Raw genomic sequence first — 56,280 nt, 5'->3', positions numbered from 1 at the left:
CCGTTGACGTCGTCGCGTTCGACAAGACGGGAACGCTCACGAAAGGCGAACTCACCGTCACGGACGTCGTTCCCCTAAACGGGAACTCGGAGGAGGACGTGCTCCGGTGTGCACGGGGACTCGAACAACGGAGTGAACACCCCATCGGTGAGGCGATCGTCGCGGAAGCCGGTAGCGCAGGGGTCGACGAGCGCGAGGTCGATGACTTCGAGAGCATCACCGGAAAGGGTGTTCGCGCCAATCTTGACGGGACTCCCCACTTCGCCGGTAAACCGGGGCTGTTTGAAGAGTTAGAGTTCGACCTGTCACACGTTCACGCGACGACCGAGGGGGGTGTCGTGACGCAGACAGCCCGGCAGCTGTGTGACCGGAACAATTGTCTCGATCTCCTCGAAGAGACCGTTCCCGAACTCCAAGCAGAAGGCAAGACCGTCGTTCTCGTTGGGACCGAAGACGAACTCGAAGGCGTCATCGCGGTTGCCGACGAGATTCGGCCGGAAGCGAAGCGAACGGTGGCGCGATTGAAGCAGCTCGGTGTTGCCCGAACGGTGATGCTGACGGGTGACAACGAGCGGACCGCCCGCGCGATCGCCGATCAGGTCGGCGTCGACGAGTACCACGCAGAACTCCTTCCGGAGGACAAGGTAACCGCGATTGAGGAACTCGTCGACGAGTTCGACGGCGTCGCAATGGTCGGTGACGGCATCAACGACGCCCCGGCGCTCGCGACGGCGACGGTGGGGGTCGCAATGGGTGCGGCCGGGACGGACACCGCGTTAGAGACGGCCGACATCGCTCTGATGGGCGACGACCTCGCGAAGCTCCCGTACCTCTACGAACTCGCGAACGACGCGAACGGCGTCATCCGACAGAACATCTGGGCGAGCCTCGGAGTGAAGGCCGGACTGGCGCTCGCGGTCCCCTTCGGGTACGTTCCGATCTGGCTCGCTGTCCTCGCCGGGGATGCCGGCATGACGACCGCGGTGACCGGAAACGCGATGCGACTCTCGCGGATCCGTCCTGCGATTGACGATAGAGACACGGTGCCCGACAGCTAACCATCCTTCATCATTCGATACGATGTCACCCATACGCACGAGCACGACGACGACAGTGGTGGCCAGCGTCGAAGTACAGAGCGGAGTAGGCGACGGTTGGCGTTCGTGGCCGTCATCAACTTCGTCGGCTTCGACATCGAGCTTGGCGAACCTACTGACAACGAAACCAGCCTCGTCGGGACGATAAATCACTCTCACAAACGATGTCCCACGCAGCATCCAATCGAATATTCGAGGTGTTAGACGAGACGAACGAGAACCTCGTTGCGATTCGCGTCGGGCGGGGGACGAGAGCAGGCTATCGAGACTGTACTCGCTTCTCGTCGAAAAAAGCGACCAGCACGAACACATCCACGTGTACGAGGAAGTTCCAAACTGGAGTTTCAGGACGTTTCTCACACACCTCCACGGGGTCGTTCCCGATCTGCGATACGGTCCCGACTTCGACATCGACCGGTACGCAGCAGTCGGCAATTCGAGGTGGGCGAAGCTGCTCTTCGACTGGTGGCGTGTCGTCCGGCCGATCTGGCCGGTCGCGCCCGACGAGATGCGATATTTCGACAGTACCGAGCGCGAGAGAGCACTCGACTGGTTTTCCGAGAAGGGATGAGTGATAGATAGGATTCGGTTCCCGTACCACAAACAGCACGTTCCTGCCCCGGAAGATTGGCATCCCAGCGTATGAGATACGTCTCAGCCGTGAGTTTCGATGAGGAATCAACAGTCCCACCGTAGTACGGCAAGCGAGAAGTGGTCACACGACTGCGAGGAGCGCATCCGAAGCGGCGCTGACGATCGCTTCCCAGAGGCTGTTGTGACCGAACACCGCTTCCGGGCCGGTCGCTATCCCTAAAATCGTATCCACCCCGAAGAACCCAAACAGTGCCGCCCCGGCGTAGTGGGCCTTCCGGACGTCGAAGCGGTGTGAGAACGTGTGGAAAAAGTACGCATTCGCAAGGCTCACCGGGATGATGACCAACATTTCGCCTGCCCAGATGGCAGCACTAGCCCCGTACTGTGCCGCCAGCCCGATGGTGACAAGCTGGGTCTTATCGCCGAACTCCCCGGCAGCCATCATCGCGAAGATGGTGAGGAACTCGCCCAGTTGCCCGCCAATTGAGTAGCCGAACGCTTCGAACTCCGGGTTGATGTCCGTGATTCGTGTCCCGACGACGCCACCATCCGTTTGAGTGCCGCTCTCGACTGGGACGTTGTGCCCACCAGGGGCTGACCGGACGAGTAACACCGCGAACAGCAGGAAGAGCGCCGCCGTAATCCCGTCGAGGACGACGCCCGGGAGCGCCTGCTGGAGCGCCTGACCGAACAGGATCTCGAGGACGGTCCAGCCCGCGAACGCTGTCCCAGCCGCCGCGACGACCACCAGTGGTTTGAACCGGGTCGAGAGCCCGGCGATGATGAACTGGACCTTCTCGCCCGGCAGGACGGTGAGCTGCGCGATGGCCGCGATTACGACGATCTCCAGAAACGGCGTCATGCGTCACCCCGGTGGTCCACGCTCACCGAGTCGTCGACGTCGTTCAGGGAGGTCACGCGGATCGACGTCGCAACCTCTTCGGGAATGGCTTGCTCAGTGCCGTCGACATCCAGAGTAATCATGCCGAACGGGGCGACATCGACAATATGAACAGCTGTGCCCGGCGTGATCCCGACATCGGCCAAGTACGCAAGATCATCCTCGTTGCGATCGCTAACGCGAGTGATGACCACTCGATCGCCGACCTCACAGGCTGACAGGGGTGTCATGGGGTCCTGATTCGGTGGCTCTAGATCTTCACCTGGAATCGGATCGCCGTGGGGGTCTCGCCGGGGATTCTCGAGTGTCTCGGCGAGCCGCCGTTCGAACTCCTCGCTGATGTGGTGTTCGAGTCTGTCGGCTTCCTCGTGGACCTGCTCCCACGGGTAATCGAGGTGGTCGGCCAGATAGGTTTCGAGGAGCCGGTGATGCCGAAGTACTTCGACCGCAACAGTGCGGCCCTTGTCAGTGAGCTCGCACCCCTGGTACGGTTCGCGTGTGATCAGTTCCTGGTCTTCAAGACGGTCGAGCGTACTCGTGACCGTTGCTTGTGCCTTGTCAAGCCGGTCGGCAATGGCAGACGTCCCAACCGGTGGACCCGCTTCCTGCTGGAGATGGTAGATCGTTTTGAGGGTGTCTTCGATAACTGGACTCGGAGACATTTGGGTCATAATTTAGCCTACCCTAATTTAATACTTTGGCTGTACGCGAAAGTGCCAAATATACCAGATTTCTGAAAGGGAATAGTAGAACGTGTCCCATTACCCGCAGGTGAGATATATACACTGAGAGAAAGCTCTAAAAAATGGATTGAACAGGAAGCCTACAAACACATCCTCGTCGAGTTGGCACTTCCGAGGCGTAATCGAGAGGGCTGGCCCGGAGAGTAGGTAGCGGGGCTCGCGATGGGCACAAGAGACAGACTGTTGTGTACGGGTCACAAAACGACGATAATGGTACAGAGAGGTTATGAGAAGAACACAGACGGTGGCGAACCAAACTCTCGCAAGAGGTTGATCCGTCTGTTTGTCTTGGTTCCGGTCGGGATCGGCCTGCTTTCACTGGTCCCGACGGCTTCCGCTCACGGTGCCGCAGAGTCGTCAGCACTCTCACAATCGCACGGGTTGGCGATCGCTGGTATCGGTGCCCTCGGAGTTGGTGCGCTCGTCTTCCTCAAGCGAAGCAAGCGGATCTCGCCGAGAACCGCTCTGTACGGAATTGCGGTCGGCATCGGTGTTGCTATCGCCGGCGCGATCATCTTCGAAGGCCTGGCCCCGGATCCGACGTATCAGGCGGGATCGATGCCGTTCCCGCGGTCGTGGTATCAGCCGCTCGCGATCGGAACCGGCCTGTTGGTCGTGGTCGCGAGTTTCATCACTGGACTCGTGCGATGGACGACACGTCCCCGGTACATGGCTCTCGGCATGCTGCTCGGTGGCTGGATACTGTACCCGTATCTACTGCCCGGATTCAGCGGCTACACCAACCCGATCGGGTACGGGATCGTCCTCGCAACACCACTACTCGTCGGCTACATTCTCTGGAACGACGTTGGCACGGCACTGTCGACGATCCTTCGGGACCCGGTGGCGCGTCGGTTCGGATTCAGCGTCGGAGCCATGGTGAGCCTCTTCTTTATGGCGACGACGGGATACCTATCCTTCTTTAGTGAGGAGGGCGCTCCGCAAGAGACGACCGTGGCGGTCCTGAACGTACTGTATCAGATCGTGCGATGGCCCACCCTCGAGATCCTGCTCCCCGACGTTCCGTTTTTCATCGCGATCTCTCCCGGTGTAGTCATCGTGCTCGGACTTCTCGGCGTCCTCGTGGGGTTGAACGCGGCCGCCGTCGCTCACTCGTGGCGTCTCGATCAGCAGGCGGGAGCGACACAGAGCACGGCCGGGACGGCGACGGTCGTCGGTGCGTGTACGTGTGGGTGTTGTGGCCCCCTCGTCTCCCAAGTCGCTGTCATCGCGGCCGGCCCGACGATCGCGGCGCCGATATACTGGATCTTCGTCGATTCGGCGTCGCCGCTCAGTTCGATATTCCTGTTAGGGAGCATCGCACTGTTCACCGGAACGCTCGTGTATTCGATCGACTCCCCGACGCCCGTCCGGCAGGACGCGTCTGAGCTCAGTGCGGGAGTCACCGAGTAAACATCCCGGCCACGTCGATCCTCGGCTGCTGATCGTTCATCGAGACTTGTTGAAAACGAAGTATGGACAACCAGGGGTGGTAACCGAATGAGGACGCTTCAGACGGAGTGACACTGTGAGTTTGGGGGCGGTGCCGGACAGGGCCGCTACGGACTACCGCGGAATTCGCCGTGTTTCATCCCGAAGAAGTACGCGACCACCGAGAACGCGATCATCGAGGGGAGAACCATCATGAAGACGGTCGAAGGTGCCATCACGGCGGTTAGCGCGACCGTTGCGACGGCGACGATCACGGCGAGCGGAGCCACCGAGCGCACGAAGTCGAGCTCCATGGTTGTAGTAGTGTCTAGACAAGAATAGTCCTTTAGAAACAGAAACGAGTCGGAGTCGGGTGACGACCGCACCGATTGGATCGACGACGTCCGAATAATAGATGGCCACTCTTCCACGTCAGTAGGGCGATTCGGATCCGAGGTCCGTCGGCGACCGTACCTCGCTACCCGAGGAGTTTCCGTCGAGTGTTTACGGCGAGCAACCCACCACTGGCAATGACCGCGGCCGCTGCCGTCAGCGGATTGAAGAACCCGACGGCCAACGCCGCGAGCGCGATACCGTTGTAGGAGAACGCGAGAAGATTGTTCTGTTTCACGCGACGGCGAGCCGCTCCCGCGAGGTCGAACGCGGTTTCGACGGAGCGGATGTCGTTATCGACAATCGCAATGTCGGCGGCGTCGGCGGCCAACGCCGTCCCGCCGCCCAGCGAGATGCCAAGATCGGCGGCGGCGAGCGCTGGGGCGTCGTTGGTGCCGTCACCGACCATCGCAACCTGCCCGTCGGATTTGAGTCGCCGGATCGTCACCGTCTTCCCCTCCGGCGGAACCGTCGCAAAGACGTGCGTCACGGCGTCGTGTCGCTTGAAGAAGTCCGTCGCCTCCTCGTCGTCGCCGGTCAGGACGACGACCTCCGTGCCTCGTTCCCCGAGCCGAGAGACGGTGTCGTCCCAGCCGTCCCGCGGCTCGTCGCCGACGACTATCAGCCCCTCTGCCGCCCCATCACGACCGATCACGACCGGCAACTGACCGAATCCCCGAGCGTCGGCGATCCGCGACCGGATGTCGTCGTCGACCGTCCACCCCTGTTCCGCGAACAGATCGAGGTTCCCAACGAGATACGACGTGTCGCCGATCACGCCTTCGATACCGGACCGGTGGTTCGTGAACTCCCGTATCTGACCGACGCCTTCCGTTCCGACCGCGTCGTCTGCCGAGTCCAACTGATCCTCCGTGTCGTCGCCCCCGTCCTTGTCGGCGAAGGCCGTCACAATTGCGTTCGCGGCGGGGTGTGACGCCCATTGTTCGAGTTCGGCGACGGCGTCGAGCAACTCGGGGGGCGCGTCCGCTTCGATCACCTCCATCTCTCCGGTCGTGAGCGTTCCCGTCTTATCGAAAACGACGATGTCGACGTCGCGGAGCCGTTCAAAGACCGTTTCGTCGAAGATGATGATCCCGCGCCGGAGCGCACTGGAGAGGCTCTTCGCGACCGACAACGGCGTCGCGAGTCCGAGCGCCCACGGCGAGCCGGCGAGGAGGACCAACAGCGCGAGCAGGGCAGCGTCGGGCGGGGCCATCCCGAATGCGAGCGCCCCGACGCTGCCGACCGTGACGGCGGCTCCGACGACGAGGAACACGGCGTACGACGCGAGTTGATCGGCGTGCCGCTGGACCCCATGCGTCGCGCTCTGTAAGTCCCAGACGGCGGTCGTTATCCGGTCGATACTACTCGTCACGTCCGGGCCGACGCGGACCAACGCAGCGCCGTCCGTGACGATCGACCCCCCGATCACGTCGTCGCCGGCGCGTTTCACCACCGGAAGCGACTCACCGGTCACGATCGCTTCGTCGACGGTACAGCTGTCTTCGACGAGTTCACCGTCGACCGGCACGCGTTCCCCCTGTCGAACGAGGACGACGTCACCCGCCTCGAGGTCCTCGACGCGAACGTCCTGAGTGGTTCCGTCTGAGTCGTACGTCCGCGCCTGCTCGACCTGCGATATCGTGAGCTCGGTGAGCCGGTCGAGTGCGCGCTGTTTGATCGACGACTCGTAGAACACCATCGCGGTGACCGCAGCCGTCACGACGATCGCGAGGTCGTAGAAGATATCATTCTGTCCGAGGATGACGGCGGCCGTACTGTACAAATACGCGCTCACCGCGGTGATCGCGACCAATAGGTCGGTGTTCGGCCGACGCATTTTCAGACTGATGTACGCACCCCGCAACACCGGAAGCCCGGTGAAGACGAGGATGATCCCGGTCATCACGAAGTAGAGTCGGAGGAACACGAACGCGCCCTGACTGTCCAGCCGGAACGCGCCCTCGAATATCGCGAGCGCTTGCCAGTCGAATATTGACGCGAGTTGCGCGGGATACAGAATCGCGACGTACGGGACCAACAGGAACGCGCCGAAAAGGAAGCCAACGGAGTACCGCATGCCCAGAAGTTGATCGTCTCGCCGCTTTCGAATGCCACCCATCTCCCGCGACCGGCGCGTCGTTCCGCCGGCTGTATCCGCCTCTGTCGAGGCGTCGTCACGGAGGTATGCTGTGTACCCGAGTGTACTCAACGCGTCACGCAGTGTCTCCTTCGAAACGGTAGCCGGATCGTGGTCGATTCGGATCGTCTCGGTAACATAACTTGCCTCGGCGGAGATGACTCCCGATTGGGTTTCGGCGAGCGACTCGAGATACGCTTCACACGTCGCGGAGTACATCCCGTCGATCCGGAGAAACGTCTGCGAACCGTCCGAATCGGGCAGCACATCCTCTTCCTGTATCCTCTCGCTCTCAGATGCGGCTTGGGTGTCGTCATGGGAACCGGTCGCTCCGAGTGTCGTGTACACGTCGTGACACCCGCTCGAACAGAACGCCTGCTCACCAGGAGCCTCAAAAGCGGATGACTGAATCGATCGACCACACAAGGAACACTTATCGCTCATTTTGCGACGGACGTGACCCGTTTCCCCAGTCGGATAGCACGCAGACTCAAGCGGACATCACAGTACATAGTTTATGAATATAGGAACAGTGGAATTGTAAAGAGACAGTTAGTCATAGTAACGTATGAATGTCGCGTTTATGTGGCTATCGCTATCTATCGAACAGAATATCGTCCGAAGGTCGATGTGAAATTTGTTAGTCACATCTATAATCAGACGGTGTATCCGGTAGTATCCGACCACCACCCTTCCTCAGGCTCGTCCTGTATGATTTGTTTATCGTATCACCCGCAGACATCGGTGGTTCGTATTCGTTGACGGATCGCCAACGTGGCTCGGCGGTTGCGCTCGGACAGGTAGACCTCTCTCGCAGGGGGCTGGGTTCCATGTCGACGACGGGTCGCAGGCGTCGCTGGCCGGCGAGCGGGCGCTCGCGAGCATCGAGCGCGTCAGCGACGATCTACAGGAGAAGGTCGACCAGTTCGAGGAACGTGAGGACGCGCTCCGTGAGCGGTTCCAGGACGCGATGAGCTGAACCGCGAATTGTCTTAGCTCAGCTGTTTTCAGTTGCCCACTCGAGTAACGGCTCCAGTCGCGTTCGAACCTCGTCGCCATCGTCGGTCAACGCATATTCGACACGCGGCGGGATTTCATTATACTGCGTCCGTGAGACGATCCCTGCCTCCTCAAATTCGTCGAGGCGTTTCGAGATTGTCGAGGTACTCGCCGTTGGGAGGTGCTCCTCGATCTCCGCGAACCGCAGTGAGTCGTGTGCGCCGATGATGCTGACGAGTTGCATCGCGTATTTCCGGCTCAACGTGTCGATAACTCCTGTGAGCGGACAGTAGCACGTCCCCTCGACATCGCACGCGGGCGCTGATGAAGTAGTATCTGCCATAGCTTCGTAGCCTCCAACCTACTCTATAGCTTTGGACTCTGGAGTATAAGAACTTCCCGTCGTAAAGTATAGACACAGATGGCCCAGACGTCCGACTATGATCTCGTGATTCTCGGCGGTGGCGCCGCAGCCTTCGCCGCGATCACTGAAGCGAGCCGCCGAGATCTTTCAACGGCGATGGTGAACACCGGCCTTCCCATCGGCGGGACGTGCGTGAACGTCGGCTGTGTCCCGAGTAAGCATCTACTCGCCGTCGCCGAGAGTGGCGCTGCAGCGTCGGAGAATCCCTTCGACGCCGTCACATATCCCGAAGAGCCGACTGTCGACTGGGCCGACGCCCTCGACGGCACCAACGAACTCGTCGAGCGGTTCCGGCAGGAGAACTACGTCGACGTCGCTGAGCGCTTCGAGACCGACATCTACGAGGGCTATGGCCGGCTCGTCGACGACACGACCATCGAGGTCGTCGACGGCGCCGACGAGGGCGCGCGCATCACTGGAGAAAAGGCTCTCGTCGCGACCGGGAGTTCACCGTGGGCACCACCCATCGACGGCCTCGACGACATCGACTACTACACGAGCGAGACAATCCTCGAGGAGCGCGACCTTCCCGAGAGTATTCTGATAGTCGGCGGCGGGTACATCGCGCTGGAGTGGGGCCAGATCCTCCACCGTGTCGGCGTCGACGTAAGGGTTCTCCAGCGCTCCGGTCACGTGCTCTCAGGTATGGAAGGCCAGCTCGGCCGGGAGATGGAACGAGCCTTCCGCGAGGAAGGGATCGACATCATGACCGGTAACGACTTCCAGCAGGTTCAGGGTGTGGCTACCGACAATAGTGCTGACTCTGGTCAGCAGGGCGTCGCTGTGGAGACTGTCATTGAGGGCGATAAACGAGCGTTCACCGCCGAGGCGTTGTTCGTCGCGACAGGCGTCCAGCCCAACAGCGAGGACATCGGCTTGGAAGCAGTCAGCGTCGAGACCGAATCCGATGGCGCGATCCACGTCGACGAGCATTTCCAGACGACCAATCCCGACGTCTACGCAGCGGGCGACGTGATCGGCGAGCCCGAACTGGAGACGGTCGCCGCCAAGGAGGGCAATCACGCCGTCAAGAACGCCTTCGGCAACGAGGGCGTCAGCATCGACTACGATACAGTCCCCGCAGTCGTGTTCACCAGCCCGGAAGTCGCAGCCGTCGGGACGACAGAACGCGAGTATATGGACGAGCACGGCACCTGTTCGTGCCAGACCATCCAGATGGCGGATGTCCCGCGGGCGAAGGCAGTCAAGAACACGGATGGCCTCGTCCAGGTCGTCAAACACCACGAGACCGACGAGATCGTCGGCGTCCACATGGTCGGGCCGCGTGCCGCCGACATGATCATGGAAGCCACGCTGGCTGTGAGGTTTGGGCTGACTGTCGACGACATCATCGACACCGTCCACCCGTTCCCGACGTTCAGCGAGGCGTTCAAACACACCTGTCAGGCGTTCCGACGGGACACGTCGACAATGAGCTGCTGTATCGAATGAATCTCACTCCGGGTCGGCCGGCGCAGTACTGCGGAGGAGCATCGTCTTCACGCGACCGACCCCATCGAAATCACGGAGCCGATACACGAGTTCCCGCACCCGCGCCGCATCGCCATGACAGAAGACGGTCTCTAAACACCACTCGCCCTGGTGGGTGTGGCTCATCGTCTCGATGACGTCCTGAAACTGGTGCTGGGCAGTATGGAGATCGTGAATCACCTCGTGGTGCTGGTAATCGAACGCCAGTACAGCGACGACCTCACCCGAAACCTCTTCGAGTTGTGAGTGCCCCTCGATGTATTCCTGCATCGCTTCACGAATCGCCCGCGAGCGGGAATCCAACCCCTCAGCCTGCCACGTCTCGTCGAACTCCTCGAGAATGTCCTCAGACACGTTCAAGCTCGTGCGCATACTCCCCAATTGATCCCCTACTGTCTTGACCCCTCGATTATTACGGGACCCCCGTTTCAGTCTTAACAACCGCTATACAACGCAGGGATAGAGAGATAGATGAATGCTCCACGGCGAGGCGTTACCAGTATTGGTCGGCGCGATTGCTCTCGGATTTGTACACGGCATCGAGCCCGGACACGGATGGCCGGTCGCTGCGAGCTATGCGCTCGATCAATCCAACAAGTGGCTCTACGGACTCGCCAGCAGCTTGCTAATCGGCATCGGCCACCTCATTAGCAGTCTGGCGATGGTCGGCGTGTTCTTTTACGCGAAATCCTATTTTCGGTTGACGCAGGTGAACGAGCCGATCTCGATTCTTGGCGGCGTTTCCATCGGCGGTCCGGTCAGCATCGTCGCAGGCATCTTACTCATCGGACTCGGGATTCGAGAGTACACACACGGCCATTCTCACCAGCACGAGGACGACCACGATGGGCATACGGAGGAGCAGTCGACCCACCACAGTCACGGCACGTCACCCACGCACGAACACGCCCCGGATGGGGTTCTTACCTGGGTGAAAACTCGGCTTGGAGAAATCAGAGGGCACTCCCACGAGCACAGGACCGATCCGGCTACTGACGCCGACCGCGGGCTACTCGGAATCGCCTGGTTCGCATTCGTCCTCGGGTTCGCTCACGAAGAAGAATTCGAGATTATCGGCCTCTGTGCCGGTTCGACGTACTGTCTGGAGCTGATGACTGCGTATGCGCTGACGGTCATCGTCGGCATCGTCGGGTTAACGATGCTCCTCATCGCCGGCTTTCAGGAGTACGAAGAAACGGTGGAGAAGTACACACCGTACCTGCCGCTGTTCTCAGCGATCGTCCTCGTCGTCATGGGACTCGGCTTCATCGCCGGCGTCTTCTGAATCACGCCGAACGCTCTCCACCGTCCCATTCTCAGTGAGGTCAATAAGCGCGCGATTTAGCAGTTTCCGGAGGACGAACTCCTCGTAATGCTGTGTTGCACAGTACTCGCACGGCTTCATTTCTCGTGCCACTGCCTCGATCTCGTCGCCGTGCTCCCCATAGAGCGTCTCGACGAGTCCTGCTAATTCGGCTGTCGCGGTTTCCTGCGCCCCAGCGAGCGTCTGCTCGGCGTCCTCTGGAAGGTCATACGAGAAAATCCGCGTGTTCGACTTGTAGAACTTCCGCGTCCCGCCGCCAGCTTCCTCAAGACGGGCGATCTCGACCATCCCGGCGTCCTGCAGGACGTTCACGTGGTGGCGCACCGTCGTCTCGGCCTTCTCCTCACCGCGACGATGCAGTTCGTCGTGGATCTCCTCGATCGTCATTTCCTCGGTTGCGAGCATATCGAGAATCTTCGCCCGGACGTCGTTCTCCAACGCTTTCGCTTTCTCCGGGGCCGTCGTCACGACTTCACGGATCGGCACGTCGGATTCGAGGAGCGCCATTCTTGTGAGGACGTAGGGGAACGACGATAGTAAGAGTAACGCTACACATTCAATAGCAGTCTTAGTTGTTCGATACCGCTATAATACTAGTCGTAATGGTTATCCACTTCGCTGGTTAACTAGCGACCACGATGGGAACGACACACGAACAATTCAACGTCGGGGGAATGTCCTGCTCCTTCTGTGCCGAGAGTATCAAGAAGGCCTACAGCCGGACCGACGGCGTCGAGGACGTCGACGTAAGTCTCGCCCACGAGGAGGTCCTCGTCCAGTACGACGATGACCGCCTGAGCGAGGTCGAGGTGAAGGACACGCTTCGGGATCTCGGCTACACCATCCGAGATCCGGACAAGGCGAAACGATACGAGCAGCAGCAGGCCGAACTCGCCGACGGGAAGCGCCGTCTCCTCATCGCCGGCGGCGCATCTATCGTTGTCGCTGCCCTGATGGGGTGGATGATTCTCGTAATGGGACGCTTCGAGTCAGCGTCACCGGCGATGGATCTGGTGGCCGTTGGGCTGGCCCTCGGGACGATGTTCGGTCCCGGTCGCTACATCAAACAGAAGGCGTTCCAGAGCCTTCGCCGGGGGATCTTCAACCAGCACGTCCTCCTAGAGGCGGGCGCCTTCGCAGGGCTCCTCGGTGGGTTACTCGGCCTGTTTGTCTTCCCAAGCTTCCCGACCGTCCACTTCTTCGCCGTCTCCGTGTTCATCACCACCTATCACATCCTTTCGGAGTACACCAGCCTCATCGTCCGCACGCGGTCCTCGCAGGCCGTGCAGAACCTGCTCGACCTCCAGCCCGACACGGCACGCCGCATCGGTGAGGACGGTGACGTCGAGGAAGTCCCCCTCGACGGCCTCGACGTCGGCGACTACGTCCGGGTCAAGCCCGGCGAGAACATCCCCGTAGACGGTGAGGTCGTCGAGGGTAAATCCACAGTCGACGAGTCGGTTGCCACCGGTGAGTCCATCCCCGAGGAGAAGGGGAAGGGCGACGGAGTGATCGGCGGCAGCGTCAACGAGACCGGGACGCTGCTCATCAAGGTAACTGCAACGGGCGAGGACGCATTCCTGAACCAGGTGGCCCGCGAAATCGAGGAAGCACGCGCTATGAAGCCCGGCATCATTCAGCTCGCCGACCGCGTCCTCAAGTACTTCGTCCCAGGCGTCTTGACGATTGCCGCGCTCTCGTTCCTCTTCTGGGTGGTCGCACCGCTTGCGTGGGGTGCAGCCCCCAACGTCCAGCGCGGGCCGTTCGCAGCGCTGGCGGTCCTCGTGCTCGGCTATCCATGTGCCCTCGGGATGGCGACACCGCTCGCGCTAATTCGGGGCGGCGGGAAGGCCGCTGACCGAGGCATCCTGATGCGCTCCGGTGACGCCTTCCAGATTTTCCCCGACGTCGACCACATCGTGCTGGACAAGACTGGCACGATCACCGTCGGCGAACCCGCCGTCAGTGAGGTCGTCGCCTTCGGTGCCGACGAGGTGGATGTACTCACGACTGCGGCCTGCGCGGAGGCGTTCTCCGAACATCCACTTGCCGATGCGATCCTCGAGGCCGCCGACGAGCAAAGCTTCGAGTACGGAGACCCCGACGCCTTCGATTCCGTGACCGGCAAGGGCGTCCGGGTAACCGTGGCCAGCGACGACGTGCTGGTCGGGAAACCGGGATGGCTCAGCGACGAGGGAATCGACCTGTCGAAGAGGGCCGACGACATTGAGCGACTTCAGGGCCGCGGCCTCACCGTCTCTGGGGTCGTCCGTGGTGGTAACCTAATCGGCCTGATCGGCATCGGCGACGAAATCAAAGCCGATGCCGCCGAGACGATCCGGCGGATGCGCGACGCCGACATCACGCCCGTGATGATCACCGGCGACAACGAACGCACCGCGAACGCGGTCGCCAAAGAGATCGGCATCGGCCGGGTTATGGCCGACGTCCTCCCTGACGAGAAACGCGAGGAGATCGGGCGCCTGCAGGAAGCCGACCACCGCGTGGCGATGGTCGGCGATGGCATCAACGACGCTCCTGCACTCACGCAGGCGGACATCGGCATCGCCATCGGCGCTGGGACCGACATCGCCATCGAGTCGGCGGATATCGTCCTGATGGGTGACCGGCTTGGTGGCGTGATGGACGCCTACGAGATCGGGAACGAGAGCTACCGGAAGACCCGCCAGAACCTCGCGACGGCCTTCGCGTTCAACGGGGTCGGTGTCGCCGCCGCGACGACCGGGCTCGTCCACCCGGTGTTCGCGATGCTCGCGATGGTGCTGTCTGTCTCGGCCGTCCTCGCCAACAGCTTCGCTGGTCAGCTCCTCTCGGGTGAGGGTGTCAACACCGAATTCGCCCTCGACGAACACACCGAGGGCGAGCGGGAAGACGGCCGAGCGGCGGCCGATTAGGCCTTGACGTCGTAGCCAGCCTGTTCGATTGCCGCGTTCACGTCGTCGTCTGCGACTCCATCCTCGAGAACCACGTCGACCGTGTCAGCGTCGTGATTGGCCTCGACCCGACTCACACCGTCGAGGTTTCGCAGGGCGGTCTCCACGTTCTGTTCGCACCCGTTGCACGACATCCCGGTGACGGAGATCGTCTTTCGCTCCATACGGGCCTGTAAACACTCGCGGGGGATGACCATTACGGTAGCTGTTATACCGGTATTATCTCTATTAGAGATGAGGCGTTATCGTCCGGAGAGTTGTTTGTGTCGGCCCCAAAGGGGTGGAGGCTCTTCGAGATGGGAACTACTAACGACGAAGAGAGCGACGAATTCCCGCCAGAGAAGCGGCTTGAAGCATCGAACACGCACCTGATCAAGGCCGGTATCGCGACGATTCCCGATATGGAGACCCTGCAAGAGTGTGTTGCCTACGAGAACGCCCACCAAAATCGAACGCAGATTCTGCGCCGGCTCAAGTGGAAGGCTGAAGAGCTGCGTGAGAACGAAGAGTAAGCTCTGTTCTTAACCAACACCTTCCGCGTCGGTTTCCTTATTGTTGGTTAATCGGCTGTACCAGTACTGTTGGAGCCTTATGAGTTGGACGCCAACTCTGGGAATCGACCGAGAGAAAGAATGCCTAGTGGCCGGAAGAAGCCCGGATATCCCCCTGTAAGAGGGCTGTTCCAAACCGTTATTTAATACCCCGAGAACAACCCTTTATCTGGATAATGAATCCCCTCCTTCTAGGTCACGTCATAATTTTCGCACTATCTGCGATTGCCTGCGTGGCGACTATTCCACAAGCACGGAAGATACAGCATCCGGAGACACGTGAAGGACTGATCGTCTTCCTCGGTTCTGTTGCTCTGTGGTCTGGAGGGTACATTGGCTATCTTCTCGCACCGACGTGTGCGGGGAAACTCGATTTCTATATATTTGGCTTCATCTTTGCGTTCGTCGCCGTTGGGGCCTGGCTCTACTTTTGTGCTGCATATACCGGTCGGCCACCTCGACACGCCCCATTCCGAAACCTCATACTCGGGACGTTCCTCTTTTTCACCGCTCTCAAAGTCACGAATCCACTCCACAATCTCTACTTTACGACGGAATGGGTCACAGAACCATTCCCACACCTCGTGATCCATCACGAACTGCTCTACTGGATCGTCTTGGGGTTATCATATGCCGCCATCGCTGTCGGATTCTTCGTACTGATGGAGCGGTTCCATCATACTGGGAGTGACAGCCGTCCGCTCGTCGTGCTCGTTGGACTCTCAGGCCTCCCAGCTGTTGCAACGATTATTGGCGGCCAGGTCGACTGGCTGCTCCCATTAATGTATGAGCCGCCTGGCGTCGCCCTCTTCGCCGTTGGAACGCTCTTCTTCTACAGACAACGGTTTGAGGCAATCCGATTAACCGGGGAGTCAGAGAAACCCGCAATCTTCCTCGACCAAGAAACCCGGATTCAGGATTACAATCAAGCGGCTCGCAAACTGTTTCCAACCCTTGAGGATTCCTTTGGCGAACCGCTTGAGGCTGTGAATACCGCACTCGCAGATCATCTCACCAAACAAGATATCCTGACAATTACGCAGGAAGGTGAAACACGGTATTATGACGTGTCGAGCACGCCATTCTTAGCAGGTGAGGTAACGACCGGCCAATTAGTGACGGTTACCGACGTAACTGAACGCGAGTCATATCGACAGCGACTCGAAGAGAAAACCGAACAACTCGAGGCGTTAAATCGCGTGGTTCGACACGATATCCGGAACGATATGACCGTGATTCTCGGATGGGCCGAGATCCTCAAAGACCATATCGATGAAGATGGGGAAGACGCTCTGGACCGAGTGTTACAGAAGTCCCGGCACGTAATTCAGTTCACAGAGGTCGCACGTGAGTTCGTTGAATCACTCTCAGAAGAAGGAACAGCTGAATTAGAAGAAATCCAGCTTCAGCCACTTCTTGACGCTGAGCTCGCTGCAGTACGTGATTCGTTCCCGAACGCGCAGTTTCACGTATCGGGTGAACTCTGCGACGTGTCGGTACAGGCAAACGAGATGCTTTCTTCGGTTTTCCGGAATATCCTCGAGAATGCGGTCCGACACAACGACAAAGAGACCCCTGAGATCACCGTCTCCTGTGAAGAGAACTCAGAGACTGTCCGGTACCGGATTGCAGATAATGGACCTGGCATTCCTGACCAACAGAAAGAACAAATCTTCGGGAAAGGGGAGAAAGGATTGGACAGTCCAGGATCGGGGATTGGTCTATATCTCGTCCATCTCCTGACGGACCAATTCGGTGGTGACGTATGGGTCGAGGACAACGACCCAACTGGTTCAGTCTTCGTCGTCGAACTGCCTATCCATAAACCGTCGAATAAGACGTCTTAGTACTGAATTTCAGTATATCCTAGTCGGCGAGCCGTCGCTTCCAAAAAGTGGGGGTGGCTGCCATACGACTCGCGAGGATCGCCCCTTGAGTCGCCGTTCCGATCAATATCCGGAATGAGTGAGTGCGGACATTCAAATACCGAGTCGGGACCAAACTGAGTGACTCAATCCCCTCAGAAATCATGGGCAAGAAGCTGTACTCAGACGATGAACTCCTCAATCGGCTCCAGAAGTTCGCTGAGGAACTCGGTCGTCCCCCATCGCAGAGTGAGATGGACGATTCAGGACCTCATGCTTCGAAGACGTACGGGAATCGGTTCGAGTCGTGGAATAACGCACTCGAGGCTGCCGGACTTCAAACCGGAACGAATGATCCAGACGGACGACCATCGACGTCCGAAGAGGACCTCCTTACTGATCTCAAATCGGTTGCCGACATCGTGGGAGGAACCCCGTCAGAGCGTGAATACAGTGCTCACGGAAAGTATTCGGTGAAGACATACTGCAAGCGATTTGGAGGATGGAATGCAGCACTACGGGCGGCCGATTTTGAGCCGAACGTTGAAATGAACCTCTCCGAAGAGAGACTCATTACTGCCTTACAGGGGTTCGCTGAGAAACTGGGTCGACCGCCCACAACAGATGAAATGGACCGGAGTGGCCCCTACACCTCGGATTCGTACAAGCGAGCGTTTGGAACCTGGAATCGTGCTCTTCGACAGGCTGAGTTGGAAGTCCACTCCGTATGGGATGTGAGCGAGGAGGATCTGATATCCGAACTCAACCGTCTCGCCGAAGAGCTAGGCCATGTCCCTCGGAAGGATGAAATGCGAAACCAAGGGAAATGGAGTGCAGCAGTCTATCAGGAGCGATTCGGTTCGTGGAATGAAGCTCTCCGAGCTGCCGGCTTCGAGCCGAATGAGCGGTGGCGAATTCCACGGGAGGAGTTATTAGCCGAACTGCGGGCTGTTGCGAATGAGCTGGGCCACCCACCGACAACAACGGAAATGAACGAACACGGGAAGTTTACCATCGATCCGTATCAGCGTGAATTCGGAACGTGGCGAACGGCCCTTCAAGCGGCCGACCCGGACTATCTAGAAAACTACCGTCAGTCAGATACTGAGATAGTTCCGTTTGGCTCGAACTGGCCACAGATTCGTGAGGAGATCATCACCCGTGACAACGAGTCCTGCCTTCGCTGCGGTATGGGCCGTGAAGCTCACCGCGAGAAATTCGGTCGTTATCTCCCGGTTCACCACCGGATTCCTCGACGCCGGTTCTACAACGACCCAGACCAGTCGGTCGACGATGCAGATGTACCGAGTAACCTGCTGACTCTCTGTATCCCGTGCCATCGCCGACTCGAACGGCTGCCAGTCCAACCAGTAGTTGACTAACAAGCGAAGTCCCACGTTCAGCACAAAGGTATCTGCCGGCGAGCAGAGCGTCTACCTCCCGCCGGCGTGACTTCGCGACCTGTTTTTCGTGCCCCAGAGAGGGCGAGGGCTCCTTCGAAAGCTCTCAGAGGTGACTTTCAATGAGTCAACAACAGAGTCCCGACAACGTCTCGATCGACGAGATCCCGGTCGATATCGACAACACGCAATCAGCAGAGGTCGATTCCGCCGACGTCCCCGACGAAATCGAATCCATCACCCGTGGACTCGCCGGTGAGCAGCCGCCGACGAATCCGCTGGTCGTGCTGAAAGCGGCCCGATGGTGGTACATTCACGGCAAGGGCGGCACGGATCCCGCCTTCCAATGGGCCATCGAGTGGGCACGTCACCTTGCGACCGACACCCCCAGTGACGTCGAACGGTTCGACGAGTTCCTCGAGTACCTCGTCTCGGTTGGCTTTGTGGACGAACGCCACGAGCTCCGCTGACCGATAGAGCGGTTTTTTGAACGCCCCTGAGGGGTGCGGCGCGGTCTGAGCAGACGCAGTTGCCGTGAACTTGATTCGGTGAACACAATGGCTACGACCAGTGATTCGTCGGTCTCCTTCGACCAGACCGACACGCGATCCGACGAGATGAACAGTACGATCGAACAGTGGATCGACGACCTCGTCGCCGGCGTCGACGACGCGCAGGCCAGCGCGGAGTTTCAGGAGTGGCTTGACGTCCAGAGTCGCTTCCACGACTACTCGTATCGGAACACGCTCCTGATCAAGCGGCAGTGTCCCGAGGCAACCCGCGTGGCTGGCTACCGGACGTGGCAGGAGGAGTTCGACCGTCACGTCACGGAGGGTGAGTCGGCCATCTGGATCTGGGCGCCAATCATCGCGAAACAGTGCCCGGAGTGCGAGAACTCCCCGAGCTACCACGAGGACAGCGATTGTGAGTACGACGAGACGCCGCCCGAGGAGTGGTCCGAGGGGCTGGTCGGGTTCAAGCCCGCGCCGGTGTTCGACGTCTCCCAGACCGAGGGCGAACCGCTTCCCGACCTGGACACGGAAGCGACTGGGGACGCCGGCGACCTCGTCGAACAGTTGACTGGCGCCGCTGACGACCTCGGCGTGACGGTGCGGATCGTTCCAGCCGAGGAGTGGACCCACGGCGAGGCGAAGGGCATCTGCGAGCAGCTGAGCCTCGTCGACGTTCAGCCGCTCGTCGAGGTGCGTGATCGGGAGAACGAGGCCAACCTCGCGCGGACGCTGATTCACGAGTACGCACACGCCCTGCTCCACTTCGATGTCGACGACGACACCGAGCGGGCGAAACGCGAAGTCGAGGCCGAAGCCGTCGCCTACGTCGTCGGGCGCTACTGCGGGCTCGACACGAGCGGGTCAGCGTTCTACCTCGCTGCGTGGGAGTCGGACGATCCCGAGATCGTTCGCGAGCGCCTCGGCCGGATTAGTCGAACGGCAGAAGAACTCATCGACGTCCTCGAAGACAGACTGTCACAGCTCCAGCGAACCGGACGGTCGACACGTCGAACAGATCCTCGCTCATAGATACCCTGACACGTACGATCGAGAGAAACAGAATCGCTGACACCCCGGCAACCTCGAAGTGAACAGATTGGTGGTCGCTTTCGATCTAACGAAGACGATAACGAGTGTTCACGGGCGCGTTGCTCGTGCGAACCACGTTTCCGGATTCTGTCGCTTGACGCGGAAATTCTGGAGTCCGTCGGCGTCGACCAGATCGAGTAGGAACCCCTGGACTGGCGCAGGGTCGCGATCGCTCACAATAAACAACTCTTCGCCCGAGTCGAGTGCGCGAAACTGAGCTTCGACGCGCTCCTTGCGGGCCTCCGGATCGAGTCCGCGGAGGTCGAGAGCGTCAGCGGGCGGATCGACCGACCAGATCTCTTCGTAGCGCTCGTCGACCGCAACCGCTAATTCCGCTGCGTACTCGGGAAGCGAGTCGGTGCTCGGCTTCGGCGTCGACTGGAGTTCTGGATCGAAGGGGAGCTCCGCGAGCACCGGTAGATCGAGCGCCTCGATGGGGTTGTCACCACCGAACAGGTCGTGTGGCGTGCCGCACTCGTCGCAGACGAACTCCCCCATGTTCGAGACGACGCCGAGGACTGGCACGTCGTTCTCCTCGAACAGCTCCAACGCGCGCCCGGTGTCGGAGACGGCGGCTTGGAACGGCGTGGTGACGAGAACAACACCGTCAACCGGCACCTCCTGAAGGGTTGTCAACGCCACGTCTCCCGTTCCCGGCGGCATGTCGACGACGACGGTGTCCGGGTCGCTCCAGGCGGCGGTCTCGAACAGGTCCGAGAGCGCGTCGTGCGCCATCGCGCCCCGCCACGCGAGCGGGCCGTCGTCCGAGAGCAGCCCGACGCTCATCACCTCCAACCCGTCGACGTCGACCGGGACGGGGTTCCCGTCGTCGTCGCTGTAGACGGGGCCGCTCGCCCCGACGACCTCGGGGACGTTCGGGCCGTAGATGTCGGCGTCGAACAGGCCGACCGAGGGGGCGTCGGCGTCGTCGCGCTCGGCGTCGACCTCCTCGTCGTCGGCCTCCCCGCCCGCATCGTCTCCGGCACCCCCGGCCGCGAGCGCGCACGCCAGCGTCGTCGCGACGGTCGTCTTCCCGACGCCGCCCTTCGTGCTCGCGACCGCGATCACCCGGTCCGCGGTCCCCATCCCCGCAGAGCGCCCGTCGAGGTCCGGGCTCGGATCGACCTGCTCGATCCGCGCGTTCGACACGCCCGGCGCGTCGGAGGCCGCCCGGACCATGGCGGCCGACACTCGCTCGGCCGCGTCACGCGGGAACTCGCGCAGGTCCGCGGTGATCGTCGCGGCGCCGTCGTCGACCGAGACGTCCTCGACGACGCCCGCCTCGAACACGCTCACGCCGGCGTCCGGGTCGCGGACCTTCCGGAGCTCGGCCTCCACGGCGTCGGCTGGCGACTCGTGATCGGTCGGTTCGTCGGCGGCGTGCGCGTCGTCGGGCGTGTCAACGGTTGGGTCTGTCATGGTGGTGTGGTCGGCGTCGGCATTTCGAGGTCGCTTCACAGGTCCGGCCGGCGGTTGAGCGTGCTCTCGCCGGGCAGGTCGGCGCTGTCGTTCTCCGTGCCGCCGCTGAACTGCCGCCGGAACTTCCCGGGGTCGGCGTCGATCGCGCGGGCGGCGGTGCTCCGGACGACCTTCGGCTCCGTCTCGTCGCCCGCGACCGCCTCGAGGCGGTCGAGCGCGCGCTCGTCGTCGACGCCGGCGAGCAGGTGGATGGCCCACTCCCTGAGCCGCTCGCTCTCCGCGTGCGACAGCTCGAGCAGGACCGGGAGCAACGCCTCGCCGCGGCTCTTGAACAGCGAGACCATCGCGTTTCTGACGACCGCGTGGTGGTCGTCGTCCAGCGCCGCCTCGATCGTCGCCGCGTACCCGCCGCGGTCGATCCGGTCGAGCGCGACGACGGCCTCGGCGCGGACCCACGGATCGGGGTCGTCACACGCCGCGACCGCGGCCTCGCCCGCCCGCCCGCCGCCGAGCTCGCCGAGCGCCTCGACGGCGAACTGCCGCACGTCGGCGTCGTCGTCGGCGAGGCCGTGGTCGATCAGCGCGTCGACGGCGGCCTCGCTCGGTCGGCCTTCGCCCAGTGCCAGCGCCGCCCGCCGGCGCTCGACCGGGTCGCCGTCGACGAGGTCCTCGATCTTCGCGGCGGCGTCGGTCCCGCGGAGCGGGGCCGTGTCCGTCGCCTGCAGCTCCCGCGGACTCGCGTCGCCGATCGTCACGTCGCGGCTCACCTCGATATCCTCGAGCCCGTCCGGCTCCTCGCCGAACCCCGGGCTCTCCTCGGGGTGGACGCGGGGGTCGGTCGGCCCGTCCGTCGCCTCGTCCGGGTCCCTCATCGGGCGCTCACCCCCTTCTCGGTCGTCGGACCCGCCGAGTCCGGCGCGCCCCGCCCCCCGGAGAGCTCCTCGGCGTCGAGCGTCGCGAGCGCGGCGCCGAGACAGACGGCGGTCGCGGCTCCCGGCGTCGCGGGGACTCCCGCGAGAACCAAGAGGACCGCGCCGATCGCGAGCCGCGCGTCGCCCTCGCGGAGCCCGGCGACGGCGGCCGCGACCCCGCCGAACGCCGCGGTCGCGGCGAGCAGGTGCGGGCTCCCGACGATCGCGAACCCGACGAGCAGCGCGCTCCCGGTGACGTACGGCGCGGCGGCGCTCGCGAGAACGACCCCCGCGAACGCGGTCGCGCCCGCGACGAGCGCGACGGGATCGCCCTCGGCCCGGACCGCGAGGAGCGTCACCCCGCCGAGGAAGACGACGGATCCGGCCGACCGGACGGCGGGGCCGGCGATCCCGGCCGTCGCGGCGAGCGAGAGTCCGGCGGCGAGCGCGAACGCCAGCGCGAGGACGGCGCGCCGGAGCTCGAAGTAGGTCGACGGCGGCCCCAGCGCGCGGGCGAACGCGACCGCGGCGCCGATCGGGATCGCGACTGCCGCGGCGACGGTCGCCGCGCCGGATATCGTCGCGAGCACGCCGAACACCCCGGCGAACAGGAGCCCGACGCGGACCGCGGAACGGTCCGACGAGAGCGCGACACCGGCCAGCGCGACGCCGCTCGCGAGCGCCGCGAGCGTCCCCGTGACCGGAACCAGCTCCGACGCGAACCCGGCCGGCTCGAACGGCGCGTTGTACAGCACGCGGACCGCGGTCGCGAAGCCGACGCCGACGGCGGCCAGCAGGCCGATCGACCCCGCGCGACCGCCGAGGCGACCGACCGGCGCCGACGGGGCCGCCCGCCCGCTCGCCCGCTCGGTCGGTGAGCTCACGACCGCTCACCCCCGTCCGGACCGTCGGTGACCGCGTGTTCGCGGTCGCCTCCGGCGCCGGCGTCGAGCCGGTCCGCGAGGTCGTCGACATCGGCGGCGACGAAGGCGTCGAGGAAGCGCGCGAGGCGACCGTAGACGCTCGTGCCGGGCTCCTCGTCGAGGGCCGTCCGAAGCCCCGACGCGAGGACGGAGAGGTGGCGGTCGTGGAAGTCCAGTCGGGCGCGGCGGAGGTCAGACGGCTCTGCGGCTCCGGCCGACCCCCCGTCGCTGCCGCCGTCCGCGACGCCGTCTCCGTCGCCCGCGGCGGCCAGCCGACAGAGATACCCCGCGAACTCGAGCTCCAGCCGGGCGTGGTCGTGGTGGCGGCGCTCGTCCCCGCCCACCTCGCAGCCGAAGTGCTCGTACGCCCGAGCGAGGTCGAGGTTCACGTCGTTCCACGACACGTCGGAGCGGTACGTCGACTCGTACAGGGAGGCCGGCGGTCCCTGGTTCTCGACCGTTCCGTCCGTCCCGTCGATCACCTCTGAGTAGCCGACGACGAACAGGTCGTTGTACCGGGCCGCGAGCGTCTCGCGGTCGTCCTCGACGGTCAGGTCGGGCGGGTCGACGTCGAGGCCGCTCCGGTCGACGAGCGTCGCCATCGCCTCGTCGAGCGATCCGTCCGCGAACCGCTCGTGGACGCCGCCGCTCGGCTCGGCGAAGGCCGCCGCCGCCAGCGCGTAGACGCTCCCGCGCGCCGCGGCCTCCTCGTCGATCGCGCCTGCCCGAAGCCCCTCGTCGAACCCGGGACCGTCACGTTCGGCGATCGGTTCCGACACGGTCACTCACCCCTCGTCCGGCGGATCCCTTCGACGGTCACGAGCGTGGTGAATACGACGGCGATCCCGGCGAGCGCCCACAGCACCGTCTCGTAGGGCGGCCCGCCTTCGGCCGGCCCGAGCGAGAGGTAGTACCACTCGCTCGCGGCCTTCTGTCCGGAGCGCTCGTCGTTCGACCCCTCCCAGACCGCGAACGCGGCGTTCACGTCCTGGTCCGGGTCGACGTCGGTCACGTTCGCGCGGTCGGCGGAGAGCGGTCGAGTGAACACGACGGCCCACCGGTCGCCGGTGTGCGTCGCGGTCGTCTCCACCGCCGACTCCGACATCTGCGTGGTGCTCCCGGCGCCGCCGGCGAGCAGCGACTCCGTCCCGTCGGCGGCGTTCCAGTACCAGACGTTCACCCGCTCGTCGGTCGACCCCATCGCGATCGGCGGCCGCGACTCCGAGGAGACGGGGAGCTGGACCGCGGCGGCGTCGGCGAACGCGCGGAGCGATCCCGTCGACTCGTTCGCCGTGGGGTCGCTCCACGACAGCCTGAGGTAGAGCCGCTCGTCGGTCCGCGCGGCCCCGACGCGGACGAACTCGACGGTGGTGTCGGCGCCGCCCGGCACCGCCGCGCCGGTGCTGCTCAGCGGGACAGTCACCGTCTCGACGGACTCCCACGCGTCCCCGGTCGGCTCCGCGAGGTCGCCGGCGCTCGACTGTCCCTCGACCGGGATCTCGTAGGCCGCGCGCGCGTCGACGGCCGCCGGGAAGGCGGCGGTCGCGGCCACGACGGCGAGCGCGAGCGCGGCCGCGACGACGAGCTCCCGCGAGCCGATCCCGCGGTCGTCGACCTCGTCGTCGCCGGGGCGCTCGGCGTCTGGCCGGTCAGCGTCACGCCCCATCGTCGAACACCTCCAGCCGGTACTGGTCGTCGTTGTTCACGGTCGAGAGGATCTCCATGAGCTCGCTCTCCTCGCCCTGTCTGACCCGATCGCGCTCGCGGTTGATCGTGTTGAGCGCCTCGTTCACCTGCGGGCCGAACAGCTCCTCCAGGTAGTTGCGCGGGATGCGCTCCGCGTCCACCGTCTCGCCGCTCTCCGACGTCTGCGGCGGCGCGAACGGCGGGATGTAGTAGACGTTCGGCTCCGTGCGGTACTCGGGGTGGAGCCGCAAGGCGACCTCGTACTCGTTCACGAGCTTGTAGATCGGCCCGTCCTCGTCGTCGAGGAAGCCGACGTGCCGGAGCTGGGGCGGGCAGTCCTCGGCGCAGGAGGGGGGCCGCACCTCGCCCTCCGGTCCCTCCCCCTCGATCCGGGGGTAACAGAAGATGCACTTCTCGCTGGTCTTCGTCTGCGCGTTGTAGAACACCTTCTTGTACGGACACCCCTCGACGCAGTACCGGTAGCCGCGACAGCGGTCCTGGTCGACGAGGACGATCCCGTCCTCCTCGCGCTTGTAGATCGCGGAGCGCGGGCACGCCTCCACGCAGGAGGGGTGGGTGCAGTGGTTGCAGATCCGAGGGAGGTAGAAGTAGTAGGAGTTGGGGTACTCGCCGGTGCCCTCGTCCTCGTCCCAGTTCGGACCCCAGTCGGCGTTCTCCATGGGGCGGAGCGGCTCGTCGCTCCCCTCGTACATGATCGCCTCGTGGTTGAACTCCCACGCGCGGCCGTAGTCCTCCTGCTCCGGGAGCTGGCCGGGCGTCCGGGACTGCCCGTCCTCGTCCCAGCCGCCGCCCATCTCCTCCCAGTCGCGGGGGTAGCCGGCGCCGGGCTTCGTCTCGACGTTGTTCCAGTACATGTACTCGCGCCCCCCGGACTCGGTCCAGTTGGTCTTACACGCGATCGTGCACGTCTGGCAGCCGATGCACTTGTTCAGGTCCATCACCATCGCGACCTGATGGTCCACGCCCTCCGCGAGGGGGACGTCGCCGTCGTCGGTCTGTCGGGCGGCCTCGTCGGCCTGACGGACCGCGTCGTCTGTGGTCTTGCTCACGAGCCGTCACCTCCGAGCAGGTCCGAGACGCGACCCAACGCGCCGCGCGTCCTCGACCCCGAATCGGTCGACTCCGATCCCGAATCGGTCGACTCTGACCCCGTCGCCGACACCCCGAGCAGGCCGGCGTCGAGCGAGGCCGCCTCCTCCTCGACCGGCTCGACCTCGATCCGGACGTCGCTGTTCACCCCGGTCGGTCCCCAGTAGTTCGGGAAGAAGTGGAGGTGTTCGCCCGTGTCCTCGGGGTACTGGACGAGCTGCGTCGGCTTCATGTACATCGGCACGAGCGAGTTGAAGTTGTTGCGGTCGGGGTACTGGAACCGCTCCCAGCTGAAGAAGTGCCGGACGGTGCCGGGCTCCCCGCTCGGGTAGATCTTCGCCTGCACCTCGACCGAGTCGAGGTCGTTGTACACGCGGACGGTGTCGCCGTCCTCGATCCCCCGCTCCGCCGCGTCCTCCGGGTTGAGGTAGACGGTCGGCTCGCCGCGCTGCAGCCGGAGCATCTTGCTGTCGTCGCGCCACGTCGAGTGGATCGACCAGCGGCTGTGCGGCGTGTTGTAGCTCAGCGGGTACTCCGACTTCTCCTGGAGCACCGGGCCCTCCTTGTGCGTGGGGAGCTGCTCGTCGAGCTCTAAGAACCAGTCGTGGTCGATGTAGTACTGCTGGCGCCCGGTGAACGTCGGCCACGGGTTCTTGTCCTGCACGTAGTCCTTCCACGGCGAGTACGCCTCGCCCTCCTCGATGTCCGACGACCAGTGGTCGCCGGTCTCGAGGAGGCGACGCGGCTGCTCTTCGATGTCGTCGAACGTGAGCTGCTCGTCGGTGCCCTCCGGGTTCGACTCCTCGGAGTTCTCGAGGATGAACTCCGCGGCCGCCTTGTCCTCGGCCAGCGCGCCGGGCTCGTTGTCGATCCAGTCGCGCGTGTAGTCGTCGTGAACGGACTGGAGGTCGATCTCGCGGTCGAACTTCCGATCCTCGACCGGTTCCACGCCGCGCTCCTCGGCGAGCTCCTGGATCTTCGCGGCGAGCTCGCGGAAGATCTGCCAGTCCGTCTTCGACTCACCCAGCGGCTCGACCGCCGGCGTGAACGGGTGGACGTACGTGTGCATGTCCGTCACCGACAGGTCGTGCTTCTCGTAGTGGCTCGCCGTCGGGAGCACGATGTCGCTGTTGAGCGCCGTCGAGTCCATCCGGAAGTTGATGTCGACGACGAGGTCGAGCTTCGGCCACAGCTCCTCCTCGACGGCGATGTTCCCTTTGGCCTGATTGAAGTAGTTCCCGCGCCAGACGAACATGAGTCTGGGGTCGGGACGGCTCCCGTCGTCGCGCTCGCTCGGGTACAGCGGCATCCACCCCTTGTCGATCGACTCTTGAATTTTCGCGGCCGTCTCCGGGTCCGTATTCTCCATGATCCCGGCGTGGTAGTACGTCCACAGCGTCGTCGGGACGCCCCGGACGCTCCCGGTCGGGAACGAGAGGTTCTTCCACCCCTTGAACGTCCAGATCTTCTCCTGGCCGACGTAGTGATCGAGGCCGGTCCCCTGTCGACCGAGGTTCCCAGTGAGCGTGACGAGCAGCTGGATGGCGCGGTTGCCGAGGTCGTTGTGGTACCAGTCGTTGACCCCCTTGCCGTGGATGATCTTCGCGCGGTCGACCTCGGCGAACTCGCGGGCGATCTTCTGGTGTGTCTGCCTCCCGACGCCGGTGATCTCGTTGACCACCTCGGGAGTGTACTCCGACAGCTCGTCGCGGAGGTTCTGCCAGACGGTGCGGGTCTCGACCGCGCCGTCGGTCGTCTGAACCGTGCGCTCGGCGTCGAGGTCGGGGTCGAAGTCGAGCTCGATGCTCAGGGAGTGGTCGTGCTGTCCGTCCCGCTCGCCGAGCGAGCCGGGCGCCGTCCGGAGGCCGCCGTCGGCGTCCTGCATGACGAACACCTTCTCCGGGCGGTCGGCGTCGACGTCGAGCCCGGACACCTCGCTCGCGCGGAGGAACTTCCCGGTGTCCTCGCGGACGAGCAGCGGCATGTCCGTCTGCTCTTTTAAATGCTCCTCGTCGTACAACCCCTCGTCGACGATGGTTCGGGCCATCCCGAGCGCGAGCGCGGTGTCGCTACCGGGATCGGGACCGATCCACTCGTCGCAGTGGATCGCCGTCTGGCTGTAGTCGGTGAAGATCCCGACGCGCTTGGCGCCGTCGTAGCCGGCCTCGAGGAAGTATTTCGCGTCGGGGATCCGCGTGACGTTGATGTTCGAGCCCCAGGCGATGATGTAGTCGGCGTTGTACCAGTCGGCGCTCTCGGCGTTCTCGGTCTGGGTCCCCCACGTGATCGGCTGTCCCGGCGGGAGGTCGGAGTACCAGTCGTAGAAGGAGTGGCTGACGCCGCCGAGCAGGTTGACGAGGCGGCTCCCGGAGGCGAACGAGACGGGACTCATCGCCGGGATCGGCGTGAAGCCGCTGATCGCGTCGTACTCTTCGTCCTCGACGGCGTCGATGACCTCCTCGGCGATCTCGGTGAGCGCCTCGTCCCAGGAGATCCGCTCCCACTTCCCCTCGCCGCGCTCGCCGGTCCGGCGGAGCGGGTGCGTGACGCGCTGGTCGGCGTTCACGTAGTCGGTGAAACACGCCCCCTTCTGACAGCCGCGCGGGTTCGGGTCGGGGAGCGACTCGTCGAAGCGCGGGTAGTCGCCGGCCTGCTCCTCGCGCCACACCTGCCCGTTCCGCGTGTACACCTGCCAGGAGCAGCTGCCCGTGCAGTTGACGCTGTGCGTCGAACGGGCCTTGCCGTCCCAGTCCCACTCCTCGCGGTAGAGGTCCTCCCAGTCGCGGTACGGGTAGTTTCCGATCGGGTCGTCGACCACCTCCAGCGTATTCATCTCGGTGAGGTCCTGCGCGGACCCCAGCCCGGTGGCGCCGACGGCGGCCGCCGCTCCGACCCCCTTCAGGAAGTCGCGGCGCGCGGTGCCGGAGGCGTCGCGTGTCGATTCGTTCGATGTGTCTGTCGTGTCAGTCATGTTTGTCGATGAGAACGGTCGCGAGGCCGAGTGCGACGCCGAGCGCCGCGAACGCGACGCCCGCGGGCGTGCCGCCGCCTGCGTCGAGTCCGGCGGCGATCAGCCCCACGCCGGCCAGTTTCGTCGCCCGATCCGCCCAGCGGTACCGGCGCGGCGACAGCTCGGCCAACCGGAATGCGTCAGAGTCAGTCATCGTCCGATCCCTCCGTGGGTGACGGCGTGCCGTCGTCTCCCGACGTCGACCGGTCCTCGCCGCTCGCCGGTGGCGGTCCTCCCTCCGTCTCCCCCTCGAAGCCGCCGAGGATCGCGTAAGTGAGCGTGCCGGCCGCGGCGGGAACGAGCACGAGCGCCCCGATCAGATAGGGGCGGAGCGCGGCCGTCGACGTGCCGAGGATCTCGGCGACGATCACGTCCATGCCGGCGATCGAGGCGACCATGACGAGCGTGACGCCGGTGATGCCGACCGCGGTCGGGAACGGGCGGTCGAGGTAGTTCCGCGTGAAGTGCTCCGGCTCCTCCGCGCGGTCGATGAACGGCCAGACCGCCACGGCGACGAACACCAGACTCGGGAGGAGCAGCCCGCCCACGAACTCCGAACTGACGTGGATCCCGAGCACGTCGAAGCTCATCCACGACGGGGTGAGCTTCAGGAACCCGTACCCCCACATCAGGAACCAGTCCGGCATGACGAGCGACGGCGTCGACGCCGGGTCGTTCGGTCCGTATTGAGCGATGTTGTGAACGGGGAGCAGCCCGGCGAGCAGCGAGAGCACGGCCATCGTGAGGAAGAACACGACCGCGCTCACCGCGGCCTGGTTCGGGAACGCGGGGAGCCCGATCACGACGCTGTCGTCGTCGCGGTCGATCAGGCGCGCGCCGCCGTCGGTCGCCTCCGGGTTGCTACTCGTTCTCGAGGTATCCCCGGCGGCACTGCCCGCTCCCGCGGCGCTCACGTCTCCGTCGCGCTGCGCCTCGGTGTGTTTCTGCCGGACGAGGATGGCCATGTGGACGGCGATGAGCCCCGCGATCGCGGCCGGGATGAGGAAGACGTGTAAGAAGAACAGCCGCGGGATCGTCGCGCTCGTCGGGAACTGACCGCCGAAGACGATGCTCGCGAGCGGGTCGCCGACTATCGGGATCGAGGCGGCGACGTTGTAGCCGATGCCGACCGCCGTGCTCGCGAACTCGTCGTACGGGAGCGAGTAGCCGGTGTAGGCCGCGAACATCGCCAGCCCGGCGAGGCCGGTCCCGACGAGCCAGTTCGGCTCGCGCGGGTTCCGGTACGCGCCGGTGAAGAAGACGCGGAGCATGTGCAGGGCGATCGAGGCGACGAACAGGTGCGCCGCCCAGTGGTGCATGCGCCGCAGGAACATCCCGAACGGCACGTCGTAGGTGATGTAGAGGACGCTCGTAAACGCCGCCGGCAGCTCCTGACCCTGGTACTGCACGACGCTCCCGCTGTACTCGACGGCGGTCGTGCTCGGCTCGTAGAAGAACGCGAGGAACGTCCCGGTCGCGACGAGGATCCCGAAACAGAACAGCGCGACCTCGCCGAGGAGGAACGAGTCCTCCGCGGGGAATGCCTTCCCGAGGAAGTCGCTCGCGTCGTCCAGGTCCAGCCGCGAGTCGACCCAGTCGTACGCGGACTCGGCCCGCTCGGTCGCGGCGTCGATCCGGGACATCACTCACCCCCGGGGCCGACCGGCCCCTGGAAGTCCCCGGTCGCGACGAGGTAGCCGTCGCCCGAGAGCGTGATCGGGAGCTGCGGCAGCGCCCGCGGGGGCGGTCCCCCGACGACCTGCGCGCCCGTCACCGGGTCGAACCGCCCGGAGTGGCACGGACAGACGAGCACGTCGCCGTCGCGGTCGGCGACCATGCAGCCGGCGTGGGTGCACACCTTCGAGAACGCGGCGTACCCGCCGACGGTGTACTCGTCGCGCACCTGGTCGCCGTACGCCGACTCCTCGAAGCGCACGAGCAGCGTCGGGGCGTCGTCGATCCCCGGGCGCGGCTCCGGGAACACCGTGAGCTGTTCGCCGGGGGCGATGCGGTCCTCCGCGATCCGCTCACCCGCCTCGTCGACGAGGGGGATCCCCTCCTCGTACACCGGGCCCTGATACTTGCGCTCGAACACCCGCGTGAGCCCCGCGACCGGCGCGGCGAGGCTTCCGACCGCCGTGATCCCGCCGACCGTCGCGAGGACCTTCGCGTAGTCGCGGCGCTTGAGTTCGGCGCGCGCGTCCTTCCAGAACGGCCGGAAGATACTCGGGTCGACGGCGGGCCCGCCGTCGTTCTCCGGGCAGGCGTCGCACAGTTCTCCCTCGGCGTCGGACGCGTCGGAAGCGTCGGCGTCGGACACGTCGGAAGCGTCGGCGTCGGACGCGTCGGAAGCGTCGGCGTCGGACGCGTCGACATCGGTACGCCCGCCGGGCGCCTCGCGCTCGCGAGGGCCGTCGCTCGGCGGGGCGTCGATTCCGTCTCCCGTCGGTCGCGTGTCGGGTGCGTCGTCTCCCATCAGTGGTCCCTCCGTTCGGCGACTTCGACGTGTGGCATGAACCAGGCGTAGTACGACACCGTCGAGCCCAGCAGCGACATGAACAGCCCGAAGGCGTACACGCCGAAGTACTGGGTGCGCGCCAGAGTGAGGTACTCGGCCGTCAGCAGCGCCGAGAAGACGATAGCGAGGACGGTGAGCCCGCCCATCGCGACGAGCCCCTCGATGGCGTCGCTCGCGTCGTGGTACTGGACGACCCACCGGTCCTCCGTCTCGAACCAGGGGAACGTCGCCCGGTTCGTCCCGTCCGGCGGCGGGGCGTTGAGCCCGCCGTCGGACGCGGCCGGGTCGTCAGCGCCGCCGGCGTCGCTCGGTCCCCCACCGCTCGCGTCGGGGCGGGCGGCTCGGTTCATGAAGCGGTGGAAGAACGCCATGGCTCCGAGAAGCCCGAACAGGGCGACCCAGACGATCACGCCGACCTGACTCGGTGAGAGCTTGTTCGGCGCGTCGACGAACCCCTCCAGCGGCTGCATCTCGCTCACGCTCTGGTCGATCCTGACCTCCTCCGAGGGCGGCTCGCCGTGCAGGCCGACGTACCACGTCGGCAGCAGCACGGCGAGCACGATGAGGAGGATCGCGATCGTTCGTCTGTCCATAGGTGTGTGTCGTGTGTCGTGTCGTTGAGCCGGCTCGGCGGTACGAACGCGGCCCCGCGGCGCCGGCCCGCCGTCCGCCGCGGCGATCGCTTGTGAGCTCTCGGTGCCTCGCGGGCGTCCGGTCACGGAATTAATTACGGAATACAGAGTCGTGACATACTGTACCCTAGGACCCGAAACGAACAACTAGCTACTCCCGAACTATTCGGCGATTTAAGTACCCTCGCCGAACAGCTGGGACAGCACGGTGGCCGTCACGAGCCGGAGGTGCTCCGAGACGGTCGACTTGGCCACCCCGAGCTCGGCGGCGATCTCGTCGGCGGTAGCGCCGTCCGGCTCGAAGTACCCCTTCTCGACCGCGAGCGCGGCGACCGTCGCCTGTCGCTCCGTCACGCCGGTCAGGTCGATCGGAACGACGTCCGACCGCCCGTCGCCGTCTTCTACGTCCCGATCGACGAGGATCTGGCGGACTTCGGTCGCGTCGAACGCGTTGACGACCGCCTGCAGCTCGCCGTACCCGGTCAGCACGAAGGTGACGATCAGCTCGCCGTCGTCGATCCGGGCCTCCCGCGGCGACACCGGGACACTCGAGAACGCCGGCGGAAATTCGTCGCAGGCGCAGTCGTCGCACGTGTCGCCCTCGAGATTGGATGCGGTCCTCTCTAGGTCGTATCGTCCGTGTATCTCCCCGGCGAACTCCAGTAGCTCTAGGTCTCCCGGCGGGTCAGACGTGAGTTCGCTGGCGACGAAGTCGACCCGTTCGTCGGTGGGATCGATCCGAACCTCTCGCAGGGGCGTCCGCTCCGAAAGCGTGGCTACGGGACAGCGGTCGCAGGCGGGGATCGCTAACTTGACCAGAATCGTATCAGCCACGGGTGGTCGCTGATAGTTCAGTCAGTTATAATAAATTTGGCGCCGATGTGAACGCAAAGACCGACCGGAACGGCGACCTATGGATCCATGCGATCCCGGGCCGATCTGTGTGGGTCCCACATATTACTCGAACAAGTGGCTGTCGAACCAGAAATTGGGTCAATACCACGACCCATGTGTCTCCCTAGCGGACTCCCATCGGGTCCACATGATGAGGACCACCGGAAGCACAACGGTGGAAGCGATGAACGCGTAGGTGACGCTAATGGCGATCAACGCTCTGAACTGGATCAGGATCGGTGTGATCGAGAGATAATACAACGCGATACCGGCACTCGCAGTCGTGACTGTGGTTCCGAATAGGGCACCGCCAGTTCCTTGAAGGGTAATCCGGGCCGCAGCGAGCCCGTCGTCCCTGGCATCGAACTCTTCGGTGAACCGATGAACGACGTGGATCGCGTAATCGATGCCGATTCCGACCGTGACCGACAGAATTGTCGCCGTGAGCGTATTGAACGGGATACCGAGGTACCGCATGGTTGCAACCAGAAACAGGAGTGTGATGATGATCGGCGAGAGCGTCACTACGCCCAATATCGGCCGTCGTTCTAGCGCGTAGTACAGTCCCGTCAGGAAGATCACGCCGAGCGAGAGAGCGATCATCAACGCCGTGATCGCCGAGTTGCGGACCTCCTCGGAGACCCGCTGGAACACAATGATGTCTCCGCTCTCGATGGCTTCGTATCGGTAGGGCCCGTCCGCTATTGACTCCGCATCCGCGGTGATCGCCGCGTCGGTCGAATCGGTCTCGACGGAGTAGACGATCCGCATCTCTCGGTAGTCCGCAGTGATGTATCGGAGCGCTTCCGTTTCGTATGGCGAGGAAAGCAATTCGTCGTAAATGCGCTCCACGTTGGCGTCTGGAACGCCGTTATCCGTCCGATCGCTCCGTTCAACCAATGCCTTGAACGACGCGGACTCCTCGGCGTAGGCGTCGATCACGGTCAAAATGCTCGTCGTCTCGGCTTGTCGAGAGTCGTCGGTGACGACCGACGATGGAGGATCGTTCCCCGCCCGATGGATCGACTCCAACGCGTGGTCCTCCGCGAACGATCCCTGTAGATATATCGTTACGGTCTCATCCTCCGTCGTCTCGAACTCGTCTTCGAGGAAACCGAGGCTCTCCGTGACGGTGTACGTTCCGGGCTGCAGTCCTGCCGGCAGCGCGTTTAAGTAGTCCGGAAGCTCCTCGGGAGGGAGCATATCCTCGTCCTCGAACGACGATCCAACGTCCTGCCCGTAGTAGCCCGCTGCCCCGGCAGTCACCACCAACACGAGCAGGAACAACACGGGCATGCGGTTCGTAATGTTGAGATGATACGGAATGAACCTCCCCAGTATCGAATCTTCGTCACCAAGCGGTTTCGAGGTGAACGCCGGTAACGGCGTTCGGTGCCGGAGCTGCTCGACCAGGAGCTTTGCGGCCGGCAAAAACACGGCGAAGATCAACATTACGGCGACGATTCCGACCGCGGCGACGAGCCCGAAGTCGGCGATGGGCGACAGCCCGCTCGCCATGTTTGCGGAGAATCCAATCACCGATGTCGTCGTTACCATGAAGAACGCCACCATGAGCGGAGCGATTGCCCGGCGAACCGTTTTTGCCACCGTCGCGTTATCGACAGGATCTGCAACCGCAGAGTCGTCGATCTCCTCGCGGTAGCGATTGATGACGTGGATCCCGAAATCGACACCGATAGCCAGCAGAAGTGGCGGTAAGGCCACCTGTAACTGGGTAAACGGGATTCCAGCGTGGCCGAGGAAGCCGAACGTCCAGATCAACGACATCGCAAGCCCGACAACGGCTAAAAACAGGTCGAACGGGTCACGATAGGAGATCGCCAAGAAGAGAACCAGCAGGATGATGACCGCAGGAATCGACGCCGAGAGCGAATCCTGTAAGACCTGCATATTCTCGTGTTCGGAGATTCCCGAACCGAACACCCGGATATCCCCGTCAGCTGCGTTCGCGATACGCTGTGTTTCGAGTTGGATCTGTTCGAAGGTTTCAGAATTGTCTTTTGCATCGTGGCTGACGACGCCGATCGCCGCCGTGGCGGATGCGGATTGCGGACTGAAGTCATCTCCAACCAGCCGTATGAACTCCGGATTCTCGCTTTGGACCCGTATCGCCCGCCGCACTTCCGTGTCAGTTGCCATCCGTATCGTTCGGATCTGCGCGTCGGTCGTCGTGGCCGATGGATCAAGTTCGGTCGCCACGAATCCTGCCGGACTCGCCATCTCTATTACGCGCTGTGAGGTGCGGTCCTCTATCTCGCGTTGGACGGAGAGCATCCGCAACAGGCTCTCCTTCGAAAGAACATCTCGATCGTCCTGAAGCAGGAGCGTCGTATCCGGATCGTCCTCGAAGGTGGAGCCAAACGTCTCGTCGACATACTCGTTGACTTGGTACGCATCGATGTCTTCGGAGAACTGGTCGGTTCCGCCCTCCATCCGGATATCGTTCATTCCGGTTGCAAACCCGGCAGTGAGCAGTAGAAACAGGACGACGACCTGTACCGGATGGTTAACGATCCAGTCGCTCAGTGCCGAGACGAGGATGTGCTCGTCATTCATCGTTTCGAACCGGCATTATCGGAGCCTCCAAGCATACAGCCCCGCCGTGAGAACGACGAGGAGTGCGACGGCGACCCCGATGAGAAGCGGGTTCGTCGTCTCGGCGGGCTCACCGACCGTGATCGTCACCCGATGCGTGTCGGAGATCTGGCTTTCGCCGTCGGCGTCGTCGTACCGCATGTCGACGGTCGCCGCGTACGTCTTCGGTACCGTGTCTTGGCCGACGCTCACTTCGAAGCGAATCGTCGTCGTTTCTCCAGGTTTCAACTCGGGAACGAACGCGATGTCATCGGGGGCGGACAGCGGATCGTCGGTGAACAGTTTCGGTTCGATATCAGTAACTGTCTCGTCAAGATTGTTGGTCACCTCGATAGTGATGGTTTCTGTCTCTCCGGCGGTGATCTGATCTTGCTGTGAGGCGAGGCGGAACTCGCTGCGACGGTCCTGTACATCGACGATCACGTCACCGTCGTCGTCCACCCGCTTGTTGCGGTCCATGGTCCGATACCGAACGTCTACGTCGATGAGTTTCCGAATCGCTTCGGCTTCGCCGCCGACATCGAGGCGCAGTGCGAACGACGCCGTCTCTCCCGGTTCAAGCGTCCCAACGGCGTACGAGTTCTCGATCGGATACAGGTTCGGATCCGCCAGCGGAGCGCGGAGCTCGACGCTTTCGGCGGTAGCCGGTCCGGTGTTCGTCACTTCGCCGCGGATCCACCCCTCCTCGTCGACCCGGAGCGTCGACTCGGTCAGTTCGACCTCGAACGCCTGTGCGGGAAGCGGTGACACACTGCTACTGATCCCGTCGTCCACGTTCTCGATCCCGTCGCGGTCGTCGAACGAGACGGCAGTGTCGAACGTGTACGGACGAACGCTGGTGTCGTCTCTGACGGAAACGTCGTGCGTGACCCTTTTTACCTCGCCTGGCTCCCACGATCCGGCGTGCGTCTCATCGACCGCGGACTCGCCAAAGACGACGTTCCCGTTTGTCGATGTCGTCCTGACGCTCGCGTTATACGCTGTCCGCGTTCCAACGTTCTCCATTTCCAACGACAATTCACCCGAGTCACCGATCTGCGCGGACGTGGACGTGTTCCGGACGATAAATTGGGCGTCGTCGTCGATCTCGATCGTAACCGTTCGAGTCTCCGATGCGGACCGTTCATCCGTTATGCCTGACCGATCGGATATCTGTCTCGTGAACGAGTAGTCGAGTTCGACGTCCAAGTCGTATTCACCGGGGTCGGCGTCTTCGGGGACTGTCAGTCGGAACGAGGTACCCTTCGGTTGGTCGTTCGTAACTGAGCCCACCGCTTGCGTTCCGGTCTCGACCGTGATCGGCGAGTCATCATCGGCCTCGACGGTCGCTCGTACGTTCCGTGCTTTGGTAACGGTATTGCGGTTGTTGACTGACCCGACCTGGATCTCCCCGTCGTTCGTAACGAACAGCTCGATCGCTTGGGTCTGGCCCGGAGCGACCGTGTTCGACGGAACATGCACGTCGAGGTCGGGTTCGCCGCGAACGAACCGGTCGTCGCTCGTCGTTTCTTGTGCGTCCACGAGACCGATGCCACTAATGGGAGTCAACAAGAGGACTACCGTGAGGAACAATACGAGAATAACACTTCTGCGGATGCGACTCCGTGTGTCTCGCGTATCGTCATCATCTCGACGATTGAATGGGATGTTTGGCACGTTAGTTGATCAAAAGGGGGACTAGAACGTTGGTTATTTACGCGAATATATCCGTTGTATGCTAATATATTCGCATCTAACCACGCCGAGTTCGATGTCTTACAGCGGATCTGATGCCACTCGCGACGATAGCCCTCGGCTGGTTCGTGACCAGTGCGGATCGTTAACTGAATCCCTAATATATTCGTGTCTACTGCTATTATAAGGGATCTAGTATGCTACACTACCGACGATGCCGCACGCGCAACTCACAGTTGATCTCCCGGAACACACCTGGATCGGAGACCTCTCAACCGCTCATCCGGACGTGGTATTTCAAGTCGTCACGAGTATTCCCGGCGAGAGAACCGGGATCGGACTAGTTCGACTCACGACAGCTGACCCGCTCCCCCTCATTACCGACATTCAGTCACGTGACGACGTCGAGGATCTCGAACTGCTCTGGAAGCACGACGACGAGGCGCTCATCCAGATAGAGACTTCCAATCCGCTCCCGCTTCTCCCGGTCTTGCGAGCTGGTGTCCCGCTCAAGATGCCCTTCGACATTCAGAATGGAGAGGCTACGTGGGAGATGACGACATCGACGAGTCGACTCTCGAGTCTCGGCGATCACCTCGACGATTTGGGCATCGGCTTCGCGATCGAGTACGTCCGCGAGATCGATGCGAGCCAAGCTGACCAGTTACTGACCGACCGACAGCAGGAGGTGCTGCTCGCCGCTGTCGAAGCGGGCTACTACCGCGCACCGCGGGAATCGACGTTGAGCGACGTGGCCGAAGTGCTCGACATCGCGAACGCGACGTGTAGCGACCTGCTCCATCGAGCAGAGGGGCACATCATCCACTGGTTCGTCGAGGAACATATGGACGTGTGACACCCCTACGGCAAAAATCGTGACCGGCTATCCAAACCCATCGTACCGATGTTACTGACGGTTCTAGGCTGATTCCACGGTGAACAGTGAGTCGTCGCTGAGGACTATCTGTACGCGGCGATGCCAGGCGTCAGCGAAGGCCTCTCGTTGCTGGTCGCTCGCTGACCCATCGAGAATCTGCTGGAGGTTTCCGATCGCGGGTCCACCGTCAGGAAGCTTGCTGACGTGGTAGGTCACTTCGATAGTCGCGTCCGTGTCGGTTCGTCGGAAGCGGAACGTCGGGTCCGGAGTGTCCGGGTCTAACGCGTCGAACCGCAAGAGGTCACGGCGTCCGCCGTAGCCGCCGGCGAGTCCGCCGAAGCCGTCGTCTTCGGTCGCGCCGGTCACGTGCGAGACGATGCGGCTCATCACGCCGTATGTGGCGTCGTCCCGGGGACCGGCCGCCTGCACTTCGATCTCGCTTCGGACGGGATCGCTGTCGGGATACAGAGCGTCGAGTCCGAGCTGGGCGATCCGGTAGGCACCCGAGGCGGTCGGACAGGAGTGTCCCGCTTCTTTCACCGCGTCTCGATAGGTGATGACGAACGGGGCACCCGGCTTGAGGACACCGAGTGCTTCCGCGACGGGATCGCGGACGCGGATCGGTTCGACGTCGTATTCGACAGCCCAATTCTCCTCGGTGCGGTTCGTGTCGGTCGGAGTCGTGTTTTCTGACATTGTGAGTCGGTTGCGATCGCTCGTTCGTGATTCGAGTCCGTTCAGTACCGCAGCAGGCGCATGCCGTTGCCGATCACGGCGAGGACGCTGGCCTCGTGGACGAGCATCCCGAGCGCGAGGGTGACGTAGCTCGTCAGCACGCCCGCGAGCAGCATCGTCACCACCACGAGGGCCAGCCCGACGTTTTCGAGGACATTCCAGCGCGTGGCTTTGCTGAGTTTCACCGCGTAGGGGATGCGCTCGAGGTCGTCGGCCATCAACGCGATGTCCGCCGTCTCGATGGCGGTATCCGTCCCGGCTGCACCCATGGCGATGCCGACGTCAGCGGTCGCCAGCGCCGGCGCATCGTTGATGCCGTCGCCGGTCATCGCCACGACGTGCCCATCGGCCTGGTACTCCGTAACGACATCCTGTTTGTTCTCGGGCAGCAACTCGGCGCGGTAGTCGTCGATGCCGATCTCTTCGGCGACCGCGGCCGCGACGCGTTCGTTGTCGCCGGTAAGCATCACCGCCTCGATCCCGGCGTCCCGTAACTCCTGGATGACGCCAGGCGCAGCGTCGCGCAGTTCATCGTGGAGCGCGATAGCGCCGACTACAGTTCCGTTGAGGACGACGTGGATGGCGGTCTCGCCGCGCTCCTCACGGTCGCGGACGTACTCGGCGACGTCGTTCGGAAGGTCGATTCCGCGCTCGTCGAGGAGCGCGCGGTTCCCGACGACGATCTCGCGGTCGTCGTGGTGAGCGACGACGCCCTTCCCGGCGACTACCTCGAAGTCGTCCGGTTCGGAGAGCGAGCCGGTCTCCGTCGGCGACCGAGTGCCCGATTCGGCGGTAGTTGCCCCACCGTCGGTCACGGGGTCCCGGCGGTTCTGGGCCGCATCGAGGATGGCGTCGCCGAGATGGTGTTCGCTCTTCATTTCGGCGATGGCTGCCAGGTCCAGCACCTCGTCGTCATCGGCGTCGAATCCTTCGACGTCGGCGACTGCCGTCTCGCCTTTCGTGAGCGTGCCGGTCTTGTCAAAGGCGACCAGGTCGATCTTACCCGCCTGCTCGAGGTGCTCACCGCCCTTCATGAGAACGCCGTTTCGCGCGGCGTTACCGATGGCCGAGACAATGCTCACCGGCGGCCCGATGACCAGCGCACCGGGACAGCCGATGACCAGCAGCGTTAGCGAGAGGACCGCGTTCTGCGTGACCGCGTACGCTCCGATGGCGAGCGCGATAACGGCCGGGGTGTAGTATTTGGCGAAGCGGTCGATCAGACTCTCGGTCGGCGACTGGGCCTCTTGGGCCCCCTCGACGCGTTGAATGATCCGTTGGAGCGTCGTGTCCGTGCCGGTACCGGTAGTCGTGACTTCCAACGCTCCTTCCTGGTTGACCGTCCCGGCGTAGACCTCGTCGCCGTCGGCCTTGTGGACGGGGGCGCTCTCGCCGGTGACCGGTGCTTGATTGACGGCGCTTTCCCCCTCCACGACGTCGCCGTCGACGGGGATCTTCTCGCCGGGTTTGACGATGACAATCTCGCCCGCTTCGACCTCGCGAGCGGGCACCTCTTTTTGCTCGCCGTCGCGGCGCACGGTGGCCGTATCCGGCGTCATTTCGAGGAGCTCTTCGAGCGCGTTACGCGTCTTGCGCATCGTCCGCCCTTCGAGGTACGATCCCAGCGCGAACAGGAAGACCACCGCGGCGGCTTCCCAGTACGATCCAATAGCGATCGCGCCGACAGCGGCCAGCGTCACCAGCGTCTTGATGCCGAGTGTTCGGCTTTTGACCTCGTAGTAGGCGGTCTTGGCGATGTCGTAGCCGCCGATGATCGCCGCGAGGATCAAGATCGCGGTGCTCGCGGCGTCAAAGCCGGGGACGTAGCCGATACTCCAGCCGCCAGCGTAGAGGAGACCACTCATCGCGACGACGATGGCCTTCCGATGTTGGCGATAGTACTGTTCGATCGATTGGGTATCCATGATCGGTCTCCTTAGGCGGGCTGAGGCGTGTAGCCCTGGTTTTCGATGGTCTGTGCGAAGGCGTTGGGGTCGGAAACGCCGTCGTCGTACTCGATCTCGACGCGACCGGTCGAGTAGTGCACCTCGACGTCTTCGACGCCGTCGACGTTCGAGAGAGCGCGTTCGACGGTGCTTGCACAACTCGGACAGTCAAAATCCAAGACGCGGAACTGCGTTGTGTCGCTCATTACGATTTGAGATAGTGGCCATACCCCAATAAGTATTTTTTAGATGATATGTTTGGGTACGGAAATAGGTTGTTGGAACAGTCAAACGGGTCGTCTAGGGCTTTCGGTCTCGGGGTCCATTCGGGACTGGTTCCTCGGTAGATACCTCTCCGCTCGCATCCCGCCGTTTTTTCCCCCGTGCTCGCGCTCGGTTTTCGTATGAGCAACTCCGGTACCGATCAACGCCTCGACGACATCGCGGTGCGAGACACGCAGGTCTCGGACGCGATCGACGAACCGATGCGGGCGATGATCCTCGATATCCTGTCCGAGGAGGCCCTGACCGCGAGCGAGGTCCACGGGAGCCTCGCCGATCGCGGCATCGACCGAACCGAGAACACGGTTCGACACCACATCAACGAGCTACGGGACGCCGGCCTCGTCGACGTCGTTCGCTTCGAGGAGGGTCGCGGCGGGACGACAAAGTACTACCACGCGAACACGATTGTCCTCTCGTACTCACTCCCGGACTCAGCGGATGCTGCCGTCAAAGAGATGATAGATGCGGTCCAGCCCCAGATCACGGACGCGCTCGCCACGCTCACCGATGAGTACGACGGCGACATCAAGGAAATCGTCGCAGACATGCAGCCCTGCGAGCACTGTCAGACCCAAAAGTACGAGACGTACGTGCTTCTGACCGTCCTCCGTCGTGCGTTCGTTAGCGCTCACAGGGGTTCTTAATGAGAAGACACGGACTGTTAGGATTTCAGTAGACCGGCTCGGTTCAGACCTCGATGGAAGAGGGCGCGCTCATCGGACCAGATCGAGGGTTCCGGTCGAACGGCCGCGCTAGTGGTGGGTCTTTTCATCGCGCTGGAAATTGGTCCGCATTATATGTGTCTCAGAGCACCTACTTGTGCGTATGACCAACGGGATCTACGCCGAACTCGCTCTCTCCACCTGCGACGGCTGTCCCGTTGCAGCCCTCTCGTCCAGCACGCCGATCCAGGAGCTGCAGGTCGATTCGGGCGACGATCGGGTCGATTTCGTCGCCGATGATCCGCCGGACGATCCCCCGTCTGCCATCGACTTCATCGAGTTCGCGGATCGGGCACACGGCCGGTACGAGATTGATCACGAGCATTCGACGACCGACGGTAACCGCACAGCGGACGCCACAGCCACCGACGGTGGAATATCAGTCGCCCCCCCGAACGTCGAGGTTGGCACGGCGGCCGAGCCCGTATCGCCCGATTCCGACGAGGGGATCTGCACCGGATGTTCCTGCGGCGGGCTTCCGGCTGCGTTCGCGAACTTCCCGGCGTCGCCGCGTCGGACGGAGATGGAGAACAGCGAACTGCATGTCTCCTTCGTCCTGAGCGGCCACGAGGAGCTGCAGGCGACAGTTGATGAGTGCGAGGCGGCCGGGCTCGACATCGAACTCCGCCGACTCTGTATCGACCGCGGAAGCGGCGAGGGGGACGGGTGTTCTTCCGATGTGATCCCCGTGGATCTCGCCGGCGTAACCGACAGACAGGCCGAAATCGCAACGGTCGCCGCGGAGAAAGGGTACTTCGAGCCCGACGGCGCGTCCGCCGCCGACGTCGCGGCCGAGTTCGACCTCGCGAAGTCCACGGTATCGGAGCATCTCCGGACCGTGACGGCAGCGCTCTTCTCGCAGACATTCGGAGACGGTACTTAAACCCCCGAACAGTTCGCCGATAGCCACCTCCGTGGTTCGACCGTATTGATCAGTAGCGGGGTCGAACCCATCGGACAAAACCGGTTGACGATCAGTAACACATATTGATCCGCTGGCGGTCAATACGGAGTACTTCTGTACCGACGTGATGGAAAGGTAGTCCATCCCACCGAGGATGGAGACGGAAGTGATTCTCAGCGTAACTTCTCAGAGGCCGTGTCGGTAACGAACAGGAGAACCTGTTCTCCTGGTGTTAAATCATCAACGAGGAGTCCAAACTCGTCATCTCCAGCGAACGAGCGTACACGAGGGGCAGGAGCCTCCTCGTCGTTCCTCTCACAGACGAGCTCAATCGTTCCAGTGTCGTCAGCTCGAAGTGTGAACTCTTGCATGAATCACTCTATCACAGTCTTGCGTATAGATGTACGCACGAATCCGGGTAAATCAGTCGTGTGCAAAGGCCGTGTCGCTCGCTGGCCTCCAGCTACGCTTCGGACCGAGACGCCAAGACGATTAGTGCAGTGCTATTCTCGACGGCATGGGGAGCGATCTCCTGGTCCCCGTCGAAGCGAGCCACGTCGCCTGCCGACAGCTCATGTGTCTCGCCGTCGAGTTCCAACTCGATCGTCCCCTCGATGAGATGGAACACGATTTCGCGGTCGGGATGCGAGTGAGGCGCGACCTCGCCGCCCGCGTCGAGAGTGAGTCTGATCGTCTTCGGTTCAGCGTCGGGGAAGACATTAGCGTGGGGCTGTCCGTCCAGTTCGTTGAGGGTGTGTATCGTCGTCATGTATCGGTCGGATCGAATTCGCCGGTTCGGAGCCCCCGACGGACCGGTTCGTGTTCGGCGTCGGTCGGCGGTGGGGCGGTGACGAGCAACGCTTTGAGCCGCGAATCGTCGTCGGCCTTGACACCGCGGTCGGCATCCGCCTCGATAGTCACGACATCTCCTGGTTCGACGCGGTGTTCCCCATCGCCGTCGCGAACGAGCCCAGTGCCGGACCGAACGTCGATTAGTACGTCACTGGACGGAGCGTGAACCGGGATAAACTGTCCCGGTTCGAAGTAGCCGCAGACGACTTTCATCCGCTCGCTCCGGAACACCTCGACCGCTGAGAACTTCTCGTCGTCGTACGTTCGTTCCGCATCGAAATCGATGGCAGTCATACCGAATCACCCGTTCGGTAGGCGCCGCGGTCATTCGTCCGGACAGCGGGTCGAGCGCCGGCGACGGACGCCTTGCCCGTTTGGTGAATTTTAGGTTGGCCTAAATTCATGCATCTCAACGTGTGGCACGGAGCGGCAACAGGATTGGGACGAACATGTTCCCGTCAGATCGGCCCCCGTCGACGACTACTCGCTTCCACCCTCGTCGTCGGGCGACAGAACCTTGAACGGTCGCATCATGTCGTGATCCTCGTGTTCGATCATGTGACAGTGCCACATGTAGTCCCCCGTCTGATCGGAGAATAGCCCCTCGAACTCCCCGAAGTGTGCGATTACGTGCACCACTTCGCCTGGGTCGACGGTGACCACGTCGTTCCACCCAAGTTCGTACGACTCGGGCCCGTCCAGCGCGTCCAGATCGATGTCGTCTTCAGCCGGATCGTGATCAGCGGCCGACTGTCGTCCCAACACCTGGAAGTGAACGAGGTGGAGATGCATCGGGTGGGACATCCCCGTGAAGTTGGCGAGACTCCAGATCTCGGTGTCGCCGAGCGTCGGGGTCTCGGTGACCGAGTCCGTGAGTTCGTATCCGGTCTTTTCGTTGCGAGTCCCGAGCGCGTAGCGCGGGCGACCGTACTCGTCCGATTGCCGGGCGAGCGTGAGGTAGCGTTCGGTGTCGACAGACTCCATCGGAATCGCGGGTACCTGGGTCAGTTCGGCTGGGAGTTGCGTCGGCTCCGGTTCGCTTTCCGCGGCTGCCACGTCGATAAGCATGACCTCCGGGAGGGGTTCAGCGCCGTCTGCCTCGATCCCGCTCGTGCCACGATACTTCGCCGGGGCGTTATTGTGCAGGAGCAGTGTCTCGCCCGCGTACTCGCTGAAGTCGACGAGGACGTCCGCACGCTGACTCGACCCGAGTTCGAGGCGGCCAGTGGTCTCGACGGGCTCCGAGAGAAGCCCGCCGTCGTTCCCGATCTGGACGAACGGTGGCCCCGCATCGCCCGTGTCGCCCGACTCCTCGTTGTATTCGAGCAGTTTGAGGTTGTAATACCGGCTGTTGGCCCCGTTGAGCAGGCGGAACCGATACCGCTCGGGATCGACTGACAACCGGGGCCACACTTTGCCGTTGACCGTCGACGTATCGCCGTAGAACTGCGGGACGATACTTGGGTCGGGACGTGATTCGTCTTCATCTTTCTGCGTCCCCGGAGTGGCCGTAGGGTAGTACAACGAGCCGTCCTCGTTGAAGCTCCGGTCCTGCAACACGAGCGGGATCTCGTTGTCGCCCGTCGGGAGGTCGAGCTCTCGCTCGTGATCGTTCCGAAGCAGATAGAACCCCGCGAGGCCGGCGTAAACGTTCAACCTGGTGATACCGAGCGAGTGGTCGTGGTACCACAGGGTTGCGGGCGGCTGGTCGTTCGCGTAGTAGTAGTCCTTCTTCTCGAAGTCGGGGCCCGTCCGCTCGAAGTCGCGGGTGAACCACGCCTGCGGTTTCCCGTCGCTCTCGTGTTCGACGTTGCCACCGTGGAGGTGCGGGACGACGCGGGCGCCCGGCTCGTCGTACGGGATGATGTCGCCGTGAATCGTCGGATCCTCCGGGAGCAGGTGTTCGTCCGGCAGGTGGTTCTGCCATCGAACGTAGATCGGTTCGCCCTGTTCGGCTTCGATCGTGGGCCCGGGAAACTGCCCGCCGTAGCCCCACAGGGTCGTCGGCGGAAGGTCGCGGTGGAGCTTCTGTTCGATCTCGGCCATCTCTACCTCGTAGCGAGGCTGACCGTCCTTCGTTCCGTTTGGTTCGATGACCCCCGGGCGAGGTACTTCGTCGACCCACCGTTCGAGATCCGGTGACGTATGGGTCGCGTCGGGTGTTTCTCCCCCATCTTCCGACTCGTCGGCGGCTACCGGGGCGCCAATGCTCTTCGCGGAGCAGCCCGCGAGCGCCGCGGTGCCAGTGATACCCACGGCCGCGAGAAACTTCCGCCGAGCGACGTCGCTTCGAGATCGTCCGACCCTGTCATGCATTACATACACGCTAGCGGGGTTGTCCGGATAGGGGACCGGACAAACCCCACTCTATGAGGTGGGTTCCGAACATGTTCGCCGCCAGAGTGAGGAGTATGAGATGACTCCCGTTATTTCGTCGGCCCTCGGGTATCTTCGATCTGCGGTCCGTCCCGGAGCGAAACGTCGAAGACTATGTCAGCGCTCGAGGGGCCGGTGCTCACTCACCGGTGCCCGAGTCGTACACGTCCGTGTTCGCCTCCCCCGTGACGTCCACGACCGCGAGCGCGCCGCGGCGCCCCGCCCGCGAGAGCGCGTGGTCGACGATCTTGATCGGTCCGGGCACCACCAGATCCATCTCGCCGACGGTCGCCGTCCCCGGGGGAACGGCCGTGGTCTCGACGTATTGCCCCGGCGGCGAGAGGAGGTCGCCGTCGCGGTACAGCCGCGACCAGACGTTGCCGATCGGGTGCCACGAGCAGGACTGGTTCGGGCCGCCGTTCACGAAGAACACGCGAACGGTCTCCCCCACCTCGGCGCCGATCGGTCCGAGCCGGTCCTCGGTGAAGCCGTGGTCGACGCCGTTGAACACGACGTACGTCGGATCTTCGGCGAGCATCGCACCGTGATCGAAGGCGTGGTGGCCCTTCTCGCCGAGGTCGCCTTTGGTGTACAACTCGTGCTGACCGAGGTAGATCTCACGGTCGACCGCCGGCAGTCCCTCCTCGGGCTCGACGAGGATCGCGCCGAACATCCCGGAGCTGACGTGGTGGTCCATCGCCGGCACCGCGCAGTGGTAGGTGAACAGGCCGGGATACGCCGCTTTGAAGCTGAGTTCTGCCGCGTCGTCGCCGGGCACGAGCGTCGTATCGACGGCGCCGCCGCCGGGACCGTACACCGCGTGGAAGTCCACGTTGTGGATGTCGCCGTTGTCGTCGGCCGGCACCTCGAACCGGAGGTTCACGGTGTCGCCCCGGCGGACACGGATCATCGGGCCGGGGACCTGCCCCTCGAAGGTCATGTACTTGAACGTCACGCCCGGCTCGATCTCCGCGACGAGCTCCTTCGTGCGAAGGGTGATGTCGTGTTCGCGCGGCTCGTCCCAGTCTACAGGCGCCGGGACGTCGGTCGGGTCGGCCGCGATCCGGTCGACGTCGACCTCGCGTGCGGGATCGAGTTCCGGCGTTACGTCCGGGGTCGTTTCGGCAGCGGGTGTCGGCTCCGCATTCACGGGTGCGCCGATACAGCCGGCAATGGCGCCGACCGCTCCGATTCCGAGTGCTGCAACCATCTTCCGCCTGCTGAGGTCTTGTGACATGATACTTCCCTACCTCATCCGAGGCGCCCTAGTGACATATATAATATATACTGTTCCCTGATAGTGGGGGAGAAATGCCACTCATCCCCCATATGTGGGATTTTAAATATCCTAATAGATATGACGGATCTGGAATCGATCGGAACTGTCAAACTCAGACCCTGGTCCACGAACACATCCGTGGTGACACAAAGACGAACATATCACGACTGTTCGCACTCGTCGTCAAAATAGCTCTCTGGAACGAGGTTGAACAACCGTGCAACAGCGCGGGCAGTCGCTTGGTTATTTTGAGAACATTGTTTCAGTATTGACTCGAAATCTGCTGTAAGTCGCCAAGCGAGAGTACCCCCAAACAGCCGGACAGTTTGCCGTTGCTCGTCAGTAAGATCGCCGCAATTTTCGAGTTTAGAGAGAGCCTCCTCGATCTCACGCCGTTCGATCCGTGCTGTTCGATGTTGCAATCGTCTCAGGACGCAGTCGGCGTCGACTCCAGTATCAGGAGCATCGTCCCGACAGTTGGGCCGTCGTTCCTTGTTGGACCGTTCAGGAGTCATAATCGAATATAGAGTGGTCTTGGAAAGAGAGTTACTCAATCGTGAGTGAGGATCGGTCTATCGGAAGGGAGTCGCTCTACTCGGTTGCCGTATTCACGGCCTCAAGCAGTTCCTCGTAATCCGGCTCGTTCGTGGGATCGTCTGCAACCCAGCGATACGTCACCGTACCCGTCTCATCGAGTACGAACACTGCTCGGTTCGCGATCCCGTACAATCCGAGCTCTTCAATGTCGATCTCGAGGTCGTATTTCCGGATCACATCACCGCTCATGTCGCTAACGAGATCAAACTCTATTCCGTGTTCGTCGCGGAAGGCACCCTGAGAGAACGGTGAATCGGCGCTCACACCGAAGATCGTCGCTCCGGCGTCCTGAAATGCCTCGAGATTGTCTTGAAGCGCGACCATCTCATTCGTACACGGTGGCGTGAACGCGCCCGGGAAAAACGCAAGCACGGTCGGTCCGTCTCCTATGTGATCTTCCAATTCGAACGTCTCGTGGTCACTCGTTCCACGCGTCGCGGTGAACAGCGGTGCAGTATCTGAACGTTCAAGCATCAGGATTCATTTCTTGTTGTCCAATGAATAAGCTTCACACGAACATATTCGGTGGATCGAGCCCGCTGGAAAATCGTTCCGACCTGACAATTTAGGGGCCGACAGATCCCTCGGAATCAGGTTACTCGTGTCGAATCTCGATATACCACACGTCGGACCCGTCAGACGTCGTTTCGTACTGGAACCCGCGTTCTTCGAGGACCTGATACAACGGCTCTGGTTCGAAGCTGTTGATCAACAGTAGCGTCTCGTCGTCAGGGAGCGCTTCGAGTTCGGCCATGATGTCGCCGAACGGTTCGCCGTCGATCTCTCGGACATCCAGGCGACGATCGGTCTCGTTTCGCTCAGTGGCCATATCCGTTCAAGCATGGACGGGGAGGTGCGTGTTCCCCCGAACGTATTCGGGGACGTACCCGTCGGTGGGTTTCAACACTCTGTTCCTGCGAATGGGCACTGTTCAATTCCAGTTGAGGGGGTCGCAGAACACGTGCTCGACGTTCCGTCGACGAGCACTTGCAGGCGTTCGATCGCCTCGTCCGGAAGAACGTATCCGATTCGGTAACCCACTTCGAGAGGCATATCGAACCCCGTTCGACGGCGGAAGAACGTACGGACGGCGCACTGGCGCGCTTCGAGTTCCAGCGCGACCTCTCTCCCTCGATCGGTGAGCACGACCCCGGCTCGCTTCTCGTATCGGAGGAGCCCGGCGGCGTCGAGTCGCTCGAACATCTCCGTCACGCTCGACGGTGCAACCTCGAGGCGGTCGCTCACCTCTCCAGTCCGAACCCGATCGGTACAGTCGGTACCGAGTCGCCTGATGGTGATAAGATACAGCCCGCCGTTCCGATCGACGCAGGCGGTGGGGCGCGTGCAGCCGCAGACGTCCGCCTGTGAGTAGTCGATAGTCATTACCGTGCGATCGACACGCTCCAGACATGAGGGCACCCCCGAACATGTTCCCGTCTAACGTCAACTCCAGCATGTCTGTCCCTGAGCGCAGTACAGAAGAGACTCGCCACGGGCGGTCGGCCGACTCGAGAGCCGCTATCGGTGAACAGGTTCATTGAGGTGTCAAATCCCGCTAGAAACGGCCCACGCTCGTCGACGCACCGCCTCCTCTGTCCCAGTAGGAAGATACGCGGCCAACGGAAGGGGAACATCTTCGGTGGTACTGTCAGGTGTGCGGAGCCCGTACCCACGTCCATGGGCGCGATCCCGGGTAACATCGAGACGGACCAACAGCCCCCGATGACGGTCCCATTACGACACTTCGTCGTCGGGCTCGCCTTTCTCGTCGCGGGTATCGGGATCGGGATCGGCTTACACCTGAACGCCGTCCCGGGACTGGGTCAGCTCGCTCACGTCCACCTCCTGTTGGCCGGGTGGATCTGTATCACGATCATGGGGGCGATGACGCAGTTCGTGCCCGTTTGGTCAGGAGCGACCCTCCACTCGCGGCGGCTCGCGAATCTGCAGTTGGGACTAGTCGTCGCCGGCCTCTCCGGGTTCGTCGTCGCGTTTCTCCTGGTCGAGATGAGGTGGCTGATCCCGTTCGCAGCGCTCATGCTCGTCGGTTTCTGGGCCTTCGCGTACAACATCATCCGAACGCTCGGCACGGTGGAGGAGTACGACGTGACCGAACGACACTTTCTCGGCGCGCTCGGCTTTTTTCTCCTGTTGACCGTTCTCGGCGTCCTCCTCGCGATCGATTTCACCGTTCCGACGTTCTCGCGGATCGGCGCCAGCCGGTCCGGGGTGGTGGGCGCCCACGCGACCCTCGCGGTGTTCGGTGCCGTGCTCACAACGGTATACGGTGCGCTGTACCAGCTCGGGACAATGTTCACGCAGACGGAGCTCCACGGGATCGATCACCGGCTTCGGTCCATCGAGGAGATCGCGCATCCTACCGGCGTGGTCGTGCTCGCGGTCGGTCGGCTCGTGGCTCATGCCCCTACTGCGCGGGTCGGCGGTCTGTTGATCCTGGTCGCCGCGTCGGTGTTCTGTCTCGTTTTGGCACGCAAACTGTACGAGATGCAGGTTGAGCGGACCCCGATGCACACACGGTACATGGTGGCAGCCGGCGCACTCGCGCTGTGGATCGCCGTCACAGTACCCGCGTGGATATCTGACCCGTTGACGCGTGAGCATCTGCTCGGCGCAGCGAACGCCGGCCATCTACTGTTGTTGGGTGCGATCGGGTTCGTCGTCGTGGGGACGCTCTATCACATCATCCCCTTCGTCATCTGGGTCAACCGGTACAGCGATCTATTAGGGTTAGAGGACGTCCCGATGATCGACGACCTCTACGACGATCGGATCGCTGCGATCGACGGGGGACTCCTCGGGGCCGGAAGCGTACTGATCGTGGGTACGAACCTCCTGGAAGTCGCCGGAGCACCGGCGCTCCTTGGCGGACTGCTAGTGGGCGTCGGCGTCGTGGCATTCGTGTCCAACATGGTACTCGTGTTGGTCCGTCACAGCCCGCACTCGATCGATCGGATCGTGTTGGGTTCATTCTCGCCGCGCCGAGCGCGCGATCTTGATGAGGCGGCCGACGATTAGATTTGCCAGCAGAAAGCCCGGAGATCGTCCTGAGCTTCTGACAACACTCATGAACACGGGATCAACTGGACTCCGGATGTGGACACAACGCTTCACGGTGGCGAGCGTCGGGTCGTTCGTGGGCTCGCTTCTCGCACTGCTCGGTGGGGCAGATGAGGTCGCCGTCCTGCTCGGCGTGTTCGGCTTCGTCTGTCCGATGGTGTTCGGGATGGCGTACCTTTTGCTCCCCTCGTACGTCGGCGAGACGCTCGTCGATCAGCGACTCGCCGGGATTCACTTCGGGCTCGCCTATGTCGGTGTCACTCTTCTCGTGGCGGATCAGTTCGTTACGGCGGGGATTCTCCTGAGGCCCCTTGGTGTGACGCTCTGGACGACCGGTGTCCTCATTTTCGTTGGGTCGTTGCTGGCGACTGTCGGTCCGACGGCGGTCAGTACAGTAGCTGGGACACTTGGAGAAAGTGGACGATCCCAACGCACGACCCGACTTGCCACAGCGATGATACCGGTTGCCGTCGGCTATCTCGTCGTCGGAACAGTTGCTTTCTTCGTGACCGACGTCTCGCGGGGGATCGGGACAGTCACAGTAGCACAGGTCACCCACTACTACCTTACCGGGTTCGCAGCGCTGCTCATCTACGCGCTCGGCACACGGCTGCTGACGGCTTTTTTCCACGTCTCGCTACCTCGCGCCGTCGTCTGGCTCGTGCTCATGGCTGGAGCCATCGCACCGGCCTTTCTGGGAACGTTCCTCTGGATCGATCCGTGGTTCCGGGTCGGCGGCGTATTCGCGACACTCGCAATGCTCGGGTATGTGGGCCTCGTACTGTTTGTCGTTCTGAAAACGAATCGCAGACGGGTCGGCATATCGGGGATCGCACTCGGTGCGATCGCGGGAGGGACCGCCGTCGTGTCGGTAGTTCCGGTGGCGTTCGGATTCGGGAACCCGATGTCGCTTGCCGTTCATCGAACGCTCATCCTAGCCGGGTTCTTTCCGCTCACAATCGTCGGATACGCGTACCTATTCTTCCCAATTACCGGCGGTCAGTTCACGGGGGCGAACCCACAAACGGCCCGTGCGACGATCGGGGTGCTCGGAGCCGGCGTCGCGGTACAATCGGTGGGAGTTGCCCTTCAGTACGAACCGGTACGCGTGATCGGAATTCTCGGGTCCGTAATCGGGGCGATCGGATGTGGCTACCTCCTCGGACGCCGGTTTGTGAACAGTTGATACCCGATCGATCGAAGACGAGGGCCCGACCGTTTTCGGGCGAGGAGACCGCTATCCGAACATGTACGGGAGTAGGAGTACCCCTCACGATCTCGAACAAATAGGTATGCCCAGCTTTCCGTCTCCGTTCGGGTCCGACGACGGCGACCTGTTCGACGGGTACGACGAGTTCGTTTCGGACCACGTCCCGAGACCGGGTGAGTTCCTTGAGCCCCATGATTTGCTCACCGGGGCGGACCACGTCGCGTTTCACCGCCTCACGCGCGACTGCTTCGAGGAGCGAAAGGTGTACGATATGACGTTCAACTACAATCTCGCCCGGCTGAATCTCGACACGCGGCACACGGGCGCCGGCTACCGCTACGCCGTCGAACGCGACGACGCTGATGACGCCGTCGAGGCGGACGACATCGACCGCGTACTCCGTGCCGAGTTCACGCCGACGACTCCATTCTGTCCACAGACCCACACGCTGACGATCGGGTCGTTCCGCGCGTGGAATGGGCTCTCTGAACGACATGAGTACGATCTCATCCGCGTCCGCGCGGCACCCATGCACCACCAGAGCGAGGCGATCAACGAGCAGCTCGCCGACCTCGAGCAGACGTATCTCGAGACGGGAGACGTGACCGCCGATCCGGGGGGCGACACCGAAATCGGGTCGAACCCGATGGAACGGTCGATGGAAAACGAGGGACTGAGCCGCGGATCGCCGGACGCTCCGTTCTGAAAGGATCTGGTCCCCCCAGGGCAACGGCCACTGCGCGGTCGGTACCGCAATCCGCGGTCTCGCTCCGGATCAGTCCGTTTTCGAAACCGCCTCGTCAGAACGGTGCGTTCGGATCCTCCGCGACAGTCGGGTCGTCGTCATGCGTTTCGGCCTTCCCGATCAGCACCCTGAACTCGCCGGGATCACGCTTGCGGTACTCCCAGTAGAACTCCGGGCCAGCTTCGGCGTCGAACTGGTGGTACAGCGGCTTCGGGTCGTGGTCGTTCACGAGGGTAAATCCCGCTCCGTCGTCGAGGTCCGCGTACGCCTCGAAGATCTTCTCGTGGCGTTGCGCAGGTGGAAGGTCGCGGACGTCGAGCTCAGCCGTACTCTCTGGGATCTCGACGGACGCTTCCGCGGACACCTCGTCATTGTCAGACATCGTAGATGTGAGATCCTCATCGTCAGCTGTGGATTCACTTCGTTCAGCCTTCGTGATCTGTACCCGACAGCGACCGGGCTCCTTTTCGACGACCTCCCAGTCGAACGTGTCATCATATTGCTCCCGAAACTCGCGACGGAGCGGTCGCGGCTCGTGTGGAGCGATGAGCTCCATCGTCTCCCCGTCGGGTATCATTCCGTACCGGTGGTGGATCGTCTCGTGGCGATCCGGCTTCGGGATCTCCCGGACATCGTATCGCGTGATTACGCCCTCGTTGTCGGCTATCGAAGCGTCGGTCTTCACGATTTTGACGCGCCACTCACCCGACTCACGACTTGTATACTCCCAATCGATGACATCGCCGTGCATCGATCGAAGTTCGTAGTAGAGCGGCTTCGGATCGTGGTCGTTGACCAGTACGAACCCCTCGCCGGGGCCGAGGCGATTAAACGTATCGAGCAACACCTCGTGTCGCCGTTGCGGTATCAGGTCACGCACGTCGAACGTCCCTAACTCATCGTCACCGAGTGGTTTCTGTTTGGACACCCGAACCTCGCGGGGCTCCGCGTCAGGATCCTCGTGGTCCCAGTCAAGGGCGTAGTCCCGTTCGATCTGATACTGGATCAGATGAGCGTCGATATCTCGATCAGAGATAACGAGGACTTCGGTACCCGTCTCAATCTCGTCGAACGCGTCGTCGATCCGGTCTTGGAACTCGCGAGGCGAGGAATCCCGCAGGTCGATTTCGGTAACCATCTCTCGGATCGAGTACGGTCGCGAAGGAAGATGGTCCCTCAGCCGAACTTGTTCGGGACATCCGTGAAACGAGACGGAATTGAGATCTGAATTATCGGATGCTCACCAATCCAGTACAAGAGTTTCGGCCGCTTTCGAAAGACAAGTCCGACCCATGAATTCGGTAACGCTTTCGCGAACGATCGACGCGCCTCCGACTGTTGTCCGCGAATCGATGAACGAACTCGATCAGTTCATGCGAGCGTCGGGGTTCGATGAGGTTCACGTAGACGGCGAAACGGTTCGCGTCGCGAACGAAATGGGGATCGCGACTATCGAACTCACGCTTGAACTCGTTGACCGTCCTGACGCCGACCTCGCCTACGAACAGCGCAAGGGCATCTTCGAGGAGATGCGGACAGCGTACACCGTCACATCAGATCCTAACGGGAGCGAAGTGGTCGCAACGACGGAGTTCGCGCTTGACGTTGCGATCATCGGAGATGTACTTGACTCAACGATCATCAAACGCCAACGGCGAAAGGAACTCACGGCTCAGGTCGATTGGCTTGAAGAGGGGACAAGCTTAAACGAAGGTGAGGAGTGACTAGACGACTTCCCAGATGATGTCCCGTCGAAGATCACGATCAAGGAGATCAACGATAATCGCTACTATCAGCGATTCCCATAGATCGCTGTCAAGGCGGCCCTGCCAGAAATCGATATCCTCGCGGACGATCGATTGGACTCCCCACAGAACAATCCGACTCTCATCCGGGATCCCACCACGAAGCCAACTCTCACCGGGGATGTCGATTAGGCCGTCCATCCAAGATTTCGACGTCAACGTGAGCGCGATATACTGATCGCCGTAGAACGGACGGCCTTCGTGATTCGAGAGAATGATCCATGGCCGAGCATCTCTCTCACCTTTGAACGGATCATCCCCGTAGACGACGTCGCCACGCTCGAAAATCGGTCTCTCTTCGTCGGTCACTGTTCGTCCTCGACGCTCGGATGTGGTTCCTCGGGTGCGTGTTCGCGCCAGGACTCCTTGTCCTCTGTACCGAGTCGCTGGTTGAACAGGGCGGTCGCTCGTTCGTACCCGCTGTATCCGTCGAGTCGCTCTGTGTCGTCGGTTATCGCCCAGTACGTCGCTTTGTGTTCGACGAGATCGCGGTCCTTCAGTCTCGAGAGCGCGGTGCTGACCGCGCCCTCATCGAGACCGATCTGAGAGGCGATTTCGCGGGCCTTGAACGCGCGATCATCGTTGGCGGCGAGAAATCCCAGCACCTGATCCGGGACGGAAAGTTCCTCGAGTTCGTCCTCGCTCGTCTTCTCGAAGGTATCTCGGTCGATGGACATCGTTGAGCAGAAATACGGTGTCAATCGTAATGAGTGTTAGGTGCGAAAGCGACGAAATTGCTGAAGGGGATACTCCGCCCGTAGCCTCGTCGAAGCAGTTCGAGAATCGTATACATTGAGACGGCCAGTCTCAACTACCACGCTCCTGGTGGTTGCACTAAGAGCTCTCTCGGACTGATGTAGATGTATTTGATCAGGATTCAGTACACTTACTCCGGTTTGAATCTACTGTAAGTGTATTCGATCGGGGTTTAGTACACTTATCCGGGTTGAGAATCATCTGTATTGTAATGAACCCCGCTGAGTTCGAAGATGGACCTGGTCGGATCGAGCCACACAACGGACTCCCCTGCTACAATCCGGCAAGCCTCCCTCCAGAGCTTGAACTCACTTCGGAGATTCTCGATGCCTACGGCGACGCTCTCTACGCGCTCGGCCAGCTTTCGACCCTTCACGACCACATCGAAAACGAGAACCTCCTGCTCGCCCCGTTCGTGGCCCGAGAAGCGGCGATGAGCTCGCAGATCGAAGGCACCGCAGTCACCGTCTCGGACATCATCCTCCACGAGCCAGACGACGACCCTGAACGGGAAGCAGCATCCGAACGAGACATCCGAGAGGCGTACAACTACGTCGAAGCTATCCAGATGGGGTTCAATCGGCTCGAACAGGGCGAGAGTATCGACCGCACCCTCCTCTGTGAACTCCACGAATCGCTCCTACTCGATGTTCGTGGTGAAGACAAGCGTCCTGGCACCATCCGAGATACCCCTGTCATCATCGGTCCGAACCAGAACCCCGAGGACGCACAGTTCATCCCGGCCCACCCGGCCCACGTGTCGATGCTACTCGATCAGCTCATCGCGTACAACCCGATGGATAACTACCCGC

Annotated in this window: 55 protein-coding genes and 1 pseudogene (1 of these 56 only partly in view); 19 read left to right on the top strand and 37 right to left on the bottom strand. The window is 62.5% G+C overall.

The window, feature by feature from the left end:
- Both DJ70_RS05455 and DJ70_RS17735 read left to right on the top strand, forming a co-directional pair.
- On the top strand, positions 1 to 1,058 hold the 3' portion of the coding sequence (locus DJ70_RS05455) for a heavy metal translocating P-type ATPase (protein ID WP_094530884.1). 1,591 nt of this gene lie to the left of the window's left edge; 1,058 of the gene's 2,649 nt are visible here — the last part of the coding sequence; its start codon lies beyond the left edge, outside the window; its stop codon occupies positions 1,056 to 1,058.
- A gap of 355 nt (positions 1,059 to 1,413) precedes the next feature.
- A complete protein-coding gene (locus DJ70_RS17735) occupies positions 1,414 to 1,668 on the top strand; it encodes a SpoIIAA family protein (RefSeq protein ID WP_241991999.1) in 255 nt (84 codons plus the stop codon).
- A gap of 144 nt (positions 1,669 to 1,812) precedes the next feature.
- On the opposite strand, the gene DJ70_RS05445 is transcribed toward DJ70_RS17735, so the two are convergent.
- Entirely contained in the window at positions 1,813 to 2,553 is a 741-nt protein-coding gene (locus DJ70_RS05445) for a TMEM165/GDT1 family protein (RefSeq protein ID WP_094530882.1), read from the bottom strand.
- Complete coding sequence (locus tag DJ70_RS05440; protein ID WP_094530880.1) at positions 2,550 to 3,254, bottom strand: metal-dependent transcriptional regulator; 705 nt, start codon at positions 3,252 to 3,254, stop codon at positions 2,550 to 2,552. Before DJ70_RS05440 ends, DJ70_RS05445 begins: the two co-directional genes overlap by 4 nt.
- Before the next feature lie 291 nt (positions 3,255 to 3,545).
- On the opposite strand from DJ70_RS05440, the gene DJ70_RS05435 reads away from it, so the two are divergent.
- Positions 3,546 to 4,748, top strand: coding sequence for a hypothetical protein (locus DJ70_RS05435; protein WP_094530878.1), 1,203 nt, complete (start codon positions 3,546 to 3,548; stop codon positions 4,746 to 4,748).
- A gap of 146 nt (positions 4,749 to 4,894) precedes the next feature.
- Here the strand turns inward: DJ70_RS05435 and DJ70_RS05430 are convergent, their stop codons facing one another.
- From DJ70_RS05430 to DJ70_RS05420, 3 genes are all read right to left on the bottom strand, one after another.
- Positions 4,895 to 5,080, bottom strand: coding sequence for a DUF7333 family protein (locus DJ70_RS05430; protein WP_094530876.1), 186 nt, complete (start codon positions 5,078 to 5,080; stop codon positions 4,895 to 4,897).
- Between the two features lie 164 nt (positions 5,081 to 5,244).
- A complete protein-coding gene (locus DJ70_RS05425; RefSeq protein ID WP_094530874.1) occupies positions 5,245 to 7,743 on the bottom strand; it encodes a heavy metal translocating P-type ATPase in 2,499 nt (832 codons plus the stop codon).
- Positions 7,744 to 8,296: 553 nt separating this feature from the next.
- Positions 8,297 to 8,641, bottom strand: a complete 345-nt coding sequence (locus tag DJ70_RS05420; RefSeq protein WP_094530872.1) for a winged helix-turn-helix transcriptional regulator — start codon at positions 8,639 to 8,641, stop codon at positions 8,297 to 8,299.
- 78 nt (positions 8,642 to 8,719) lie between these two features.
- Here DJ70_RS05420 and merA point away from each other — a divergent pair, with 78 nt between their 5' ends.
- Positions 8,720 to 10,174: a mercury(II) reductase gene (gene merA, locus DJ70_RS05415; RefSeq protein ID WP_094530870.1), complete on the top strand. Its 1,455-nt coding sequence runs from the start codon at positions 8,720 to 8,722 to the stop codon at positions 10,172 to 10,174.
- A gap of 3 nt (positions 10,175 to 10,177) precedes the next feature.
- Here merA and DJ70_RS05410 read toward each other — a convergent pair whose 3' ends face one another.
- Complete coding sequence (locus DJ70_RS05410) at positions 10,178 to 10,585, bottom strand: CopG family ribbon-helix-helix protein (RefSeq protein WP_004048574.1); 408 nt, start codon at positions 10,583 to 10,585, stop codon at positions 10,178 to 10,180.
- A 103-nt stretch (positions 10,586 to 10,688) separates the two neighbouring features.
- On the opposite strand from DJ70_RS05410, the gene DJ70_RS05405 reads away from it, so the two are divergent.
- Positions 10,689 to 11,498 (top strand): hypothetical protein, encoded by an 810-nt coding sequence (locus DJ70_RS05405; protein ID WP_004048573.1) that lies wholly within the window; start codon positions 10,689 to 10,691, stop codon positions 11,496 to 11,498.
- Here the strand turns inward: DJ70_RS05405 and DJ70_RS05400 are convergent.
- On the bottom strand, positions 11,445 to 12,044 hold the full coding sequence (locus tag DJ70_RS05400) for an ArsR/SmtB family transcription factor (protein ID WP_094530868.1): 600 nt from the start codon (positions 12,042 to 12,044) through the stop codon (positions 11,445 to 11,447). The two genes, DJ70_RS05405 and DJ70_RS05400, sit on opposite strands and share 54 nt — an antisense overlap.
- A gap of 131 nt (positions 12,045 to 12,175) precedes the next feature.
- On the opposite strand from DJ70_RS05400, the gene DJ70_RS05395 reads away from it, so the two are divergent.
- Entirely contained in the window at positions 12,176 to 14,452 is a 2,277-nt protein-coding gene (locus DJ70_RS05395; RefSeq protein ID WP_094530866.1) for a heavy metal translocating P-type ATPase, read from the top strand.
- Here the strand turns inward: DJ70_RS05395 and DJ70_RS05390 are convergent.
- Positions 14,449 to 14,655 carry a heavy-metal-associated domain-containing protein gene (locus DJ70_RS05390; RefSeq protein ID WP_094530864.1) on the bottom strand — a complete coding sequence of 69 codons (207 nt, stop codon included), beginning with the start codon at positions 14,653 to 14,655 and terminating at the stop codon, positions 14,449 to 14,451. The genes DJ70_RS05395 and DJ70_RS05390 overlap by 4 nt on opposite strands.
- Positions 14,656 to 14,787: 132 nt before the next feature.
- On the opposite strand from DJ70_RS05390, the gene DJ70_RS05385 reads away from it, so the two are divergent.
- From DJ70_RS05385 to DJ70_RS05370, 5 genes are all read left to right on the top strand, one after another.
- The gene (locus DJ70_RS05385) at positions 14,788 to 15,003 is read left to right on the top strand and encodes a hypothetical protein (protein WP_094530939.1); all 216 of its coding nucleotides are present in this window, start codon (positions 14,788 to 14,790) and stop codon (positions 15,001 to 15,003) included.
- Between the two features lie 215 nt (positions 15,004 to 15,218).
- Complete coding sequence (locus tag DJ70_RS05380; RefSeq protein WP_179233978.1) at positions 15,219 to 16,889, top strand: sensor histidine kinase; 1,671 nt, start codon at positions 15,219 to 15,221, stop codon at positions 16,887 to 16,889.
- A gap of 182 nt (positions 16,890 to 17,071) precedes the next feature.
- The gene (locus DJ70_RS16700) at positions 17,072 to 18,289 is read left to right on the top strand and encodes a homing endonuclease associated repeat-containing protein (protein WP_143420940.1); all 1,218 of its coding nucleotides are present in this window, start codon (positions 17,072 to 17,074) and stop codon (positions 18,287 to 18,289) included.
- A gap of 140 nt (positions 18,290 to 18,429) precedes the next feature.
- The gene (locus DJ70_RS05375) at positions 18,430 to 18,777 is read left to right on the top strand and encodes a hypothetical protein (protein WP_094530860.1); all 348 of its coding nucleotides are present in this window, start codon (positions 18,430 to 18,432) and stop codon (positions 18,775 to 18,777) included.
- A gap of 87 nt (positions 18,778 to 18,864) precedes the next feature.
- Positions 18,865 to 19,848 carry an ArdC-like ssDNA-binding domain-containing protein gene (locus tag DJ70_RS05370; protein ID WP_094530858.1) on the top strand — a complete coding sequence of 328 codons (984 nt, stop codon included), beginning with the start codon at positions 18,865 to 18,867 and terminating at the stop codon, positions 19,846 to 19,848.
- Positions 19,849 to 19,956: 108 nt separating this feature from the next.
- On the opposite strand, the gene DJ70_RS05365 is transcribed toward DJ70_RS05370, so the two are convergent.
- From DJ70_RS05365 to DJ70_RS05300, 14 genes are all read right to left on the bottom strand, one after another.
- On the bottom strand, positions 19,957 to 21,327 hold the full coding sequence (locus tag DJ70_RS05365) for a P-loop NTPase (protein ID WP_094530856.1): 1,371 nt from the start codon (positions 21,325 to 21,327) through the stop codon (positions 19,957 to 19,959).
- A 35-nt stretch (positions 21,328 to 21,362) separates the two neighbouring features.
- Complete coding sequence (locus DJ70_RS05360; RefSeq protein ID WP_094530854.1) at positions 21,363 to 22,199, bottom strand: HEAT repeat domain-containing protein; 837 nt, start codon at positions 22,197 to 22,199, stop codon at positions 21,363 to 21,365.
- Positions 22,196 to 23,122: a phosphate ABC transporter permease gene (locus DJ70_RS05355; RefSeq protein WP_245810701.1), complete on the bottom strand. Its 927-nt coding sequence runs from the start codon at positions 23,120 to 23,122 to the stop codon at positions 22,196 to 22,198. Before DJ70_RS05355 ends, DJ70_RS05360 begins: the two co-directional genes overlap by 4 nt.
- A complete protein-coding gene (locus tag DJ70_RS05350) occupies positions 23,119 to 23,946 on the bottom strand; it encodes a molecular chaperone TorD family protein (protein ID WP_094530852.1) in 828 nt (275 codons plus the stop codon). The genes DJ70_RS05355 and DJ70_RS05350 overlap by 4 nt, the downstream gene beginning before the upstream one ends.
- Entirely contained in the window at positions 23,943 to 24,827 is an 885-nt protein-coding gene (locus tag DJ70_RS05345) for an ethylbenzene dehydrogenase-related protein (protein ID WP_094530850.1), read from the bottom strand. The genes DJ70_RS05350 and DJ70_RS05345 overlap by 4 nt, the downstream gene beginning before the upstream one ends.
- Positions 24,817 to 25,917: a nitrate reductase subunit beta gene (narH, locus tag DJ70_RS05340; protein WP_094530848.1), complete on the bottom strand. Its 1,101-nt coding sequence runs from the start codon at positions 25,915 to 25,917 to the stop codon at positions 24,817 to 24,819. Before narH ends, DJ70_RS05345 begins: the two co-directional genes overlap by 11 nt.
- The gene (locus DJ70_RS05335) at positions 25,914 to 28,928 is read right to left on the bottom strand and encodes a nitrate reductase subunit alpha (RefSeq protein WP_094530846.1); all 3,015 of its coding nucleotides are present in this window, start codon (positions 28,926 to 28,928) and stop codon (positions 25,914 to 25,916) included. Before DJ70_RS05335 ends, narH begins: the two co-directional genes overlap by 4 nt.
- A complete protein-coding gene (locus DJ70_RS05330) occupies positions 28,921 to 29,121 on the bottom strand; it encodes a hypothetical protein (RefSeq protein ID WP_094530844.1) in 201 nt (66 codons plus the stop codon). Before DJ70_RS05330 ends, DJ70_RS05335 begins: the two co-directional genes overlap by 8 nt.
- Positions 29,114 to 30,610, bottom strand: a complete 1,497-nt coding sequence (locus DJ70_RS05325; RefSeq protein ID WP_094530842.1) for a cytochrome b — start codon at positions 30,608 to 30,610, stop codon at positions 29,114 to 29,116. Before DJ70_RS05325 ends, DJ70_RS05330 begins: the two co-directional genes overlap by 8 nt.
- A complete protein-coding gene (locus DJ70_RS05320) occupies positions 30,610 to 31,287 on the bottom strand; it encodes a QcrA and Rieske domain-containing protein (protein WP_094530937.1) in 678 nt (225 codons plus the stop codon). Before DJ70_RS05320 ends, DJ70_RS05325 begins: the two co-directional genes overlap by 1 nt.
- Positions 31,288 to 31,442: 155 nt before the next feature.
- Positions 31,443 to 32,078, bottom strand: a complete 636-nt coding sequence (locus DJ70_RS05315; protein WP_094530840.1) for a hypothetical protein — start codon at positions 32,076 to 32,078, stop codon at positions 31,443 to 31,445.
- A gap of 213 nt (positions 32,079 to 32,291) precedes the next feature.
- Complete coding sequence (locus DJ70_RS05310) at positions 32,292 to 32,951, bottom strand: helix-turn-helix domain-containing protein (protein WP_094530838.1); 660 nt, start codon at positions 32,949 to 32,951, stop codon at positions 32,292 to 32,294.
- Positions 32,952 to 33,110: 159 nt separating this feature from the next.
- On the bottom strand, positions 33,111 to 35,588 hold the full coding sequence (locus DJ70_RS05305) for an efflux RND transporter permease subunit (RefSeq protein WP_094530836.1): 2,478 nt from the start codon (positions 35,586 to 35,588) through the stop codon (positions 33,111 to 33,113).
- A 15-nt stretch (positions 35,589 to 35,603) separates the two neighbouring features.
- Entirely contained in the window at positions 35,604 to 37,283 is a 1,680-nt protein-coding gene (locus DJ70_RS05300) for a COG1361 S-layer family protein (protein ID WP_143420939.1), read from the bottom strand.
- A 232-nt stretch (positions 37,284 to 37,515) separates the two neighbouring features.
- Here DJ70_RS05300 and DJ70_RS05295 point away from each other — a divergent pair, with 232 nt between their 5' ends.
- Positions 37,516 to 38,157 carry a helix-turn-helix domain-containing protein gene (locus tag DJ70_RS05295; protein ID WP_094530832.1) on the top strand — a complete coding sequence of 214 codons (642 nt, stop codon included), beginning with the start codon at positions 37,516 to 37,518 and terminating at the stop codon, positions 38,155 to 38,157.
- Positions 38,158 to 38,220: 63 nt separating this feature from the next.
- On the opposite strand, the gene DJ70_RS18020 is transcribed toward DJ70_RS05295, so the two are convergent.
- Genes DJ70_RS18020 through DJ70_RS05280 form a run of 3 tightly spaced genes read right to left on the bottom strand, consistent with a single transcriptional unit; the run spans position 38,221 to position 41,065 of the window.
- Complete coding sequence (locus DJ70_RS18020; protein ID WP_094530830.1) at positions 38,221 to 38,874, bottom strand: hypothetical protein; 654 nt, start codon at positions 38,872 to 38,874, stop codon at positions 38,221 to 38,223.
- Between the two features lie 41 nt (positions 38,875 to 38,915).
- The gene (locus tag DJ70_RS05285) at positions 38,916 to 40,838 is read right to left on the bottom strand and encodes a heavy metal translocating P-type ATPase (RefSeq protein WP_094530828.1); all 1,923 of its coding nucleotides are present in this window, start codon (positions 40,836 to 40,838) and stop codon (positions 38,916 to 38,918) included.
- 11 nt (positions 40,839 to 40,849) lie between these two features.
- Positions 40,850 to 41,065 carry a heavy-metal-associated domain-containing protein gene (locus DJ70_RS05280; RefSeq protein WP_094530826.1) on the bottom strand — a complete coding sequence of 72 codons (216 nt, stop codon included), beginning with the start codon at positions 41,063 to 41,065 and terminating at the stop codon, positions 40,850 to 40,852.
- A 198-nt stretch (positions 41,066 to 41,263) separates the two neighbouring features.
- Between DJ70_RS05280 and DJ70_RS05275 the strand changes: the two genes are divergently transcribed.
- Both DJ70_RS05275 and DJ70_RS05270 read left to right on the top strand, forming a co-directional pair.
- A complete protein-coding gene (locus tag DJ70_RS05275; RefSeq protein ID WP_094530824.1) occupies positions 41,264 to 41,788 on the top strand; it encodes an ArsR/SmtB family transcription factor in 525 nt (174 codons plus the stop codon).
- Positions 41,789 to 41,969: 181 nt separating this feature from the next.
- Positions 41,970 to 42,749: a helix-turn-helix domain-containing protein gene (locus DJ70_RS05270; RefSeq protein ID WP_094530822.1), complete on the top strand. Its 780-nt coding sequence runs from the start codon at positions 41,970 to 41,972 to the stop codon at positions 42,747 to 42,749.
- Positions 42,750 to 42,943: 194 nt separating this feature from the next.
- Here the strand turns inward: DJ70_RS05270 and DJ70_RS05265 are convergent, their stop codons facing one another.
- The 9 genes from DJ70_RS05265 to DJ70_RS05225 all read right to left on the bottom strand — a co-directional run bounded on the left by DJ70_RS05265 (position 42,944) and on the right by DJ70_RS05225 (position 49,257).
- Positions 42,944 to 43,141: a hypothetical protein gene (locus DJ70_RS05265; protein WP_094530820.1), complete on the bottom strand. Its 198-nt coding sequence runs from the start codon at positions 43,139 to 43,141 to the stop codon at positions 42,944 to 42,946.
- Positions 43,142 to 43,233: 92 nt separating this feature from the next.
- Positions 43,234 to 43,539 carry a cupin domain-containing protein gene (locus DJ70_RS05260; RefSeq protein WP_094530818.1) on the bottom strand — a complete coding sequence of 102 codons (306 nt, stop codon included), beginning with the start codon at positions 43,537 to 43,539 and terminating at the stop codon, positions 43,234 to 43,236.
- The gene (locus tag DJ70_RS05255; RefSeq protein WP_094530816.1) at positions 43,536 to 43,916 is read right to left on the bottom strand and encodes a cupin domain-containing protein; all 381 of its coding nucleotides are present in this window, start codon (positions 43,914 to 43,916) and stop codon (positions 43,536 to 43,538) included. The genes DJ70_RS05260 and DJ70_RS05255 overlap by 4 nt, the downstream gene beginning before the upstream one ends.
- 186 nt (positions 43,917 to 44,102) lie before the next feature.
- On the bottom strand, positions 44,103 to 45,938 hold the full coding sequence (locus DJ70_RS05250) for a multicopper oxidase family protein (protein WP_094530814.1): 1,836 nt from the start codon (positions 45,936 to 45,938) through the stop codon (positions 44,103 to 44,105).
- A gap of 199 nt (positions 45,939 to 46,137) precedes the next feature.
- Positions 46,138 to 47,208 carry a copper-containing nitrite reductase gene (gene nirK / locus DJ70_RS05245; RefSeq protein ID WP_179233977.1) on the bottom strand — a complete coding sequence of 357 codons (1,071 nt, stop codon included), beginning with the start codon at positions 47,206 to 47,208 and terminating at the stop codon, positions 46,138 to 46,140.
- 230 nt (positions 47,209 to 47,438) lie between these two features.
- On the bottom strand, positions 47,439 to 47,792 hold the full coding sequence (locus DJ70_RS05240; protein WP_094530810.1) for a hypothetical protein: 354 nt from the start codon (positions 47,790 to 47,792) through the stop codon (positions 47,439 to 47,441).
- A gap of 76 nt (positions 47,793 to 47,868) precedes the next feature.
- A complete protein-coding gene (locus DJ70_RS05235; RefSeq protein ID WP_094530808.1) occupies positions 47,869 to 48,348 on the bottom strand; it encodes a redoxin domain-containing protein in 480 nt (159 codons plus the stop codon).
- Positions 48,349 to 48,469: 121 nt separating this feature from the next.
- On the bottom strand, positions 48,470 to 48,703 hold the full coding sequence (locus DJ70_RS05230; protein WP_094530806.1) for a DUF2249 domain-containing protein: 234 nt from the start codon (positions 48,701 to 48,703) through the stop codon (positions 48,470 to 48,472).
- A 71-nt stretch (positions 48,704 to 48,774) separates the two neighbouring features.
- Entirely contained in the window at positions 48,775 to 49,257 is a 483-nt protein-coding gene (locus DJ70_RS05225; RefSeq protein WP_094530804.1) for a metal-dependent transcriptional regulator, read from the bottom strand.
- A 294-nt stretch (positions 49,258 to 49,551) separates the two neighbouring features.
- Between DJ70_RS05225 and DJ70_RS05220 the strand changes: the two genes are divergently transcribed.
- The 3 genes from DJ70_RS05220 (at position 49,552) to DJ70_RS05210 (ending at position 52,868) form a co-directional block, all read left to right on the top strand.
- The gene (locus tag DJ70_RS05220; RefSeq protein ID WP_094530802.1) at positions 49,552 to 50,910 is read left to right on the top strand and encodes a hypothetical protein; all 1,359 of its coding nucleotides are present in this window, start codon (positions 49,552 to 49,554) and stop codon (positions 50,908 to 50,910) included.
- 76 nt (positions 50,911 to 50,986) lie between these two features.
- The gene (locus DJ70_RS05215; RefSeq protein WP_218827787.1) at positions 50,987 to 52,138 is read left to right on the top strand and encodes a hypothetical protein; all 1,152 of its coding nucleotides are present in this window, start codon (positions 50,987 to 50,989) and stop codon (positions 52,136 to 52,138) included.
- A 106-nt stretch (positions 52,139 to 52,244) separates the two neighbouring features.
- A complete protein-coding gene (locus tag DJ70_RS05210) occupies positions 52,245 to 52,868 on the top strand; it encodes a hypothetical protein (protein ID WP_094530798.1) in 624 nt (207 codons plus the stop codon).
- 94 nt (positions 52,869 to 52,962) lie between these two features.
- On the opposite strand, the gene DJ70_RS05205 is transcribed toward DJ70_RS05210, so the two are convergent.
- Positions 52,963 to 54,045 (bottom strand): DUF2249 domain-containing protein, encoded by a 1,083-nt coding sequence (locus DJ70_RS05205; RefSeq protein ID WP_094530796.1) that lies wholly within the window; start codon positions 54,043 to 54,045, stop codon positions 52,963 to 52,965.
- A 154-nt stretch (positions 54,046 to 54,199) separates the two neighbouring features.
- Between DJ70_RS05205 and DJ70_RS05200 the strand changes: the two genes are divergently transcribed.
- Positions 54,200 to 54,631, top strand: coding sequence for an SRPBCC family protein (locus tag DJ70_RS05200; protein WP_094530794.1), 432 nt, complete (start codon positions 54,200 to 54,202; stop codon positions 54,629 to 54,631).
- Between the two features lie 45 nt (positions 54,632 to 54,676).
- Here the strand turns inward: DJ70_RS05200 and DJ70_RS05195 are convergent.
- Both DJ70_RS05195 and DJ70_RS05190 read right to left on the bottom strand, forming a co-directional pair.
- Positions 54,677 to 55,021: pseudogene (locus DJ70_RS05195) on the bottom strand (type II toxin-antitoxin system PemK/MazF family toxin); the annotation flags it as partial.
- Positions 55,018 to 55,389: a MarR family transcriptional regulator gene (locus DJ70_RS05190; RefSeq protein WP_094530790.1), complete on the bottom strand. Its 372-nt coding sequence runs from the start codon at positions 55,387 to 55,389 to the stop codon at positions 55,018 to 55,020. The pseudogene DJ70_RS05195 and the gene DJ70_RS05190, both read right to left, overlap by 4 nt.
- A 290-nt stretch (positions 55,390 to 55,679) precedes the next feature.
- Here DJ70_RS05190 and DJ70_RS05185 point away from each other — a divergent pair.
- Positions 55,680 to 56,280 (top strand): Fic family protein (locus DJ70_RS05185; RefSeq protein ID WP_275542347.1); only part of this gene is annotated, 601 nt, incomplete at its 3' end.

Origin of the sequence: Halorubrum halodurans (genome assembly GCF_002252985.1) — an archaeon.
Taxonomy (GTDB): Archaea; Halobacteriota; Halobacteria; order Halobacteriales; family Haloferacaceae; genus Halorubrum; species Halorubrum halodurans.
The sequence above is the reverse complement of the archived record's forward strand: the minus strand, read 5'-3'. Positions and strand labels throughout refer to the sequence as shown.

Bases quoted from the DNA above. Each gene is read 5' to 3' on its own strand.
- DJ70_RS05335 (WP_094530846.1), bottom strand. From the start codon at position 28,928: ATGACTGACACGACAGACACATCGAACGAATCGACACGCGACGCCTCC.
- DJ70_RS05445 (WP_094530882.1), bottom strand. From the start codon at position 2,553: ATGACGCCGTTTCTGGAGATCGTCGTAATCGCGGCCATCGCGCAGCTC.
- DJ70_RS05370 (WP_094530858.1), top strand. From the start codon at position 18,865: ATGGCTACGACCAGTGATTCGTCGGTCTCCTTCGACCAGACCGACACG.
- DJ70_RS05425 (WP_094530874.1), bottom strand. From the start codon at position 7,743: ATGAGCGATAAGTGTTCCTTGTGTGGTCGATCGATTCAGTCATCCGCT.
- DJ70_RS05295 (WP_094530832.1), top strand. From the start codon at position 37,516: ATGCCGCACGCGCAACTCACAGTTGATCTCCCGGAACACACCTGGATC.
- DJ70_RS05360 (WP_094530854.1), bottom strand. From the start codon at position 22,199: ATGAGGGACCCGGACGAGGCGACGGACGGGCCGACCGACCCCCGCGTC.
- DJ70_RS05380 (WP_179233978.1), top strand. From the start codon at position 15,219: ATGAATCCCCTCCTTCTAGGTCACGTCATAATTTTCGCACTATCTGCG.
- DJ70_RS18020 (WP_094530830.1), bottom strand. From the start codon at position 38,874: ATGTCAGAAAACACGACTCCGACCGACACGAACCGCACCGAGGAGAAT.
- DJ70_RS05345 (WP_094530850.1), bottom strand. From the start codon at position 24,827: ATGGGGCGTGACGCTGACCGGCCAGACGCCGAGCGCCCCGGCGACGAC.
- DJ70_RS05410 (WP_004048574.1), bottom strand. From the start codon at position 10,585: ATGCGCACGAGCTTGAACGTGTCTGAGGACATTCTCGAGGAGTTCGAC.
- DJ70_RS05230 (WP_094530806.1), bottom strand. From the start codon at position 48,703: ATGGCCACTGAGCGAAACGAGACCGATCGTCGCCTGGATGTCCGAGAG.
- DJ70_RS05220 (WP_094530802.1), top strand. From the start codon at position 49,552: ATGGGCGCGATCCCGGGTAACATCGAGACGGACCAACAGCCCCCGATG.
- DJ70_RS05205 (WP_094530796.1), bottom strand. From the start codon at position 54,045: ATGGTTACCGAAATCGACCTGCGGGATTCCTCGCCTCGCGAGTTCCAA.
- DJ70_RS05420 (WP_094530872.1), bottom strand. From the start codon at position 8,641: ATGGCAGATACTACTTCATCAGCGCCCGCGTGCGATGTCGAGGGGACG.
- DJ70_RS05390 (WP_094530864.1), bottom strand. From the start codon at position 14,655: ATGGAGCGAAAGACGATCTCCGTCACCGGGATGTCGTGCAACGGGTGC.
- DJ70_RS05215 (WP_218827787.1), top strand. From the start codon at position 50,987: ATGTGGACACAACGCTTCACGGTGGCGAGCGTCGGGTCGTTCGTGGGC.
- DJ70_RS05255 (WP_094530816.1), bottom strand. From the start codon at position 43,916: ATGACTGCCATCGATTTCGATGCGGAACGAACGTACGACGACGAGAAG.
- DJ70_RS05275 (WP_094530824.1), top strand. From the start codon at position 41,264: ATGAGCAACTCCGGTACCGATCAACGCCTCGACGACATCGCGGTGCGA.
- DJ70_RS05440 (WP_094530880.1), bottom strand. From the start codon at position 3,254: ATGTCTCCGAGTCCAGTTATCGAAGACACCCTCAAAACGATCTACCAT.
- DJ70_RS05200 (WP_094530794.1), top strand. From the start codon at position 54,200: ATGAATTCGGTAACGCTTTCGCGAACGATCGACGCGCCTCCGACTGTT.
- DJ70_RS05385 (WP_094530939.1), top strand. From the start codon at position 14,788: ATGGGAACTACTAACGACGAAGAGAGCGACGAATTCCCGCCAGAGAAG.
- nirK (WP_179233977.1), bottom strand. From the start codon at position 47,208: ATGGTTGCAGCACTCGGAATCGGAGCGGTCGGCGCCATTGCCGGCTGT.
- DJ70_RS05285 (WP_094530828.1), bottom strand. From the start codon at position 40,838: ATGGATACCCAATCGATCGAACAGTACTATCGCCAACATCGGAAGGCC.
- DJ70_RS05395 (WP_094530866.1), top strand. From the start codon at position 12,176: ATGGGAACGACACACGAACAATTCAACGTCGGGGGAATGTCCTGCTCC.
- DJ70_RS05375 (WP_094530860.1), top strand. From the start codon at position 18,430: ATGAGTCAACAACAGAGTCCCGACAACGTCTCGATCGACGAGATCCCG.
- DJ70_RS05235 (WP_094530808.1), bottom strand. From the start codon at position 48,348: ATGCTTGAACGTTCAGATACTGCACCGCTGTTCACCGCGACGCGTGGA.
- DJ70_RS05265 (WP_094530820.1), bottom strand. From the start codon at position 43,141: ATGCAAGAGTTCACACTTCGAGCTGACGACACTGGAACGATTGAGCTC.
- DJ70_RS05240 (WP_094530810.1), bottom strand. From the start codon at position 47,792: ATGACTCCTGAACGGTCCAACAAGGAACGACGGCCCAACTGTCGGGAC.
- DJ70_RS05435 (WP_094530878.1), top strand. From the start codon at position 3,546: ATGGTACAGAGAGGTTATGAGAAGAACACAGACGGTGGCGAACCAAAC.
- merA (WP_094530870.1), top strand. From the start codon at position 8,720: ATGGCCCAGACGTCCGACTATGATCTCGTGATTCTCGGCGGTGGCGCC.
- DJ70_RS05325 (WP_094530842.1), bottom strand. From the start codon at position 30,610: ATGTCCCGGATCGACGCCGCGACCGAGCGGGCCGAGTCCGCGTACGAC.
- DJ70_RS16700 (WP_143420940.1), top strand. From the start codon at position 17,072: ATGGGCAAGAAGCTGTACTCAGACGATGAACTCCTCAATCGGCTCCAG.
- DJ70_RS05225 (WP_094530804.1), bottom strand. From the start codon at position 49,257: ATGACTATCGACTACTCACAGGCGGACGTCTGCGGCTGCACGCGCCCC.
- DJ70_RS05330 (WP_094530844.1), bottom strand. From the start codon at position 29,121: ATGACTGACTCTGACGCATTCCGGTTGGCCGAGCTGTCGCCGCGCCGG.
- DJ70_RS05315 (WP_094530840.1), bottom strand. From the start codon at position 32,078: ATGGACAGACGAACGATCGCGATCCTCCTCATCGTGCTCGCCGTGCTG.
- DJ70_RS05405 (WP_004048573.1), top strand. From the start codon at position 10,689: ATGCTCCACGGCGAGGCGTTACCAGTATTGGTCGGCGCGATTGCTCTC.
- DJ70_RS05190 (WP_094530790.1), bottom strand. From the start codon at position 55,389: ATGTCCATCGACCGAGATACCTTCGAGAAGACGAGCGAGGACGAACTC.
- DJ70_RS05305 (WP_094530836.1), bottom strand. From the start codon at position 35,588: ATGAATGACGAGCACATCCTCGTCTCGGCACTGAGCGACTGGATCGTT.
- DJ70_RS05400 (WP_094530868.1), bottom strand. From the start codon at position 12,044: ATGGCGCTCCTCGAATCCGACGTGCCGATCCGTGAAGTCGTGACGACG.
- DJ70_RS05280 (WP_094530826.1), bottom strand. From the start codon at position 41,065: ATGAGCGACACAACGCAGTTCCGCGTCTTGGATTTTGACTGTCCGAGT.
- DJ70_RS05430 (WP_094530876.1), bottom strand. From the start codon at position 5,080: ATGGAGCTCGACTTCGTGCGCTCGGTGGCTCCGCTCGCCGTGATCGTC.
- DJ70_RS05250 (WP_094530814.1), bottom strand. From the start codon at position 45,938: ATGCATGACAGGGTCGGACGATCTCGAAGCGACGTCGCTCGGCGGAAG.
- DJ70_RS05260 (WP_094530818.1), bottom strand. From the start codon at position 43,539: ATGACGACGATACACACCCTCAACGAACTGGACGGACAGCCCCACGCT.
- DJ70_RS05210 (WP_094530798.1), top strand. From the start codon at position 52,245: ATGCCCAGCTTTCCGTCTCCGTTCGGGTCCGACGACGGCGACCTGTTC.
- DJ70_RS05365 (WP_094530856.1), bottom strand. From the start codon at position 21,327: ATGACAGACCCAACCGTTGACACGCCCGACGACGCGCACGCCGCCGAC.
- DJ70_RS05270 (WP_094530822.1), top strand. From the start codon at position 41,970: ATGACCAACGGGATCTACGCCGAACTCGCTCTCTCCACCTGCGACGGC.